The organism is Nostoc sp. (assembly GCF_036919495.1).
In the GTDB taxonomy this organism is placed as follows: Bacteria; Cyanobacteriota; Cyanobacteriia; order Cyanobacteriales; family Nostocaceae; genus Nostoc.
On the sequence record NZ_JBALBZ010000085.1, the window covers coordinates 57,672 to 103,778 of the forward strand.

The window sequence follows — 46,107 nt, forward strand, 5'->3', positions numbered from 1 at the left end:
TCCGTGGTGATGCGGTAATGGCTCTGAGTATAGATGACCCTTTACCTGAGGGCATTTTGGATGAGATTATAAAAGTCCCTGGTATTCGGGACGCGTATACAGTAACACTATGAGTGCTGAGTGAAAAAAGTTAGGAGTACAGACGCGATTAATCGCGTCTGTACAAGAGTTGGGAGTTAGAAGTTAAACAGGAGAACTCCTAACTCCAAACTCCTAGCTCATAACTCATAACTCTGTTAAACTCAGCACTCAAAAATGGCAAACACCTGGTGGGAACTACAGATTTTATGTGAGCCAGACCTAGAAGATTCGATCTTTTGGCGACTGGAAGATTTTGGCTGTCGGGGAACAGCTAGTGAAAACAAAGGAAATTCATCTTTAGTTAGGGCTTATTTATCGACTATTCAAACGCAGTTGCTAGATTTGGCAGCGCTATCGCTGTGGCTGCGTCAAGATGCTCTCTGTGTAGGTGTTTCATCTCCCTCACTGCAATGGCAGTTAATTGATGAGGAAGATTGGGCGACTAGCTGGAAACAATATTGGCATCCGCAGGAAATAGGCGATCGCTTTCTAATCAACCCCGCTTGGCTACCATTACCAGAAACAACGGAACGGGTAGTGATTCGTCTTGACCCTGGTGTAGCATTTGGTACGGGTAACCATGCCACGACTCAGCTATGTTTGGAATCCTTGGAAATGCGACTAAGTGGAGTTCCTCAATCGTTTGTGGGTGCTAGTGGCAAACATGAACATCTGGTAATTGCGGATATTGGCTGTGGTTCTGGTATCCTTTCCATTGGGGCGCTGCTACTGGGAGCAGAGAAAATCTATGCAGTAGATACTGACCCTTTAGCGGTGCAATCAACTATCAGTAATGGTGCGCTGAACGACATTAGTTCAGAACGTTTACTACCAGCTCTGGGAAGTGTAGACGTTTTGACAAAACTGCTTGAAAATCCAGTGGATGGTATTGTTTGTAATATTTTAGCTCATGTAATTATTGAATTAATTCCAGAAATGAGTGCGATCGCTAAACCTGAAACTTGGGCTATCTTCAGTGGTATTTTACTAGAACAATCTAAAGGTGTTGCTGATGCTTTAGAACAAAATGGTTGGGTGGTTGCTACCCTATGGAAACGAAAAGAATGGTGTTGCTTGAATGTACGGCGTTCTTAACTCAGTAGGTATGTAGTGTAGTGTGGTAAAAGTTTTTTGTCATTACCCGCATTTTTGTAATAGTCAAAGTATCGTGCTTACCGACATCCCGCCCTACACTGAAGTAAGTGTAAGGCTGATAGCCTAAGTCTACTAACCCTGCCGCAGGAAACTAACTAGGGGTGCGATACCTTCTCTACGAGACGCTACGCGTAGCTTGCTTCCCCGTAGGGGTACGGCGGGCGGTTACGCCATCGCAAAGCGAATTTGACTACAATCCTTAGAAAGAACTGCAAAAATCTAATGTCTAAAAAGCCCGATTCACAGTTACAAAATCTTTTTGCCGCCCATCACTCCAGCGACTGGCAAGAAAAATTAGTGCAAGTAGCCTATCGTTTTAATCGGGAGTATCAACGTGAAACCTTTGAACTCCCAGCAGAAGTACAGGCGATGCCGATATTCCGTGAGTGGATTGGAGGTAGTTTCTCAGGGAGAATTGCTTCCCCTTTCTGGGAAATTGCTGAACCTAAAAAGAACCAGCGCTGTTTAGATATAGGCTGTGGTATCAGCTTTTTAATCTATCCTTGGCGGGATTGGCAAGCATTTTTTCATGGGCAAGAAATCAGTAATGTGGCACGGGATACCCTTAATTCACGCGGGCCGCAGTTGAATTCTAAGCTATTTAAAGGTGTTGAGTTGGGAGCTGCTCATCAGTTAAACTATTCACCAGAGCAATTTGATCTTGCGATCGCCACAGGATTTAGCTGCTATTTTCCCCTCGAATACTGGAATGCTGTACTAGCAGAAGTTAAGCGCGTATTAAAACCAGGTGGACATTTTGTGTTTGACGTTCTCAATCCAGAACAGCCTTTAGCAGAAGATTGGGCAGTTTTGGAAACCTATTTGGGGGCTGAGGTGTTTTTAGAGCCTTTGGCTAAGTGGGAAAAAACCATTAAAGCAGCTGGTGCTAAAGTCGTAACGCACAAATCAGGGGAATTATTCGAGTTATACAAAGTGCGGTTTTAAAAATACTATTACTCAGGGATAAGTGGACTTGATGGATCTAAAGAAGTTGTAAAAACAAAATAGATTACTCCAGCACCGAGAATCATCACAGCGATACTGAACAGCAACACCCAACGATCTGTCGGTTCATAAGTATCTTCTTCGATATCACGGCGGACTGCGAAATAGTGTGCCGTTGATAGCCACACGGTAATCAAACCCACCAGCGAGAAGACTAAACCTAACTTCCAGCCGTTGCCAGGACGGGGTATTAAAGGTACTTGGAAAGCACGCAAACGCACGATGACGACACCAAAACCTAAAAGAGCGATCCCTGTCCGCATCCAAGCGAGGTAAGTACGCTCATTTGCCAAGTGATCTCGAATTCGGGACGGATTCAGTCTTCCTGGCTTTTTTTTATCCTTATCTTCTTCTGTAGGTTTCGATTTTAACTGCATCAATAACACCCTTATCCCCAAAGCGGCTCTTATCAAAAAAATGTAAAGGTAATAGTAAATCTCTTTCCAGATGACTTGCACCCAGCGCAGTATTTGCGCTAATGAAATATATCTGTTATGATTATTCATTTTTCTCAATTTATTTTAATGCAGATATCTAAATAAAACAAGCCTGAGCTAATAATTCGTAATTGATGGTACAGAGCAAGTGTAAGTAATAAGGTGTAATTAATAAAACAGCCAATATCAGAGAGGTTTTGCACTAGTGTTTGTCTTGCTTCTCCTCTGATATTGGCTGTTACCCTATTTAATGAACAATCATTCAAAAATAGATATATTATGCAGTTTTATTTCAAGACTGATTGCTAGGCGCATTCGGAACTCGTGTATTTATGATAGCCTGCGATATATCTGGGATAAACCAATTAGCCGTTTTGCTGTTAAGAACTTTCACAGTCGGAACATTTAAGTCAATCGCAGCAGTATCTGGATTTGTTTTAATCACCAACTGAGTTCCATCAAGTATTTTTAGAGCAGCTGGGCCTGCCAATTCTTGACCTTGCCCATTAGGACTAGAAGTGAAATTTGCTACCTTGACATCATTCGCTAGATAGATGCCATCACAATCCCAGTTGTTTTCAGTAGACTGACCATTAGTTAGAAAATACAGGTTATTGTCGTATACGGCATCTTCTTCGTCTTCATCATTTGGTCTTTTGCCATATACAGCTATGGTATTACCTGTTTGGTTTTCGCATTGACCCCAGTTGATTCCCGTCTCTAAAGCATATTTTTGCAGTGTTAATTCTTCGGTTCTCTTTTGAATTTCTTCTGGTGTAAGACCTTCAACTTGAGTTTGGGCATCTTTTGTCTGAGAGAGTTCTTTCAGAGCTTTAGTCACTTCGATATAGTCAGGGTTTTTGCTAAACTTTGGTCTATCAGCAAAAGAAGGTTGAGCAAAGGCGAAATTCACCAAAACCATCAAGACAATTAGCAGAGATTTCCAAATTTTCATGTTTTGACTCCTGTTGATAGGTAAGATATTTTGCAGTTTAGAATTCATTTTAGTGAGGAAATTCATGATGCACCTCTTCTTAGATACTGAGTTTTTCTTGTTCTTCACTCGAATGCTGAGTATTGAAACCTAAAATTAATGAAAATATATAACTAGAAACTACAGATAAAAGAGTCCAAGTAACATTCTCTGTAACAATAAATATACCGAGTCCAATCAATATACAAGGCACAAAAGTATTGCCATTCTCTGTTAAAAAGTTAGCGATCGCAGGCAAGTAGGTTAACTTATAAGCGGTATAACACCATACGCCCACCATGGTAAAAAATACACTTAGTATTACCAGCAGACTATCTAATTCTGAGTTGGCAAACAGAGGCACGTAGACGCTGATATTATCACTACCATTGGCAAAGGCGATCGCAGCTACATTACATGTTTGCGGAGAGATAAAACTAGCAAGTATAGAGGGACAAGACGGTTCGGTTTCTTCTTCAGATTCCTCTGGTGAATCCTCTTCGCGTTTTAGTAAACTACTCACACCAATGATTATTGGCATTAAACCAAGTAGTCTAATCCAGTCTTGCGGTATAATTAGTCCACCGAAGAAACCGGGAAGGCTAGCAACGATTAATGCAGCAAAACCGAGATACTGACCACCAAGGATGTGACGACTGCGGAATGTTTTATTTATTTGTGAAAAAAGCAACGTCAGAATGACAATATCATCGATGTTGGTGGCAGTGAATGCGGTAATCCCTGTGGTAATTGCAGTTACGAAATCGCTCATTTGTGGAAGTCCTTATTTTCATGCTTGGGAATTGGGCATTGGGAATTGGTTATTTTCCCCCTGCTTCCCCCCTCTACTTGGCCGTTTGAGTCCGTGCCGAAGCCTTGATTTATACTTTAGTCAAACTAACCGATAGAATCAAATGCTTTTGTTTGTCAGAATGATAAATGAAAGTGATTAAAAATTTTACACCAAGTTGTAGGGATACCATAAATGGCAGGAATGACGTTTGAGCAGTTAAAGATTTTTCTGGCTGTGGCGCAGCACTTACACTTTACTCGCGCAGCAGAGGAGCTTTACATTACACAACCGGCCGTCAGTGCAGCAATCCACAACTTAGAGCAAGAATACGGAGTAAAACTGTTCCATCGGATTGGTCGCCATATCGAGATTGCTGAGGCTGGTAAATTATTGCAAGTGGAAGCACAAAAAATTCTCGATCAAGTTTCCTTGACTGAAAGGGGATTGCGAGAATTGAACAATCTGCAACGGGGTGAGTTGAAATTAGGGTCAAGTCTGACAATTGGTAACTACTGGCTGCCAAGTAAGATTAGTGAGTTTAAAAGCCAGTATCCCGGTATCCAGATTAACTGTAGCCTTGCCAATACAGAAGAGATTTGTATGGGAACGGCGACAGGACAGTTTGATTTGGGTTTGGTAGAAGGAGATGTGAAGCCAGCGCTCCAGAGTACTCTAGAGTATGAAATAGTGGGAAGCGATCGCTTACAAATTGTAGTAGGTCAAAAACACCCTTGGTTTGAGTGGGGAGAAATTGACTTAAGCCAATTGACTCAAACCCTTTGGGTGATGCGAGAACCAGGTTCTGGAACCCAGCAAAGGTTTGAGGAAGCCTTACAAAATTGGGGAATCAATCTCAGTGAATTGGATGTAATTTTGGTATTTAATAGTGGAGAGATGACAAAAGCAGCGATCGAAGAAGGTGTCGGTGCAATTGGAATTTCTGAATTGATGGTAAAAAAAGAAATTCAGTTGGGGACTCTGCGGGCAATTCGAGTGATTGATAATAGAGAAGGTAAAGGTGCGATGCCTACGGCAGGCTATACTTACGCAGAAATAGTTCGACCTTTTTTCAAACTCAAACATCGTCAGCGTTTTCAAACTGCTCTTTCCAAAGTTTTTGAACAAATGCTGATATCATCTACGTTAGATGGCTCACATCAACATGTATCAAAATCAGTTATTTAAAAGGGGCTGGGGATTGGATGCCAAATTGAAAAATTATGGTGGTGGGTAAGAGCAACCACCAATTTTAAAAAACTTTTTCCCAGTCCCCAGTCCCCAGTCCCCTTCATACCTTTCGCATATTTTGACTGATGGGGTCAAAACCTCTAGAAAACCGCGTGCTGTCATCGTAGTAAGCACCAGTCAAATTCGCTCCATACAACTTAGCATAGTTGAGTTTTGCTCCCCGCAGATTTGCTTCATTGAGTTTGACACCGCTCAAATTAGCTCTGGTCAAGTTTGCTTTGGCTAAGTTAGCTCTACTCAAATCTGCTCCCCAGAGTTTAGCTTTAGCTAGGTTCGCTCCACTCAAGTCAGAACCCCATAAATTGATTCCAGGCAAATAGGCTCCAATCAGCTTGTCCCTACTCAAGTTGACGGCTGGAAAATATCTTTCTCCTGCGGCAAAACGCCGTTTTAATTCTTCAGCATTCATGCGTCGCGTTCACCTTCCTTAGCAATACAGAAGTTATTTGTTCCCATTCCTGGCTTAGTTCTCCTAAAAACTCTGGCTGACCACTGCGACGATACCAGTAACGGGCATTTTTCAAATCGCCTTCTTGGCGGTGCAGGTAAGCATGAACCCAGGCACTATCAGCATCGCTGGCATCTTGAACTATTTCATGAGCTTTGCTCCAATCACCTTTCTTCTCATACCACATTGCTTGCAGACCTTTTGGCAGTGTCTGAGGACATGAGTGCTGCTTTTCCATCAATTGCAGGAATTCCTCTATATTCACGATCGCCACCCGAAAAAAATCAAATTTCTATCCCTAAGATACTCTTCAGCTTAAGGTCTTTCTATTGTAACTGCCATAGTAATAAGTTGTTTATTTAATATGTGTAATCACTCCAAATTTACTCAGACGCACAGAGCTAATAGAGCAATTTCTTCCTTTTCATATTCGGAAATTGTCCACTTTTTTGTAGCAATTAGTGGATTTATCTTCAGCTAAAAAACATTTATTTTGCATAATCAAATTAAATATAATAATTGTGGGGTGGGCCGAAAAGCCCGCCCAAATAATGCAATTTAAATGTGGAACAGCTTATTAACTCTTACAGCTAATTGATTACGACGCAAGCGAGTAGTTAAGCTGCCTGTTCGCTAAAATTTATGAATAAGCCATTTTTAGCAGCTTTAATTGTAAGATAACCTCAACATGAGATTCTATTTAATTATTCTCTTACAGAAAGAGCTATGGCCTTTAAAACAGTAACCGAACAACTGATTGCCCTAAAAGGTGTCAGCAAATCTTATCAGCAGCCCAACGGCCAGCAGATTGTCATCTTAGAAAATATCAGTCTTGAGTTGCGACCGGGGGAGATAGTTGCATTGCTAGGCCCTTCAGGTTCAGGGAAATCTACTTTAATGCGGATAATTGCTGGGTTAATTCCCGCCAGTCAAGGTGAAGTTATATATCATAATCGTCCCTTAGTTGGTTTAAATCCTGGGGTAGCAATTGTTTTTCAAAGTTTTGCCCTTTATCCTTGGTTAACTGTACTAGAGAATGTGGAACTGGGTTTAAAAGCAAAAGGAGAAGCGCCAGATTCTCGACGGCAAAAGGCGCTGAAGATGATTGATATTATTGGTTTGGATGGGTTTGAAAATGCCTATCCCAAAGAGCTTTCTGGGGGAATGCGTCAGCGAGTTGGATTTGCTAGAGCTTTGGCTGTAGAACCAGAACTGTTATGTATGGATGAGCCGTTTTCGGCATTGGATGTGCTGACAGCAGAAAACTTGCGGTTTGAGTTATTAGATTTGTGGTTAGAACGTCGGATACCCACCCAAGCCATTCTCATTGTTACCCACGGGATTGAGGAAGCGGTAATTATGGCAGATCGGATTATTGTTCTAGGACGCAATCCGGGAAGAATTCGGGCTGACTTACCTGTGACTTTACCCCATTACCGCGATCGCAAACACCCAAATTTTCAAGCCCTGGTAGATCAGGTTTATACAATCATCACCAACCCCGAATTAGAAAAAATTCAGCCCCCAGCGACGACCTCTGTACCAGATGCAACACCACCAGCAAAATATCAGTCTTTGCCAGCCGTGCGAATTGGTTCTATTGCCGGTCTTTTGGAAATTTTAGAAGATCGTCAGGAAAAAGATTTATCTCGGCTTACCCAAGAATTACAACTAGAAGTAGATGATATTTTACCAATTGTCGAAGCTGCAAAATTAATGGATTTTGTAGAACTCGCAGAAGGAGATATTAGCCTGAAGCCAATCGGGCAAGAATTTATTAATGGTAGTATTGACGATCGCAAACAAATTGTGCGATCGCAACTCTTAACTCATATTCGTTTAGTACAGCAAATTTACCGTCTTCTAGAAGCGAAAAATAATCAACGTATTCCAGAAGAACTGATTTTAGATATTTTAGAAAGTCATTTTAGCCCAGAAGAAGCCGAGCGGCAATTAAAAAGCGCCGTTGATTGGGGTCGTTATGCCGAGATATACGGCTACGATGAGCCATCAGGACAAATCTTTTTAGAGCAAGCTGTTGTTAGTCATTAGTCATTTGTGATTTGTTATTCTCTTCTCATCTGCCTCTACTCCCTACTTAAGGGACTTCCAAAAATTAAATTACTCAATTCCTGTATCCAATCCGACTATCCAATTTCTTCTTCCCCTGCTTCCTCTGCTCCCCCTGCTCCCCCTGCTTCCTCTGCTCCCCCTGCTCCCCCTGCTTCCCAAAACGATTGATTATTTTATTTGGAAGTCCCTTATATGACTCGACCCCTCACTCCTGCTAATAAAACTCTGGGACGTAACAATTGGACTTGGCAAGATGGATTGCTGATTCTGGTGATTTTATCTTTTATTGTGGCAATTATTAGAACTGCTTCACAATTTAGCGGTACTTTTCAACCTGAACTGACAATTTCTACAAACATCAATGCTTTACCAGCATATACAGCCCAAAGCCTGATCCGTATGGGGCTTGCTTACTTTTTATCCCTAATTTTTACCCTATTGTATGCCTATACTGCTTATCGCTCCCGAATGGCAGAACGGATTTTAATTCCAATGTTGGATATTCTGCAATCGATTCCAGTATTGTCTTTTTTACCAGGTGTGGTGCTGGCTTTGATTTCCCTGTTTCCGGGTCAGAGAATTGGTGTAGAAATAGCAGCGATTTTGCTAATTTTTACTGGTATGACTTGGAATATGACTTTTAGTTTTTACCAATCTCTCCAAAGTATTCCGCAAGAATTACTAGAAGCAACGCGGGTTTATCGGCTTAATCCCTGGCAACGTTTTTGGACGTTAGAGTTACCATCTGGTGTAATTGGTTTGGTATGGAATAGTGTAATGTCGGTAGCTGGAGGTTGGTTTTTTTTAATTGCTATTGAGTCATTTACTTTGGGGAATAAAGATTTTCGTTTGCCTGGATTAGGCTCTTTTTTAGGCACAGCAGCTAATAATGGAGACTTTCAAGCTATATTCTGGGGCTTGGCACTGTTGATTGGGATTATTGTGGCGACTGATTTTTTTGTGTGGCGACCCCTGATTGCTTGGGCAGAAAGATTCAAGTTGGAGATGCTTGAAACTGAAAATGCACCCCAATCGTGGGTATTAGATACTGTCAGGCGATCGCCTACTTTACGCGCAATTAGCGCTCGCGTTTTTCAGCCATTACAAACAGTCTTAGACAACAGTTTAATTCGCTCGTTTCCGGTGCGTTCCGTACCTGTAAATGCCAAAGGAAACCTAAATTTGCCGAGTTTTTTAAATTGGGTATTTGTTAGCGGCTTCACGTTAATTGTGCTGTGGGGTACTTGGGAAGCCGTGCTACTATTACGGGCTTTAGGCTGGGATGATTGGCAACAAGTAATAAAGGGCGCTATGATAACAGCCTTGCGGGTAATAATTGCTTTGATATTATCCCTGTTGTGGACAGTACCAGTGGGAGTTGCAATTGGTCGCAATCGACAGTTAGCTCAAGTATTACAACCATTGGTACAAATCGCCGCTTCTGTGCCAGCAACAGCTTTATTTCCAGTGCTGCTGCTGGGTTTAACTCGTATCGCTGGTGGTTTGCAGATTGGTGCGATCGCTCTGATGATGTTAGGGACAATGTGGTATATCTTGTTTAATGTAATTGCTGGGGCACAGTCGATTCCCTCAGACCTGATCGAAGCAGCTTGGGTGTATAAACTCTCAACTTTGCAGCGTTGGCGAACCTTAATTTTACCTGCAATCTTTCCCTACCTAATTACAGGAATTATTACCGCCGTTGGCGGCGCTTGGAATGCCAGTATCGTTAGTGAGTACGTCGCATTTCAAGGGCGAATAATTAGTACTCCTGGATTAGGCGCAACAATTTCTCATGCCACAGCTACAGGCAATTTCTCTCTGTTGTTAGCTTCGACTGTAGTCATGTCTCTTTTGGTAGTGCTGACCAATCGTTTGATTTGGCGACCACTTTACAATCTAGCTCAAGAGAAATATCAATTATTGGTTTAACTCTTCTTTCTTCTCTCTGTGTTCTCTGCGCCTCTGCGGTTCTTTAAAAAAAGAGCCTTAACTCAACTGTATTACCTAACCCTCCTTAAAAAAGAGAGAATTAGAGCAATCCTCTTCTTTCTCTTTACTTGACTGGAATAATTTCAAACTCGAAGGTACTAATCAAACGATCGTCAATATAGACCTCTATTATATGCTTACCAAGCGGATCGCCAGGAGCGATCGTCCAAAAATTTTCAATCACACCGTCTGGAGCCGACTGTGTACGGCGTGTCACAGATGTAGTGCCATCTGCTGATATTGAGAAGTCTTCACCGTTATCTGTACCCCAAGTTTCTGGAGGTTTTGGTAAATGCAAAACTTCGCGCCATTTCACTTCACCTTTGTAGTCTTTGAGTTTAATCCGCCATCCGTAGGCGTTTCCTTCCTGAAGTGGCACTCTTGTTGTCCGTAAAATGGTAACATTCCCTTTAGAGTCAACTCTCTTCAGCCCGAACTCGGTGTTACTAACAGTAATCTGTTTTCTATTCGTTGGCGCAGGAGATGAGATAACATTTTCTACCAAAACAGAAGTAGCGTTGATTGGCTTAGAACCTATGACGCCAAATATTAGCCAAGAAGAAACTAGCACAGCAGTAGTAGCCCAAATTCTCATTAGTATGGTTTTCCTGTCAGACTTTTGGTACTTATTCAAGTAATTTGACATGTTTTCCGGGCAAAGGCTATCTATGGTTGGAGAAAACTTTTACTGAGGCTTGACCGTATAACTTGCGTTAATTTGAGGCATTAATACAAACTGATTTGGTGATTTCGTGTCTGCTCAAGCCTCAGACAGTGACTTTATTGCTTTTAATATATTGTCTCAAAATAAGTTCCAACTAGCGCGATCGCAAAGCATCATAACCCATCACTACTTATCCCAAAAATTCTCAAGTATCAGGTGAAAGAGTCAGATTTGGTGGGTGATAGAGAATGGTTTTTAGAGTTAACCCGTCAACTGCATAAAAGTAGAGCGATCGCTGTTGGGGGTATACTCAGACAGTATAGGCGCGAATTAGAGGAGAAAAACCAGACAAACAACTAGTGAATGACTGGGATATGCAAAGTAGCTTCACTCGAAATTAGTAAATAAATTCGAGGAGCAATTTATAAATTATTAAAATAAATTGGTTAAGGTATAAGACTGAGCGATTTAAACTGTCCTTAAAAAATCACCTCATACTGACTTCACTGTTACTGCTAGCTGTAATCCCAATGCATCCAGTAATTTCCTCAGACAATAAAATTCAATTTGTCGTTGCTCAGACAACATCAAGTCGAGTTGCCCATAGCATTGCTTAACTTGCGCTGAAAACTGATCAATTCCACCCTGTGCCTCAATTACATTCTTCAGTGCTTTTCCTAACATTTTATAATCGCCCTCTTCTAGAACTACTTCGATATAAGATGCTGCTTCTAATGGATCTTGGAGATGTTTAATTAGTCCTTCGTGATAGCTTGCACTTTTAGGCATTATCTCTATTCCTATAGTCTTTCCAATATTCCTGAGCTTTATCAACATCTTGTTTCTGAGTACTTTTATCTCCACCACATAAAAGAATAATAATTGTTATACCTTCTTGTCCAAAGTATATGCGTTAGCCTGGCCCATAGTCGATTCTCAATTCAGAAACACCTTCTCCAACTGACTTACAATCACCTAAATTACCATCTTCAACTCGGTCAAGTCTGGCTCTTATTTTAGCTTTTGCTCTTCTATCTCGCAGAGAATCAAGCCACTCATCAAAAATATTTTTTCCATCTACTGTCAGATAATTTCTAATTTCTCTTGGTTGCACTTCCATGATTCTTTGGACAAGTCTAGTTATAAATCATGAAATAATTCATAGTTTTCTCGCCGCCAATCTTTGACTCACCAACTCAGCCCCTAAATGTATCGCAGCTTTCATACTCGTAGCATCAGCAATTCCCTTACCTGCAATATCAAATGCTGTTCCATGATCTGGTGAAGTCCGAACGAAAGGAAGACCAATGGAAGTATTAACTGCCCGATCAAACGCCATCAGCTTCACAGGAATTAAGCCTTGGTCGTGGTAAAGTGCCAAGTAGCCATCAGCAGGGTTTTGTACTAAAGAATTTCCATACCAAGCTTGACCAGGTTTAACCCACATCGTATCTGGCGGTATCGGGCCATCTAGTTGCAATTGTGGTCTATTTTGCCGTTCTTGCTCCAACCAGGGAATTAACCAATCTTGTTCTTCATGTCCCAATTGCCCTTGTTCGCCACTGTGGGGATTCAAACCTGCGATCGCAATTCTCCCATTTTCTATCCCAAAATCTTTCTCCAAACACTCCACCAGCAAATCCAATTTCTGTGTCAGCAACTGCGGTGTCAATGTATCAGCTACTTGACGTAGGGGAATATGTGTGGTTACTAGTATTGTGCGGAGTGTCCAATTAGTATGGGGCGATCGCGCTACAAATAACATCCCAAAACGGTCAACACCTGATTTTTCTGCCAAAAGTTCCGTTTGCCCTGGATAATTATACCCGGCGGCTTTCCAAGCAGATTTAGCGATCGGCCCTGTAACAATAGCATCAAATTTACCAGCCAGTGTTTGAGCGATCGCACATTCCATATACGCAAAACTAGCCGCACCACTGGCCGCATTACCTATTCCTAAAATAATTTGACCTTTAATTTCTTCATCCAACTGCACATCAATAATTGACAACTCGTCTGGATTTGCCAAAGCTGCTAAATTATCGATTAAATTCAGTTTGTGATAAATCTGTACCAGCAAATCCCGGTTTCCCACCACTGTAACGTCATATTTTTTACTAATTTCCGGTTCCGCTAAAGCTTTCAAAATCACCTCCGGCCCAATTCCTGCCGGATCTCCCAACGTCAACGCCAAACGCGGGCGATTTTTTTTGGTAAAATTCACTAGATTATCTAAATTATTTTGATACATAAAATTTATTCATAATTATTATCATCAAACTTTTTCCCCATCCCCCTGTTCTCCGGCTCACAGTAGGGATTGCCCCCCAAACCAGTAGGGATTACTTGCTAAACTAGTTTAAGATTATTTACACAGGTCTAATTCTACAGCAACAATTCAAGAGCTTCTGATAGACCTAGTTTACACACACTAATTTGCATAAGGAGAATCACACCAATGGGCGGCGAACTTTTGAATGCAGCTATATTGTCCTTCGGTTTAATCTTCGTAGGCTGGGGCTTAGGCGCGTTGTTACTAAAAATTCAAGGCGGAGAAGAATAATCCCTACGGTAATTGGCTATTGAGAGGGAAGAGGTTATCCTCTGCCTTGAAAAGTTCTGTTCGCCCCAATCTGGCGTTCATACTTTTCGCTAACAGGGAAAAAGTCTGTCCGTTTACCGGACAGCAATTTTCCTATGAGTCTGTCCATAACAAACAATTTTCTTAGAAAAAATGTAAAGTTTTGTTTGCATAGGTTATTCTGATAACATTCTTTTCATAAAACAATAAAATTTATTACAACCCTCATGACATTATTAATCGTCGGTGCCACTGGCACCTTAGGAAGACAAGTGGCTCGTCGTGCAATCGATGAGGGATATAAAGTACGCTGTCTTGTCCGAAGCAGTAAAAAAGCAGCTTTTCTCAAAGAATGGGGTGCAGAACTCGTACCAGGAAATTTACGTTACCCCGATACTTTAGCCGAAGCTTTAGTTGGTGTAACCCAAGTTATAGATGCCTCAACATCTCGTCCTACAGATTCACTGAGTATCAAACAAGTAGACTGGGACGGCAAAGTAGCATTGATTCAAGCAGCAAAAGCAGCAGGTGTAGAGCGTTTTATTTTCTTTTCGATATTAGATGCTGATAAATACCCAGAAGTGCCCTTAATGGAAATTAAGCGCTGTACAGAACTCTTCCTGGCTGAGTCTGGCTTGAATTATACCATCTTGCGGCTAGCTGGGTTTATGCAAGGATTAATCGGTCAGTACGGGATTCCTATTTTGGAATCACAGCCAGTTTGGGTGACTGGTAATTCTTCTCCCATTGCTTATATGGATACTCAGGACATTGCTAAGTTCGCAATGCGTGCATTGAGTGTGCCAGAAACGCAAAACGAAACTTTTCCTGTAGTCGGTACTCGTGCGTGGAGTGCAGAAGAAATCATCAACCTGTGCGAACGTTTATCTGGAAAAGATGCCAGAGTAACACGGATGCCAATAACCTTGCTGCGTGCTGTGCGCGGCTTAATGCGCTTCTTTCAGTGGGGATGGAACGTAGCAGACAGGCTAGCATTTACAGAAGTATTGGCTAGTGGTAAAGAGTTAAATGCTTCAATGGATGAAGTATACAAAGTTTTTGGCTTAGATCCGCAACAAACCACAACCCTAGAAAGCTATCTACAAGAGTACTTCAGCCGAATAATGAAGAAGCTCAAAGAGTTAGACTACGAGAAAAATAAAAATAAAAAGCAGAAACCTAAAAAAACTCCTTTTAAACAGTCTTCAAAAGCCAATAGTCAATAATCATTACAAAACAGACATTAGTCATAAAAGTCTAGACTCTGGATATTTGACTCTAGATTAATGACTACATGACCAAAATGTGTAAGGATTACATAATACAGAGCATCGCCTAAAATTGGATATTTGAGTGTGCCGAAAGCAGGCATTATCTACAATGACGTTAAACCGATAGCTGGCCGTGTCGCTATCGAGTTGAAAGACAAGCTAACCGCAGCCGGTTGGGATGTGTGTGTCACATCGAGTATCGGTGGAATATTGGGCTACTCTAACCCGGAGAGTCCTGTATGCCACACCCCCATTGACGGTCTAACACCCCCTGGTTTTGACTCGGATATGGAGTTTGCAGTGGTGTTAGGGGGAGACGGCACTGTTTTAGCAGCGTCTCGTCAGGTTGCTCCCTGTGGTATTCCACTGCTAACAGTGAATACCGGCCACATGGGATTTTTGACAGAAACCTTCCTGAATCAATTGCCCCAAGCACTAGAACAGACAATGGCGGGTGAGTATGAAATTGAAGAACGAGCCATGCTCACCGTCAAAGTGTTTCGGGGAGATTCAGTGCTGTGGGAAGCCCTCTGCTTGAATGAAATGGTTCTGCACCGCGAACCTTTGACCTCTATGTGCCATTTTGAAATTGCCATAGGGCGTCATGCGCCAGTAGATATTGCAGCAGATGGTGTGATTGTTTCTACGCCTACTGGTTCTACAGCTTACTCATTGAGTGCTGGTGGCCCAGTTGTCACCCCTGGCGTACCTGCTTTACAGCTAGTACCCATTTGTCCCCATTCCCTAGCTTCTAGAGCATTAGTATTTCCAGACACTGAATCGGTCAACATTTACCCAGTCAACATTCCTCGGCTGGTAATGGTGGTGGATGGTAATGGTGGGTGCTATGTACTACCAGAAGATAGAGTATATATGGAGCGATCGCAATATAGTGTGCGATTTATTCGCCTGCAACCGCCTGAGTTTTTCCGAATTCTACGAGAAAAATTAGGTTGGGGTTTACCACATATTGCTAAACCAACTTCGGTAGAATTGCCGTAGTTAGGAGTACAGACGCCATTAATCGCGTCTGTACAAAAGTTAGGAGTTATTTCTCCCCTTTTATCCCATTTTCCTCCTCCCCACTACCCAGTTCGGTGATTTCCTTCCAGAATTCCTGGTGTCAAGATAGGATTTGGATTTAGTTATTAAGATTGCATCGGAGAATTCGATGGCTGACACCTGAACGTGCTAAAAGATCCTTAGCAGCGTGTCAAATCAGGATTTCTCGATCATTAAAAACTCGTAATTGCACTTCTACCTGATGTAAAGATTTTCTCTGGAATATCTTTACAATCCTAAATCCAATATCCCAAATTGTTATGACAGTTGCTCCAAGTCCCTGTGTTTTGGTGATTGAAACCGATGAGAGCCTAGCAAATCAGCTTTCTTGCGATTTGCAAGAGGCCGGCTATGAATCAATTTTGGCTCATAATGCAACCAGTGGTTTACAACACTGTCGCGATCGCCAGCCTGCTTTAATTGTTTTAGACCGGATGCTAGCAGGAGAATCAGGACTCTCATTGTGTAAAAATCTAAGAAGCACTGGTATGCGATCGCCTGTATTGATTTTAATGGCAAGGGATACAGTCGATGATCGTGTAGCTTGTCTAGAAGCAGGAGCGGATGATTATATCCTCAAACCTTATCGCTCAGAAGACTTTTTGAAGTTGATTCGGCTCTACTTAAAACCTGATGTGGATACCACGGAGCAGTTACGCTTTGGGGATCTAATTTTAGATATGGCAACTCGCCGTGCTATACATAGCGGGCGGGCAATTGACTTGACAATGAAAGAATTTGAGCTATTAAAATTCTTAATGGAACATCCGCGTGAAGTACTAACCCGCGAACAAATTTTAGAAAACGTTTGGGGTTACGACTTTCTGGGTGAGTCCAATGTAATTGAAGTGTACATCCGCTACTTGCGGTTAAAAATTGAAGATGAAGGACAAAAGCGCCTTATTCAAACGGTGCGAGGTGTAGGGTACGTTTTGAGAGAATCTTAGTCCACTCTCTACAAGACGATACGCGTAGCTTGCTTCGACCTAGGAGTACGCTTAGAGCGAGTCAGACGCTCCTACGTCGCTAAGGCAACGCTTACGAGCGTCGCGGAAACACAAAGTGTCCTTACTTCAATCCTACCTTGCATAAGGTGTGGGTTACTCCTGCCTCCTGAAAGGACGAATAAAAGCCGTGAGTTTTTTAGCTTAAATTCTGTAAAATTGAAATCTAAATTACAAAATCAAAAATAATTATGATTCATCGACTAAGTTTGCTCTCAATGTTGCTGAGTATTTTACTTATGGGCTGTTCTGTGCCAACAACAGCTAAATCTCCCAGCCCCACGTCTAATTCTCAAACTCCAGCACCAGAGAATTTAGGTCAAAAACTACCAATTTCTGCTAAAGCCATTGTTCCTAATGGCACAACGATTAATTTAGAAGTGGCACAGACACCACAACAGCAAGCAATGGGGTTGATGTATCGACCAGCTTTGCCAGATGATCGAGGGATGTTGTTTGGATTCCCTTCACCACAATCGGTTAGTTTCTGGATGAAGAATGTACCTGTGGCCTTGGATATGGTATTTTTACAAAACGGAGTCGTTAAATATATTCAGGCTGCTGCACCTCCTTGTGCTAGTGAGCCTTGTCCTACCTATGGCCCCAATACACCAATCAATCAGGTGATTGAACTTCGCTCTGGCAGAGCTGCCGAGTTGAAGTTGAAAGTGGGCGATATTGTCAAAATTAAGTCTTGAGACTTCGGTGCTTTGCGGAGATAAAGATTTGGATAGTTGCTCTGTTCAGAGTCTATACTATCGAAATCTATGTTTTTTTTGTAAAAAATGGCACGTCTTATGGAAAAAATTCATCTGTAACGCTACTATTTAAAAACTGTAGTAATAATGTAAAATTCTACTGTCTCCAACCTGAAATCGCAGTCTTAAGGTTTGGCAAAAATATTCCCTTGGGCGCAAGTGTAAATAGTCGCCAATAAGAGAGTATAGGCTATGGAATTTTTGTTACTCCATGTGTAATTAAATAACGCACAAAAGTAAACAAAATGGAGCCAATTTAACTGAGTAAAAATACTGCTTGACAATTGAGCAGATAATTTGTAAGAAAATTTTTATTTTTCAGAGTTTCTATGAGAAGCCTTTGTTAAAGGCAAATCACAAAAACTCTGCTGGGGTGTATAGCCGATAACGGCAAAGTGACAGATAAAATACTGGCAACTGGCTACCAAGCAATGGTGAACTGATATATGACAATACATTCTGCACAAGGAGGTGAGACACAAATGCCACAATCAAAATATTCTCGACTGATTAATTTTTTGCAAGAAGATTTGGCAATTTCCACAGCATCGCTGGCGGTGGCGCTTCGGCATCGGGAGCAAGACCCAGGCCCTTTGGCAATGATTCTTTGGCAGTATGGTTTGATTACTCTAGAGCAGTTAGACCAAATTTATGATTGGCTGGAAACGGCATAGTCATAATAATTTTGGATTTTGGATTTTAAATCAAAAATCTCTAATCAAAGGCTGTGATCAGAATCTGAAAGAATACTATTTATCACAATTCAGTATCATGCTAAGTTGCCAAAATTAGTCTTGTTTGGTGTCAAATAATTTATGCGGCTGTCTTCAGAGCAGATAATACTATTTAGAGCAACTTGGTATAATTTATGAGAATTGGGGCATGTCACATCCACTCTACCTTGTGCAAAGGTTGTATAGGTTTATTAACTTTGGCGGTTTCTATTCATTTATATACAAATTAAAAGAGCGAGTTGATGATTTAACTCGCTCTTTTGATTTAATGCTCAGTACTCAAGACTGACTAAATACTTTAACTGCTGCCGCGATACCAGATCCAGGGGTAAAGTCTTCGTATCCAAGTTCTCTTAGGGTAACTTCTAAGGATGCTATACAGCTAAGAATATCGCGATCGCTCACAAAACCCAAGTGACCAATGCGGAAAATCTTATTACTCAAATGGTCTTGACCACCTGCTAGGGCAATATCAAAGCGTTTCTTCATCACTGACCGAATCTTATCCGGTTCAATTCCTTGTGGTGCTACAGCCGTAATTGCCGGACTGGCGGAACTATCTGCTGCAAACAGGGGTAAATTTAACCCTTGAATGGCGGCGCGGGTAGCATTTTTCAGCCGTTCATGTCGAGCAAATATTGACTCCAAACCTTCCTCTTTCATGATTCGCAACGTAGTGTGCAGCGCTACGATCAAGTTTACAGGCGGAGTAAATGGAGTTGTATTTTTGGCTGTGGCTTTGCGATATTTGCCTAAATCCAAATAATATTTCGGTAACTTCGCAGTTTTGTAAGCTTCCCAAGCTTTGGGGCTAACAGAGACAAAACCCAATCCCGGTGGAATCATATAACCTTTTTGGGAACCGGAAGCGACTATATCCAAGCCCCAAGCATCCACAGGTAGATTGAACGCACCCAAGCTAGTGACGGCATCAACGATAATTAAAGCTTCACCGTGTTCTTTGACGTGGCGGTTGATGGTTTCTAAATCATTCAACACACCCGTTGAGGTTTCGCTGTGGGTGATGATTACGGCTTTAATTTGCTTTTGAGTATCTGCTTGGAGTTTTTCGGCGAATACTGCGGGGTCTAAGGGTTTTCCCCATTCCACCTTAACTTCTTCTACATTCAAACCGTAGGCTTGACCAACTTCTACCCAGCGTTCGCCAAATTTACCATTAGAACCAACTAAAATGCGATCGCCTGGAGAGAGAAAATTAATTATTGCAGCTTCTACAGCACCCGTACCACTGACATTTAGCGTTAGCACATCACTTTGAGTTTGGTGCAACCACTTGAGGTTTTCCGTTACCTCTGCCAATATGTTGCTAAATTCACTGGTGCGGTGTCCAATCGGATGCTTGGCTAATGCCAGTAAGGCAGCTTCTGGCACCGGGGTTGGGCCTGGAATCATTAGCATCAGCTTGTCGTTCATGTGTGTATCCTAAAAATCAAATAAAAGTCAAAATTGTGGGAGTTGGTTAAGTCTGATAGCAAATTCTAGATATTCATCTACATAATTCCACTCAGTTCGTCACCAGCCTTGTTGTATATTTTCCAAATCAATAGGAAAAGCATTGTGGGAGTTAATGATCGGTCAGCTTGACCTTTGCAATTTATACGAGACTCCAACTCAGATAAAACCTCTGTTCCAGGCAATCTTACCACACACCTAGACAACAGGTTAAGGCGTTTACTCGTAGGGGAGCGGCTATTTTAACCAAAGGTGAAACGTCTATCTAGATGAGGCATAAGTATAATAAATTCTTAAATATTACCCATAATCCGCCTCAGTTGTTTTTATATAACCACGCTAAATCGTTTTGAATATCGCGGGAAGTGTCGGTGAGAAAGCTGTGTTTTGCTTCAACCAAGGAAGTAACCGCCTACACTATGCGGAAGGGTTGGATGTCGCCGTTTGCTAAGAGATAGAAGATACCTAACCCAAACTTTTCAATCTGCTTGGGTCGAGCATTTGTTCTTCGGTTGCCATCCTCTAAAGAATACTTTTATCCATTGATGATCTGATAATTTATTTCCCTTCAAATCGCTTCGATGTCAATATTAAAAGCTTATCTGGCTTAATCAATGGCGATTTTTTACTGATGCTTTCCGGTTCGTTTGCAGCCATTTTTGATACAATTATGCTGCTACTTGCTGCACATTTTGAACCTGTACTCAGTGGTAAGCGATAGCTAATGAACTATAAGTTTTTATACTATACTTAGAAAATTGCTACAATCGTGCTTAGTCTTGTTAGTTACTATTCATGATGAGTCGTTTTTAACTAGTGTTCAGTTCATAAACTGTCACTCACCAGATCCCCGGTATTCTTGCAAAAGAGATATTCTTAGTTAGTGCAAGGAGTGATACCATTTCACCACATGTTTGTCACAAGTTATCCCCGCAATGCTCCCTAATAAGGGGGCGTTGCAGATTTCAAATGTTGCATCAAACAAGTGAGTTGGTATAAGCTTTTACGAGGAAACGCTTGAGTGAGCAAAACTCTCAAGCGTTTTTTCGTGTATAAATAAAACAGTTCAACTCTCTGGAAGATAATACAGATGTTTTTAAATACACATGTACCAGAGAAATAAACTACTGTTATAAAAATTGTTGCAACACATATTTAATGACTTTAGCATTTGTGCATTCCATCAAAACTTTTTAACCAATTCTGGGGGTTTAAATCCCCCGCTTCTAACAAGCCGCAAGTATGTTAGGCAGGATCTAAATCCCCGTTTCAAAACTTAATTACGTTAGCGCAGCGTTAGCGACGCAGGAGCGTCATTACAAATTATTTTAAGTAACTGGACGTACCACACGAATTAGTTTTCCTTGCAACGGTTCTTCTGCTGTCACAGTCTCATGTATCCGTGCTGCAAACTGTTCCCAATTACGATTGTTCGTGCAAACAATAATACCGAAGTGGTTAGAATTACAACGATGCAAACTGATAAAATCAACTCTGTTGATAGTTAATATTGAGCGTTCTTGACTTATGGCAAATGCTACTACTTCCTCATCAGGTATACCTTGGTCTGCATTTTCTGCTTCTTGAATGAACTGTCAAAACATCATGTCCCAAAGCGCGTAATAATTGCACAACTGAAAACGGAAACTGCTCATCTGCGTAAAACCGTACCATCAACTAGACAACCTCATTACGCTCAATTGCCAATTCGATTTCGTCGGGATGAGCTTCTGCATATACCCAAGCATTAGCTAAATCTGTAGCTGTAATGGTTGGATAGCTCGTCAAAAGGTCAGCATCACTATATCCAAGACGGCGAGCTTCCACAAGTACCCAAACGGGAATACGAGTTTTAGCAATGCAAGCCTCTCCACCACAGACTCTAGGAGTTTTTTCAATTCCTTGCCAATGGTTGCCAAGACTTTGAGCAAGTAAATGTATAGCTTGCAATTTTTCACGCTTGTCTGAGGGCAAGAAATTGTTGTTCTAACTCTTTGAGTGTCACGGATGTAAATCCTCTGATGTTATGTCAGGCTAAATTTACAATTTTATCGATTGCTAAGTACAACATTTCATTAAGAATTCGTAGCGAATTCTCTGCGTGCCTCTGCGCTTCCCTCTGCGCGACGGCAGTCGCTACAACGGGGAGCCACTGCGGTGGACGGGTTCCCCGGCATAAAGCAAGTGGCGTGGGAACCCCCGCAACGCGCTGCCTCCCCTTTGCGTTTAAATTTAAACCCTCAATTCGCCACGATTTAACCTAAAGCTGTACTTAGCTAACTACAAAATTCACCAACTTTCCAGGCACGACAATTACCTTTTTAATCTCCTTACCTTCGATGTAACGTTGGGCAATTTCTGATTCACGGGCATATTTCTCCAACGCTGCTTTATCTGCTTGTGCTGGTACTTGAATCGAGCCGCGAGTTTTGCCCATAATTTGAATCACTAAAGTGATTTCATCAGCTACCAAAGCAGCCGGGTCAAATGACGGCCAAGTTTGAGTGTGAACTGAATTACTTTCACCCAATAAATGCCACAATTCATCAGCAATATGTGGTGCAAATGGTGCGAGTAACATCACCAAAGTCCGAATACCTTCTGCGTAAATTGGTGAATTTTTCCCATCGGCATCAGTTAAAGCATTACTCAACTTCATCAATTCGGAAATAGCTGTGTTGAATTGATATTCGTCTTCCAAATCTTCCGTCACCGCTTGAATAGCTCTGTGAATCGCCCGTCGCAATTCTTTTTCTCCCTTAGTTAAATCAGCGAGTTGGGCTTGCTTACGGGATACCCCAGCCGCAACATAATCTGTCACCAAACGCCAAACCCGATTTAAAAAGCGGGATTGTCCTTCTACATCGGCTTCATCCCATTCCAGGTCTTTTTCTGGCGGCGCTTTGAATAAGATGAACATTCGCGCTGTATCTACACCATATTTAGCAATTACATCTTCTGGTGCTACACCGTTGCCTTTTGATTTAGACATGGTGGCATAAACGAGTTGCAGTGGTTCACCTGTCTTAGGATCTCGTGGTTCATCTGGGTCTACAAGATTAAAGGGAACCCACTTATCTTTACCACTATTATTAGGATTTGTGTAAGTTAAACCTTGTACCATACCTTGAGTTAACAGGCGTTGGAAGGGTTCATCAAAGTTTAACAAACCTCTGTCCCGTAGTACCTTAGTAAAGAAGCGCGAATACAACAAATGTAAAATCGCGTGTTCAATTCCACCAACGTACTGATCAACTGGCATCCAGCCATTGATTTTACTAGAATCGAAAACCTGTTGTTCATTCTTAGCATCAGGGAAGCGCAAGAAATACCACGAGGAATCAATAAAAGTATCCATCGTGTCAGTTTCCCGCTTCGCTGGAGTGCCGCAAGTTGGACAAGGCACATTTACCCAGCTTTCCAACTGAGTTAAAGGTGAACCGCCGCGTCCAGTAAATTCCACCTCTTCCGGCAACTGGACTGGTAAATCTTTGTCAGGCACAGGCACTATCCCACAGTTGGGACAGTGAATTACAGGTATGGGTGCGCCCCAGTAACGTTGCCGCGAAATTAACCAATCCCGCAAGCGATATTGCACCCGCACTTTCCCAAAACCTTGTTGTTCGGCGTATTCAATGATTGCTTGTTTAGCATCTGTGGAAGTCATACCAGTAAAAGCCCCAGAATTAATTAAAATTCCTGGTTCAGTGTATGCCTGGTTATATTCAATTTGGATGAGTTGTGTGACTTCATTAATCTCTGATGTTGGAGTTAAGTCAAAACCTGCAACATCATCTGGGGAAGCGATGACAAAATCAATTGGCAAATCGTAATTTTTAGCAAACTTAAAATCTCGGACATCGTGGGCTGGTACACCCATCACTGCCCCAGTACCATACTCATACAGTACATAGTCAGCAATCCAAATCGGCACTTCTTCCCCTGTAAATGGGTTAATTGCCACCCCTCCTGTGGAAATACCCCGCTTTGGTTTGTCTTCAGCAGTACGTTCCAACTCACTTTGATTGGAAACCTCTTTAATAAAGGCTTCTACCGCCGCTTGTTGTTCTTTTGTAGTGACACGCTTTGTTAAGGGATGTTCTGGTGCTAATACTAAGTAACTGACACCATAAACGGTATCTGGACGTGTGGTGTACACGGCGATTTTTTCATCTATCCCAATGATGGGAAATTCTAAGTAAGCGCCTGTAGATTTGCCAATCCAGTTTGCCTGCATCAATTTAACGCGTTCCGGCCAACCTGTTAACTTATCCAAGTCATTGAGTAATTCTTCGGCGTAATCGGTAATCTTGAAAAACCATTGTCGCAATAATTTGCGCTCAACTATTGCGCCACTGCGCCAAGAACGTCCTTCGTTATCGACTTGCTCATTTGCCAATACAGTTTGGTCAATAGGGTCCCAATTTACTGCTGCTTCTTTTTGGTAAGCTAACCCCGCTTGCAAAAACTGCAAGAAAATCCATTGTGTCCACTTGTAATAATCGGGTGAACAAGTAGCAAGTTCACATTCCCAGTCAATGGATAAACCAAGACGCTGCAATTGTTGCCGCATTTGGGCCATATTCTGATAAGTCCACTTTGCTGGCGGTACACCACGGTCAATGGCGGCATTTTCTGCTGGCAAGCCAAAGGCATCCCAACCCATTGGATGTATTACTCGATACCCTTGCATTCTTTTAAGGCGGGCAATCACATCGGTAATCGTATAATTACGGACGTGACCCATGTGTAGGCTGCCCGATGGATAAGGGAACATGGATAAAGCGTAGAATTTTGGCTTGTTGCTAGCTGTCGGTGTTTTATCTAAGCCAAGTTCTACCCATGTTTTTTGCCATTTTTCCTCAATCGCTGCTGGGTTATATCGAGAATCAACAGAATCACGTAATTCCAATGGTTTCATGCCTGTTACACTTTACTTCTACTAATTTTTTAGTATTTGACCCTTACTAGTACATTTGAGCCACTATTTTGAGGGAATTATCTGTATAGTAATTTTCTAATTTAATTTACAAAATCAATTTACTATTTTTTTCTACCCCCTATTCCTATCTATCTTATATCCGTGACTAAAGCTAATATAGGAATCGTATTTGATTTCTGAAATTATCTACGTGGGCAGGGAGTGGGGAGTGGGGAGTAGGGAGTAGGGAATTAGGCTTTTCGATCTATCTGTACTGAGCTTTTTCAGAAATCAAACATTATCCCTATAGTAATTTTATACTACAAAAGGGATACTTCAAAACTATTGTGATTTTGTGTCCCTATCTTTACGATTCCCAATGCAATACCTATACTTGCATGCCAATCGAGAAATTTTTGTAACCTAAATATCCCCCACAACTTTTACGAAGTGGGGGATCTTGTTTCTCAGCAATGACTCAGGATTCCTAGATTAGGCTAAATCAAAAAGTAAGATTTCGCCGCCGATGTTGGTGCTAATTTCTAGCTGTTCTTCGCCGTTGATTTGCACTCCATCGCCTGCTCTGAGTTCTTCACCATTTAAGTTAACTATACCTTGGGCTATTTGTAACCAGGCATAGCGATCGCGTTTAACTTGATAATTAACAGCATCACCTGACTCTAAAACAGATGTGTATAAATCAACATCTTGGTGAATTGTCACAGCACCATCGCGCCCATCTTTAGCAGCAATTAAGCGGAGTTTGCCGCGCTTTTCTTCCAGAGGAAAAGCTTTTTGTTCATATCTTGGTGTCAACCCTTCTTCATCGGGAAGAATCCAGATTTGTAACAAGTGTAGTGGTTCATCTGGTGAAGGATTAAATTCACTGTGGCTGATTCCAGTTCCAGCGCTCATAATCTGTGCATCACCAGGACGAATTACTGACCCAGTACCCAAGCTGTCTTTATGCTCTACAGCACCTTCTAGGACATAAGTGAGGATTTCCATGTCACGATGGCTGTGAGTAGGGAATCCAGCACCAGGGGCGATGCGATCGTCGTTAATTACTCGCAGAGAACGAAATCCCATGCGGTTGGGATCGTAAAAACTACCGAAGGAAAATGTGTGATAACTATCGAGCCAGCCCATTTTAGCGTGACCGCGGGCGTTTCTATCATGAATTAGATGGCTAATTGTATTTTGAGACATATATTTACCTTGTTGTTAATCAGTATTTAGAGACGCGATGAATTGTACAAGAGACGCGATGAATAGCGTCTGTACAATAGTTAGGAATCAGAATGGAATTAGCATAATTTTTCACAAAGCAACTAGCTTATTGAAGTTGAAGTATTAATCTTGAGATATCGCTTGTCGAAAATATTCTGAAATTTTTTGACCTAGTTTTGAGCTATTTCAATAATAAAGTATATACATATAAAATGAAAAGTACGCACTTAAAAGTGACGTACTTACTAAAAAGATACTACTAGATTTAAGAAAGACTACTTTTCTCAAAAGTGCTTATTTTACAGAAACAGGTATCTTTTGAGTTGTAGTAGCACTTGCTTTGCCATTCTCTGCCTTAATTTCTGCTACTTGCAGATGAGCTTCTAAGAACCAGAGGCGTTTGTCAATGGTACGGGAAATTTCGGTGTAAAGGTCGGCAGTGTCGAGATCGCCTAAGTCATCTGTTTTATCGATCGCTTCACGGAGATGTTTAGCATAGAGTGCATAACGATCTGACAAAGCTGTTACGTGATCTTTACCATCCAAAATATCTAAGGGATATTCTGGCAAAATTGAATTCCTAGCTGCGGCGCGGGCTGTTCCAAAAGCGTATCCGCCTAAAGCTGTAACGCGTTCAGCGACCATATCAATGTATCCTTCTAATTCCCCAGCAAGCTCATCAAATAATAGGTGTAACTGGTAAAAGTCAGTACCTTTAACATTCCAGTGCGCTTGCTTTGCTTGAGTTTTTAAATCAGAAGTAGCTGCTAAAGTTTGGTTGAGAAGTACCACGATTTGCACTCGCGCTTCGGCGGGAATATCAATGCGGGTAGGGTACAAACGTGATGCAATACTGTTGTCGCTCATGATTCTACGTTGTTAATGCCTTTTATATCTAACTCTACAGAATTGTTTGATTGTGCGAAACTCTCTGACGATGGATTGAATTAACGCCTGATTATGTTAAAGTTTATTACTATTAGTTAATGCGATGGTTTTCTATGGTATTAAATGTACCACCGAAAAGGCGTAGGCGCAGCCCACCGCAGGCATCGCGAATAACATCATTGTGCAAAAAGTCATGGGGAAAACCTAGTTCAATTTGACTCACTTCATTTAAACGTTGCAAATGTTCTGGCAAGATGGTGATATTTAAAGAAGCTAAATTATCTTGAAACTGCGTTAATTTACGTGCCCCAATTATCGGAATAATCACACCACTTTGAGCGTGTAACCAAGCTAATGCTATTTGTGAAGGTGTGTGTCCAATTTCGGTTGCAACTTCACTGACAACTTGAGCGATCGCTAAATTCCGTTCTGAAATAGTTCCAAACGCTGGATTTACTAATCTTCCTTGTTCGCTAGCTAGTCTCTTGAGGAGGCTGATTATACTTACCTGTAAGCACACCACCACCCAAAGGCGACCACGGTGTTACTGCTAAATCCAAGGCTTTAGCCATCGGTAGCAAGTCACGTTCTGGTGTTCGTTGAATTAAACTATACTCAATTTGCAGGGCGACAAACTGCGTCCATCCTTGGTATTGAGCGATAGTATTTGCTTGGGAAACGATCCAAGCGGGTGTGTCAGAAATACGATGTAAGGGACTTCCAAGAAATAAATTATTCCAAGAAACGAACCACAGAGACAAGGCAGCGCGGTCTTGGGGGTTTCCCCCATGAGCGACTGCCGCGCAGAGAACGCACAGAGAAGAAATAGAGAGAGTTTTTGCCTCAGTTTTGGAACATTTTTTTATTTGGAAGTCCCTTAAGTACTTTTCCTTGACGGACTACATCATCAAGCGATCGCAATACTTCTTCAATAGGTGTTGTGAAATCCCAAGCGTGTAACCAGAATAAATCAATATAATCAGTATTCAGTCGTTTCAGGCTACCTTCTAAAGACTGGATTAAGTTCTTGCGATGGTTTCCACTGGCGTTAGGGTCGAGACGACATTATGCGTATTTAACAAATGAAATTTTATTTTGGCTGAGGTGAATCGGATTATTTAGCACTGCATTACTGAAGCAAGAGCGATCGCTACGGTTTTCTAAGCTAAAATACCAAAGTTGTATTTATACACATCTGACAAGTCAATTATTTTTATGAATTACTACGTAATCTACGATGGGAATTGTAATCTCTGCGTTACTCTAGTGCAATTGCTAGAAACCTTAGACCAAGGAAAGCTGTTTCGCTACAGTCCTATGCAAGATGATCAGACACTTTTACGGTGGGGAATTACAGCCCAAGACTGTGAACAGGGGGTGATTTTAATTGATGGTAATGAACCTCAGAGACGTTGGCAAGGTAGTAATGCAGCTGAAGAAATTGGGCGATTATTGCCAGCAGGAAGTATATTTGTAGACGCTTATCGAGCATTACCGGGGATGAAATGGGCAGGCGATCGCTTTTACGAACAAATCCGCGATAATCGCTACACCATATTTGGTAAGCGTTCTAATACATATCAATCGGCATACTGTGTGGATGGTAGCTGCAAGCCGTAGGTAGTAAAGGTGAGGGTATTCGTCTGAGGCAGGGGAATGAGGGGAAACCCTATAAATAAATGTATTGGCTCGAAGACAAGTACGCATTATTTATCGTCGCACTTTCCGCTCAAAATAAATATTTTTTCCTTAAGCATAAATACATTTATTAGCTCGTAACCCTAGACTGCTGGGGAATTCCAGCATCTTTCTCCCCCTGCCCCCTGCCCCCTGCTCCCCTGCTTCTTTGGTCATTGGAGAGAATTTATTTTGGTCAAAAATCCGCCTACAGATGCTAGCTAAAAGCCCGGTAGACCAACCATTATGCTATCTGGCGTGTTTGTAAATATTGTGCAATCAATGACATTTGCGATCGCCTATGGCGGGCGGGTACGCCATCGCGCCACAATTCGGCACAACAAACTGGAACTGATGGGAGGATACTGCGTGAGAATAGGTGCTAACTACTTGGGTGACGGAGAGTGTGAATTTACAGTTTGGTCTCCGCTATTAGATGGTGTCACGGTACAAATTTTGACGCCAGAACAGCAGTTAATTCCGCTCAAGCCTCAGTCTGAGGGATACTGGCAAACGAAAGTCAACGATGTATATCCAGGTACGCTTTATCGGTATGTCTTAAATGGGCAAGATGCTTTTGCCGATCCTGCGTCGCAGTATCAACCGGAAGGGGTGCATGGGCCGTCGCAAATTGTCGATCAACACTTTGATTGGACTGATGAAGGATGGACTGGGATTCCTGTAGAGTCGATGATTTTCTATGAAGTTCACGTTGGGACTTTCACGCTTGAAGGAACTTTCACCGCCATTATTCCCCGCTTACCGGATTTAAAAGAACTGGGAATAAACGCCATTGAAATCATGCCGATCTCCCAGTTTCCGGGAGATACCCATATTGAAGCAACTCTTGCATACCGCAACTGGGGTTATGACGGCGTTTACCCTTATGCTGTACAAAATTCTTACGGTAGCCCAGCCGAACTGAAGCAACTAGTAAATGCTTGTCATCAACACGGAATTGCCGTAGTGCTGGATGTGGTGTATAACCACTTTGGGCCAGAAGGCAATTATATGAGTCAGTTCGCGCCCTACTTTACTAAAACCTATAAAACGCCGTGGGGCGAAGCGCTGAATTTCGACGATGCCCATAGTCAGGGTGTGCGAAATTATTTTATCGAAAATGCGCTTTACTGGTTGCGCGACTTCCACATAGATGCATTGCGGCTGGATGCCATTCAAGCAATTTACGACTTGGGGGCGAAGCATTTTCTGTGGGAACTAGCGGAAGCAGTTCATCATTTTTCACAACAAGGGCAAAAATGGAAACGCCATTTAATTGCCGAAAGTGACCTGAATAATCCACAAATAATTCGTCCAGTAGAATTGGGTGGATATGGTCTTGATGCCCAGTGGAGTGATGATTTTCACCATTCATTGCACGCACTGTTGACAGGCGATCGCCAAGGATATTATCAAGATTTTGGGCAAACTGCTCAGTTGGCAAAAGCTTATGAAGATACTTTTGTCTACGATTGGAAGTACGCACCACACCGCAAACGATTTCATGGCGTATCTTGCAGCGATCGCCCCCTATCACAATTTACAATCTGTATTCAGAATCACGATCAAATCGGCAATCAAATGAAAGGAGAACGCCTCAGCCAGCGAATCTCTTTTGAGGGATTAAAGTTAGCTGCTGGGGCTGTGCTACTGTCGCCCAACTTACCCCTGTTGTTCATGGGAGAAGAATATGGCGAAACAGCACCTTTCATTTACTTTGTTAGTCACTCCGATCCAGATTTAATTCAAGCAGTTCGAGCCGGACGCAGAGAAGAATTTGAAGCATTTCACTTCGCAGATGATCCCCCAGATCCCGAATCGTCAGAAACTTTCCTAAAGTCTAAACTCAATTGGGAATTACGCAATGACGGTAAGCACAAAGTTCTGTGGGATTGGTATCGCCAGTTAATTAATTTACGCAAGACGCATCCAGCACTTTTGAATCAAGACCGCAACTCCATCAAAGCGACTAACGATGAAGAAAAGGAGTTGGTAATTGTGCGTCGTTGGTGCGAATCAAGTGAACTAATTTTTGTGATGAATTTCAATTCGTCTCCAGTGACAGTGACTCTGCCGTTTGAGCAAAATGCTAATAAATTGTTAGACTCTGCTGATACCTCATGGTCTGGGCATGGTTCTGAAGCTCCTGAACATCTGTCTGTGGGTCAAGAAGTAAAATTACAATCTACTAGTTTAGTACTCTATGAAAAAGGATGAGGGGGAGAGTTAGAACTTAAAGTTTCAAGCAAAAAGGCTTAACGTTCGAGTAAAAAGGCTTAACTTCGAGCAAAAAGGCTTAACGTTCGAGCAAAAAGGCTCAACCTTCGAGCAAAAAGGCTTAACGTTCGAGTAAAAAGGCTCAACCTTCGAGCAAAAAGGCTTAACGTTCGAGTAAAAAGGCTCAACCTTCGAGTAAAAAGGCTCAACCTTCGAGCAAAAAGGCTCAACCTTCGAGTAAAAAGGCTCAACCTTCGAGCAAAAAGGCTTAACGTTCAAGCAAAAAGGCTCAACGTTCAAGCAAAAAGGCTCAACCTTCGAGCTAAGAGGTTGTTTGAAAAATGGTTGACTGTGATGTTAGGCACTTATTGATCTCCCCTAACCCCCCTTAAAATTTACCCCACCCTAACCCTCCCCTTTACAAGGTGAGGGAACTAGATTTCCTGTTTCCCCCCTTGATAAGGGGGGATTAAGGGGGGTAATAACCCAAGTTGCTACCGAGAGAGTACTTTTCAAATATTCTCTAAAAGGTTCAGCGTTTACCCTCAAAACCTCATCCCCCTTACTCCCCACTTTGTACAGACGCGATGAATCGCGTCTCTTCCATTCCCCACTTAAAAAAAATATGCGAATTCCTACCGCCACTTATCGAATTCAGTTTACACCTCAGTTTGGCTTTGACAACGCCAAAGCGATCGCAGCTTATCTAGCAGATTTAGGTATTTCCGATTTGTATGCTTCCCCCATTTTCAAAGCACGATCTGGGAGTACACACGGCTACGATATAGTAGATGCCACTCAACTTAACCCAGAACTCGGAACTAATGAATCCTTTGATGCATTAGTTAGTGAAATTCAATCCCTTGGTATGGGCTGGTTACAAGATATTGTGCCAAACCACATGGCCTATAGCAGCGAAAACGATTACTTGATGGACGTATTGGAACACGGCCCAGATTCCAGTTATACCGACTACTTCGATCTTTCTTGGAATGCTCCCTTTGGCGATCGCCAACAACGAATTCTCGCTCCTCTACTGGGAGATTTCTATGGTGCATCTCTGGAAAACGGACACATTCAACTGCAATACGAACAAAACGGTTTAACTGTCAACTATTACAGCTTAAAACTGCCACTCCGGTTAGAATCTTACACAAAATTTATCACTCATAATCTGGGTAAACTCACCCGTACACTGGGACGCAATCATCCCGATTTTATTAAGCTATTGGGGATTCTCTACATTCTCAAAAATGTGCCCTCAGAAGTTGCAGGAAAACAGCGACAAGACCAAATCGCATTTATTAAAGGATTGGTTTGGGAACTCTATAATTCAAACGATGCCATCCGCGAGTTCATTGATGAAAATCTCCAAACATTCAACGGCGAAGCCGGTAATTCAGAAAGCTTTAACCTCCTAGATGAATTACTGAACGATCAGTTTTACCGTCTCGCCTTCTGGAAAGTTGGCGCGGAAGAAATGAACTACCGCCGTTTCTTTACTGTCAATGAATTGATTTCCGTTAAAGTTGAAGAAGTACGGGTTTTTAATAATACCCACAGCTTAATTCAAAAGCTGGTTGAAGAAGGCAAATTTACTGGTTTACGGATTGACCATATTGATGGACTTTATAACCCAATCCAGTATCTCGAAAGGCTGCGAGAAAAGGCGGGAGATGTTTATATCACCGTCGAGAAGATTTTAGAACTCACCGAAGAATTGCCGGAAAACTGGGCAATTGAAGGAACGTCTGGATATGACTTTCTCAACTATGTAAATGGCGTATTTTGTCAAACAGAAAATGAATCATCCTTCGATAAAATTTACCAGAACTTTATTAGCTCAAGAGTAGATTATGCCTCAGTAGTGAAGGATAAAAAACACTTGATTTTAGAAAAGAATTTAGCAGGTGATATTGACAATCTGGCACTTCTATTAAAGAATGTTTCCAGCAAATATCGTTATGGCAATGACTTTACACTGAATGGATTAAAAAGAGCGATCGCCGAAGTTTTGACACTGTTCCCAATTTACCGTACCTACATTACACCCGATGGAATTGGAGAAAGCGATCGCGCTACCATTCAGAAAGTAATCGATCAAGCCAAAGAACAAACGCCTCTGTTGCAGAACGAACTGACCTTTATTGAAAAGTTAATGCTGTTAGAGTTTGATAATTCTCTAACTCAAACAGAACGCGAACAGTGGATATATTTTGTCTTACGGATGCAGCAATACAGTGGGCCGTTAATGGCAAAAGGCGTAGAAGACACCACATTATATGTTTACAATCGTTTGCTATCGCTGAATGAAGTCGGGGGAAATCCTGGTCATTTTGGCATCGACTTAGCCAAATTTCATGCCTTTAACAAACAGCATCAAGAAACCTGGCCTCACACAATGAACACCACAGCCACCCACGATACCAAACGCGGCGAAGATGTGCGGGCCAGATTGAACGTCCTCTCAGAAATCCCCGATGAATGGGATCAGCAGGTAAATACCTGGAGTGCCATAAATCGAGGACATCGTAGCCATCGCCACGGGTTCGCTATGCCCGATCGCAACGACGAGTATTTTCTCTATCAAACCCTGGTAGGGGCGTTTCCTTTTGCAGAACACGAACATGCATCCTTCGTGGAACGGGTGAAAGACTATATAATTAAGGCAATTAGAGAAGCGAAAGTGCATACAGCATGGTTGCGACCTGATAGTGAGTATGAAGAAGCTTGTACCTCTTTCATTGAGAAAGTACTCGATCCTTCTCTCTCCGGGGAATTTCTAGAAGCCTTTCGTCCCTTTCAAGCGCGAATTGCAGAGTATGGTATCTTCAATTCCCTTTCCCAAACTCTACTGAAGATTAGCGCTCCCGGCGTACCCGATTTATACCAAGGAACAGAACTTTGGGAACTAAGCCTAGTCGATCCAGATAACCGCCGCCCCGTGGATTTTGAACAGCGACGCACCTACTTAAGCGCCATCCGCGAACAAGTGAAAACCGACATTCTGGCTTTAATTCAAAAGTTGCTGAGTGATAAAACCGACGGCAGAATCAAACTGTTTTTAACGGCTCAATTACTCCAAGCCAGAACAAACTATGTCTTATTATTCCAGGACGGCGACTATCTGCCCTTAGAAGTTCAGGGAACCTACGCCAATCACATAATCGCCTTTGCGCGACGGGAAGGGAATCAAACAGCGATCGCGATCGCGCCTCGCTTTTTAACAAACCTCATCCAGCCAGAAGAAAACCCCTTAGGCGAGTCAGTATGGCAAGATACGCACCTGCTATTACCCCCTGGAACTCCCTCCACCTGGAAAAACGTCATCACTCAACAACCCTTACAAGCCACACAAACCCTATCTATCGGATCTGCCCTCGCCCATTTCCCAGTCGCCCTATTAGTTAGTAGTGCCGAGTAAAGAGATAAATCCGTCTTACGCTCGACAATTCAAATCATGTGTAAAAACCCATGAAAACCTAACCCCCTAACCCCCTTCCCGACACGGGAAGGGGGAAAATTCAAATGTCTCTCTTTTTTTAGGCTACGGTGTACACACAAGTCGAATTACCCCCCTTAATCCCCCCGATATATTGGAGGGAAACCGGAAATCTAGTTCAATCCCCCCTTATAAAGGGGGGAAACCGGAAATCTAGTTCAATCCCCTTATAAAGGAGGGGAACCGGAAATCTAGTTCAATCCCCTTATAAAGGGGGGAAACCGGAAATCTAGTTCAATCCCCTTATAAAGGGGGGAAACCGGAAATCTAGTTCAATCCCCTTATAAAGGGGGGAAACCGGAAATCTAGTTCAATCCCCCCGATATATTGGAGGGAAACCGAAAATCTAGTTCCCTCCCCTTTATAAGGGGAGGGTTAGGGTGGGGTAAAACCTTGGGTTAATCAGCTATTTCAGACTTGTGTGTACACCGTAGCCTTTTAGGAAAGAGATTTGAAAAATCCGTCTTACACAGATAAAGCTCCTAAAACCTCTGCGTTAAAAAATTCTTCCAAACTCCTCACACCCCGTCAAATTAAATTATGATCGCCTCACCAGCACTTACCACCACGCAGATTGACACCGTGCGGGCCCATATCAAAAAAACCTGGAAAACCTTAACCCGATCGCACGAACACTTATTACAATCTGCCAAAGATACCAAACTAGACCACAAACCAGGTACTCCCTGGCTCGTCTACATTTCCCCTTTAGAAGATTGTCCCAACATTCAGACTGTCTTAGAGCGATCGCTATCTTCCAAAGATATGCAAGAAATTGAAATTCGCACTTTGCCCTCAGAAGTCGAAGCGATTAAAGAGCATGGGTTACTATACCTACCAGGTCCTTATGTCGTCCCAGGTGGCCGCTTTAACGAAATGTATGGCTGGGACAGCTACTTTATATTACTAGGACTTTTGCACGATGGAGAATTGGAGCTAGCGCAAAGCCAGGTAGACCAATTATTGTACCAGGTAGAGAATTACGGCACTATCCTCAATGCCAACCGGACTTATATGCTGTCGCGATCGCAGCCCCCTGTCCTCAGCATGATGGTTTTGGCATTATTCCAGCACACCCAGGATGAAGAGTGGTTGAGGTCAACCGTTCCACTTTTAGAACAATTTTACTATTACTGGGTAGTACCGCCCCATTTGAATCCCGGAACCGGCTTATCCAGATTTTATGCCTTTGGGGAAGGCCCCGCGCCAGAAGTTGTGTTCTCCGAGCGCGATGACGAGGGAAAAAGCCACTACGATCGCGTCAAGGAATATTACCAAAGCTTTGAGATTGAAGATTACGACGTTAATCTTTACTACGATCGGGAAAATGACAAACTGACCCACCTATTTTATAAGGCCGATCGCACCATGCGCGAGTCCGGTTTTGATATCACCAACCGATTTGGCCCCTTCAGTGCTGATATCCTCCACTACGCTCCTGTATGCCTTAACACTTTGCTGTATCAGGTAGAACAAGATATGGCGAACATTAATAATATTTTTGGGAACGAACAACTGGAACAACAATGGCGCGATCGTGCAGATATCCGCCGCGATCGGATCGATCAATTTCTCTGGAATAAAGAACGAGGACTCTATTTCGACTATCACTTCCAGAGTGGAAAACGCCGTTGCTACGAATTTGCTACCACATTTTATCCCTTATGGCTAGGAATTTCTTCTCCAGCCCAAGCCCAGCGCGTCGTGGAAAATCTCTCTTTGTTTGAAGCCCCAGGCGGAATTCTTACCAGTACTCATATCACCGGGAACCAGTGGGATGCTCCCTTTGGTTGGGCACCATTGACGTATATTGCTGTCCAGGGACTTCACCGTTATGGGTTTCATACAGAAGGCGATCGCACATTGCCAACAAATTCCTGACTATGGTAATTAAAGAATTCGAGCGTCACAACACCCTAGTTGAGAAATATGATGTTGAACGCTGTTCTGCCAACGTTTCTGACGAAATCTCTTTTGGATATAGTTCTAACGAAGTTGGCTTTGGCTGGACAAATGGAGTTGTTCTGGAACTTTTAGCAGGCGGTGGGAAAAAAGTTTAAATAAAAAAGCGTGAGGTTTTTCCTCACGCCTTTATTTTATTTATTACACTTGACTCTATGAGCATCTCGCCCAATCGACTTAAAGAACTCCAAAATATCCCTGATAGAGCAATTGATATTTCAGATATTCCTGAATTAGATCGGCAATTCTGGGAAACGGCCAAGAAGCCACATTAATTCAACTAGAACGAGATATTCTTAGGGACTTCCAAATAAAAAATACTCAACTACTTTTTGTGGGGTGGGCATCTTGCCCGCCCATATACAAAGGCGGGCAAGATGCCCACCCCACAAGATCGGGTAATTTATTTGTTGGAAGTCCCTTAATTGGTTTAAAAGCAAAGGTGGCATATTGTAATACGCCACTACTTTTGAATAAAAGGGTTTAAGTACAGAACTAAATCTACAATTCTCGGAGTTTTCTATTATATGGTTTGCCTGAAGTCTCCAGTAATTGCCCCCGCCTGAATTCTGAATTTTAACTCCTGTATTATTTATCAATGCTATATCAGCATCTACCAATTATCATCTTTACGCTTATCGTAAGGTTCACCTGTAAAAGGTTGTACGCCTGTAGCAGGATAAGCGTCATCATTAGGCCCAAAAATCCGCATTGCAGCTTCAGAAATATACTGGGTTATGTTGGCAATGATTTGGGAAATAGCCATAATATTGGACTCCTTATTTTTGAGCCGCTTTAATTGTCCTACCTATACTCTAATACTGATATTCAAAGCTCGCTCATATTCTCAATATATTGAGAATATATGCAATGTTTATTCAGATAACTTCGCAATACTTTAGCTTGTCAGAAAAACAAACTTTTCCCTTTGATTCTAATTCTAACATAGTTGTTTCTCCAACCCCAGTTGAGAAAAGAGCGAAGCAAAACAAAGAATATTGTTTCTTTTCATTAACCGCCTTATTTGATTAACATTATTGCTAGCTATTACTATTAAAAAATATTAAGTATTTTATGAAGTTAGTATTAATTTACCTATTAATCTACTGTTATACGGCAATCTCAGAAAATATACTTGTCGGGAGTTGACATTATTTATGGTAAATATTACCATAAATAGCAGAAGCATCTTGTAAGGAAGCTCTTGCATGACAACTTTGCCAGATTTGGACTATGTATATAAACAGCAAAGCCAGCAGAACCAGGAACTAAACCTGTCTGCGGATGATTACAGCTTACTGACCGACCTTTACCAGTTAACAATGGCAGCTTGTTACACAGGCGAAGGTATAGAACAACGACGGGCAAGCTTTGAGTTGACTGTCAGGCGATTGCCAGAGGGTTTTGGTTATTTAATTGCAATGGGGCTGACGCAGGCATTGGAATATTTAGCCAAAATCCGCTTTAGTTCCGCGCAAATTGCGGCATTACAAGCAACGGGAATTTTTGCTCAAGCAAGCGATCGCTTTTGGTCACTTTTAGCTGAGGGAAAGTTTACAGGTGATGTTTGGGCAGTACCAGAAGGGACGGCTGTGTTTGCCAATCAACCACTGTTGCGGGTGGAAGCACCACTTTGGCAAGCGCAACTAGTGGAAACTTACCTGCTGAATACGATTAATTACCAGACTTTGATTGCCACAAAAGCAGCAAGGTTACGGGATGTAGCGGGGGAAAAAGCAACACTTTTAGAATTTGGGACAAGACGAGCATTTAGTCCCCAAGGGTCTTTATGGGCGGCGCGGGCGGCGTTGGCAGGTGGTTTAGATTCCACCTCAAATGTGTTAGCAGCGCTACAACTGGGACAACAGCCAAGTGGTACGATGGCGCACGCCCTGGTGATGGCGTTGTCAGCAATAGAAGGCACTGAAGAACAAGCTTTTAGTGCATTTCATCGATATTTTCCGGGTGCGCCATTGCTGATTGATACTTACGATACCATTGCTGCTGCCAGGCGCTTGGCCGAAAAAGTAAATTCTGGGGAAATGCAATTAACAGGGGTGAGATTGGACTCAGGAGATTTAGTTACCTTATCAAAACAAGTGCGATCGCTCCTCCCCGGTGTGCCAATTTTTGTCAGTGGCGACTTGGACGAGTGGGAAATTGCCAGATTAAAAGCAGCTGGGGCCGAGATTGATGGTTACGGACTGGGAACGCGACTAGTTACAGGTTCACCTGTAAATGGAGTTTATAAACTTGTAGACATTGATGGTATCCCAGTGATGAAGCAGTCTAGTGGTAAAGTTACTTATCCAGGACGCAAGCAGATTTTTCGCTCGTATACGGGAGGTAAGGTAAAAGCAGACAGGTTAGGACTTTTAGGTGAAATTGCTTTGGAAGAAGAATCTTTGTTGCAGTTGGTAGTGCAAGAAGGTGAACGGATACAGCCGTTAGAATTGTTGGCAACAATTCGTCAGCGTACCGCCGCATCAGTTGCTAGTTTGCCACAGGAGACAAGACGTTTGGATAATCCTGTCTCGGCGCAGGTGAAAATTTCTGCCGCGCTGCAAGAGTTGACTGAAGAAACTAAGAAACGAACCGCAGAGGCACAGAGAACACAGAGGTAAGAAGTACTCTTTCAGTCTGTCTTAATTACGAACTACGAATTACGAATTACGTTAGCGCAGCGTTAGCGAGTCCTCGAGCGTCATTACGAATTACTATGAGAGTTGCTTTGTTTGGAACTAGTGCCGATCCACCAACTGCTGGACATCAAGAAATTCTGAGTTGGTTGTCTGAGCGTTATGATTGGGTAGCAGTTTGGGCAGCAGATAATCCATTTAAGTCTCATCAAACACCCTTAGAACATCGGGCGGCAATGCTGCAATTGTTGATCGCGAATATAGACGCGCCACGGCACAATATTGCTTTGGAACAAAAATTGAGTAGCTTCAGAACACTGGAAACAGTGGAAAAAGCCAAGCTTACTTGGGGTGAAGACGCCCAATTGACGTTGATTATTGGTTCAGATTTACTGAGTCAGCTACCACGTTGGTATCGCATTGAAGATTTGTTACAGCAAGTGCAACTACTGATCGTACCGCGACCGGGATATGCAATAGATGAATCTAGTTCAGAGGTAGTGCAAAAGCTGGGAGGGAAGATTGCGATCGCTAGTCTAACCGGTCTAGATGTTTCCTCAACAGCGTACCGCGAACATGGAGATTCTCAAGCCCTCACAGCCCCTGTAGTTGCCTATATTAATCGAGAGCATTTGTACGAATGCCAGGACGTTCACAAAAAAAGATACCAACTCCGTTAAACCAACAACCTTTGGCCGATTTCAAGGTTGGTGTTGATAATGTAATTTTTTCTGTAGATACTATACAAAATCGGCTGTTAGTTCTACTAGTAATGCGACAGCAAGAACCATTTCTAAATCATTGGAGTCTTCCCGGTACTTTGGTACGTCCAGGAGAGTCTTTAGAAGATGCTGCCTATCGCATTATGGCAGAGAAAATTAAGGTCAACAATCTCTATTTAGAACAACTCTATACATTTGGCGGGCCAAATCGCGATCCACGGGAAGCAACTGATAGTTATGGTGTGCGTTATCTATCAGTTAGTTACTTTGCCCTAGTGCGATTTGAAGAAGCCGAATTAATTGCCGATCGCATGACTGGTATAGCTTGGTATCCGGTAAAACAAGTGCCGCAATTAGCTTTTGACCATAATGAAATTTTGGCCTATGGACATAGGCGGTTGCGAAATAAATTAGAGTATAGTCCGGTGGCTTTTGAAGTCTTGCCAGAAATGTTCACCTTGAATGATTTATATCAGTTATACGCCACAGTTTTAGGTGACAATTTTTCCGATTATTCTAATTTTCGAGCGCGTCTACTCAAGTTAGGTTTTTTATGCGATACCGGAATTAAGGTATCACGAGGTGCTGGTCGTCCAGCTAGTTTGTATAAGTTTGACGCTGAAGCTTTTGCTCCCTTAAAAGATAAGCCTTTGGTATTTATTTAATCAATCTCTACCCAAAGTCTAGAGTAACTTATGACTCTTAACAAATGACAAATAATATGAAAATTGCGATCGCTCAAATTAATCCAACAATTGGTGATTTGCTTATAAATGCCCAAAAAATCCTAGAGGCGGCACAACTAGCAGCATCTAGCGATGCGCGTTTGTTGCTGACACCAGAACTTTCTTTGTGTGGCTATCCACCAAGAGATTTATTACTAAATCCTAGTTTTGTGGAAGCGATGGGCATCACTTTACAAAACTTGGCGCAGGATTTACCACAAAATCTAGCTGTATTAGTAGGAACTGTTGAACAGAACCTCCAAGCACATATTAGTGGTGGTAAAACTTTATTTAACAGCATGGCTTTGTTAGAAAATGGTCAGGTCAAGCAAGTTTTTCACAAACGGCTTTTGCCTACTTACGATGTATTTGACGAACGGCGCTATTTTGAACCAGGCTTACAAGCTAATTATTTCACTCTAGATAATATCCATATTGGCGTAACTATTTGCGAAGATTTATGGAACGATGAGGAATTCTGGGGCAAACGTAGTTATGCAGTAAATCCGATTGCTGACTTAGCAATTTTGGGTGTAGATTTAATTGTAAATTTGTCTGCTTCCCCCTACACTGCCGGTAAGGAGCAGTTTCGGGAAACAATGCTTAAGCATAGTGCAATACGTTTTCAACAACCAATGATTTATGCTAATCAGGTTGGCGGAAATGATGACCTAATTTTTGACGGGCGGAGTTTTGCCTTGAATCGTCAAGGTGAAGTTATGTGTCGTGCCCGTGGTTTTGATACCGATTTAGTAGTAGTTGAATTTGATGAAGCGCAACGGGATTTTCAATTAGGTTCTATAGCACCTGTCTATAAATCGGAAGATCAAGAAATTTGGCAAGCGTTAGTTTTGGGAGTGCGAGATTATGCTCGTAAGTGTCGCTTTTCTAAAGTAGTATTGGGTTTAAGTGGCGGGATTGACTCTGCAATAGTAGCTGCGATCGCAACTGCTGCACTTGGTAAAGAAAATGTCCTCGGTGTTCTCATGCCTTCCCCTTACAGTTCCGAGCATTCCATTAGTGATGCTGTGGCATTAGCCGAAAATTTGGGGATTAAGACTCATCTTTTACCAATTGGCGAGTTAATGCAAGGATTTGATCAAACTTTGGATAATTTGTTTGCAGGTACTGAGTTTGGACTGGCAGAAGAGAATATCCAATCTCGGATTCGCGGTAATTTATTAATGGCGATCGCTAATAAATTTGGCTATCTGCTTTTATCTACCGGTAACAAATCAGAAATGGCAGTTGGTTACTGTACACTCTATGGCGATATGAATGGCGGGTTAGCGGTGATTGCAGATGTTCCTAAAACCCGTGTATATTCACTTTGTCAATGGTTAAATCGCAATAATGAAATCATCCCGCAAAACGTCTTGACTAAACCACCCAGCGCCGAACTCAAACCAGGCCAAGTCGATCAAGACTCTCTACCGCCCTACGAAATTTTGGACGATATTTTGCAACGCCTGATTCATAATCACCAATCAGCAGCACAAATAGTTGCAGCCGGTCACGATCCGGTAATTGTAGACAGAGTAATCCAAATGGTAGCGCGGGCTGAATTTAAACGGCGACAAGCACCCCCCGGTTTAAAAATCACCGATCGCGCCTTTGGAACTGGTTGGCGAATGCCAATTGCTAGTAACTGGGTTGGTGTCAAAAACGCCTACCAGACTAAAACTGTACCTACAGCTACTACTAGTCTATTGCATTAATTTTGCGAGGTAAATACGTTTGTAGTGAGGACTTTAGTCCTCAAATATTCAAGCACGCTTTGTCCTTACTACAAACCTATCAAAACCTTGGCGATGTTTAAGACATGGAGAAGTTTATCTAACTTTGTTCTTGTGGTTGTCCTATTTGTGCCGCCAACTTCTCTTTATCTTGCCTGCGTTTTTTGGCGTAAAGTTGAATAGTGACTGCCATCAAAATAATCATGCCGAAAATAGCCCAAGCAGCGATATCTGTAGGTAGATTATTCTTAAACACAGCCAGCAACACGATCGCTACTAACATAACGGTGGGTGCTTCATTTAAAGCACGTAATTGCTGACCACTCCAGCCACATTCATCTACTGCTAATTTCTTCATCAGTCGAGCGCAGTAATGATGATAGCCAATTAAAATGGCAACAAACAGGAGTTTTATATGCAACCAACCCTCTTTTAAAACGTCCGGTTCAGTGGTTAATAAACCGATAGCCATTGCGATCGTCACAAACATTCCTGGGTTAGTAATGATATAGTAGAGACGCTTTTCCATAATTTGATACTGATTTTTCAGTATCGTTCGCGCTGGTTCAGGTTCAAGGTTCGCTTCAACGTGATAGATAAAAAGACGAACTAAGTAGAACAAACCAGCGAACCAAACTACAAATCCGACAATATGAAAGGCTTTAAACCATGAATAAGCCATGAATACTAATCTCCTTTACTTGTGGTTGTGAGGAATTTTTAATGGTAATAAAAAGATCACAAATGCAGGCTGGAATAACATTATAAGTCTGGCAAAAATCCAGAATTAATTTCTTTGCCACAGATAAATCATCGGTGTTTATCTATGGTTTCATTTTTATAATATCGATTTTTGCCAAAAGTATATTGTCAATGAGCATCTTTACGACGCACAAAGGGTAAAAGGTCTTCTAAAATCGCTTCTGCGTAGTGTTCTTGAGGATAATGTCCGACGTTATTAAGTTTTATTAATTCGTTATTTGGTACGGATTTGGCAAAATTTTCAGCAATATCTACGGGTAACCAAGGGTCAATCATACCCCATTGAATTAAAATTGGCTGTTGCCATTCTTTAAAGCCAGATTCGATTTCTTTCATTGCTGAATCTAGCTGTAAATTGCGAATACTTGATAAGAGACTCCGCCCAGATGAAGAACTTTTTAAAAATGGTTTTCGATAAACATCTAATTCTTTATCTCCTATGCGATAACGGCTTCCACCTTCTAGCGTTCGGTCAACCAAAAGCGGGTCTTGGGTCATGACTTCACCTGCCAAAGGCAAACCCATTTGTTTAATTTTCCAGGGTAATTTGGCAGCAGTTGAAATGGGTGTATTTAAAATAGCTATATTGGCAATTTGTTCTGGATGACGTAAGGCATATTGTAGTCCTACAGAACCTAAAAATCCTTGCACAACTAAAGAAAAATGTTCAAGTTCTAGCGCTTTAACAAATCCTTCTAAAGCTGTGATAAAAGCATCGGGAGTGTAAGCAAAATCTCGTTTTTCTGGTTTTAAAGAATTGCCATAACCAATCCAATCTGGTGCGATCGCTCTTGTACCCTGATTCGCCAAACCAGGTATAATATTACGCCAACTATAACTTTGTGAGACTAAGCCGTGTAGCAACAACACAGGCGCTAAGTCAGTTCTACCGATTGGTAAAGATTCCCGATAAAACCATTCCAGTGAATCTACATTGATTTTATGTTCTGTAATTGACACGCTATTTTCCTATATTGGATATTGGGCATGGGGCATTAGAAACAGGCAGAGGGGCAGGGAGCAGGGAGCAGAGGGGAAAGTAGGTAATTTTTTATTCTCCCCCTTGCCCCCAGCTCCCTGCCCCCTGCTTCTTCATCTCCCCCACTCCCTACTCCCCATTCCCTATTCCCTGATGAATAATCATCTCACGAATCGCATAAGCTGTAGCGGGTGCTAGTAAAACGCCATTGCGATAGTATCCAGTAGCTAGGAGGACGTTACTAAACCCTGGCAACTTACCAATAACTGGGGCTGGGCGACCTTCAGGGCGGGGACGTAAACCTGACCAGGTGCGGCGAATAGTTGCTGTGGCTAATTCTGGACAAAATGCGATCGCTTGTTCTCTAACAGATTCCAGCAGTTCTTGATTTGGCGGTATCTCATCGCCATTGTTGGAAAATTCTAATGTTGCACCCACCCAATAATCTCCACCACCCACAGGAACAATATGCACATCGTTACGCGTTATCGCTGGCTGGAAGTCGGGATTTCCTAATGGATGCCCCACACGCATTTGCAACGCTTGTCCAAGTACGGGGCGGATATCAATTATTTGATTTAATTTTGCTGTCAGTGGTGTCGAACCTAGCCCTGCTGCGACTACAAACCAATCTGCGGCTATTTTTCCTTCTGTAGTCTCAAGTTGAACGCAAAATTGGGGAGAAGATTCAGGTGGTGAGGTTTGGGCATCTAAAACAGCCACACCAAATTTGAAAGTTACACCATTTTGCTGGGCAGCCTCAACTAAAGCTAATGTGAGAGCAGTTGGATCGAGTTGACGGTCTTGAGGAGAATAGACAGCGCCAGTAATTTTTTCCCGATCAACTTGAGGACAGATATTTTTAAGTTTAGCCGTATCCCATATTTCTAAATGCCAGCCTTGAGAGTGGCGAACTTCTACAAGTTTTTCCCATGCTGCTAAATTTTCCTCTTCCAAACCAAGACTGAGAATTCCCTGGCGATTAAAAGGAATTTTACGACCTGTTACAGCTTCTAGTTCAGGAATCAAAGTTTCATAGCGTTGGATGCTAGTTTGTCGCATCTGCCAAGCTTTGCCCTTTATTTTTTGGCTGATTACGCCCATTAAAACGCCAAGTGCAGCGCCCGTGGAAGCTTGTGCTGGTGCTTGCCGATCGCAAACTGTAATTTTCAGCCCTTTTACTAGACTCAGTTCGTAAGCGATCGCAGCCCCGACTACACCACAACCGATAATAACTACATGACTCATTGCTGTTTTGAGACGAAGATCGAAAGATGTGGGAGATGAGGAAACAGGGAGAGTAAAAATTGCTCCCCCTGTTCCCTCATCCCCTTTGCTCATCTTACCTTGCGCTTAACTTGCCTCTGCTTCACTGCTGGTTTTAGGAAGCAGATCGAGGAATTTGTCAATATCTGCAAAAGCAGCTTGGGATTGATTCAAGGCAACTAGAGGATTGCTAGCACTAGTAGCTTTATCAAGTTTAACCAGGTCTTTAAAAAAATCTCGCGTTATTTGACGTGCTGTGGGTTGGTCTTTGGGTAGAAGGTTGGGAGTGACATAAGTCAGATTCAGCTTTGCTTCTGTTATCGGGCCATGTATAAAGTTACGCACATTGATCCAATCACCTTTTTTAATCAGAGTTGTCAATTCTTGTGAGCGATCGCGCACAGCCTGAATTTCAGGAACATAAGCCTGAATTTTTTCAAGTTGTATTGCTGTGTAAGTCGGAGGTGCCACCGCAACACCAGGGCTACCACAACTAATCAGGAATGTGGCCAATAGTACTAGGAAAAATGAAAAAATCGAGCGTTGACGCACCATATATTGAACTTAATTGCTTTTGGTTTACCGATTCACAGTGTCATTTTAGATCGCTAGCGCAGTCAATCGTTCTTGTCAGCCAAGGATTTTGCAGAAAATCTCGATATTTTTTCCAAACGGCAGAGTTTCATCGGCTTTTTAAGTATAATTACTTAAAAGGTGTTAGCCAGTCTCAACAAGAAGCGATTTTTGGTAACTGTCTAGTAACCAGGATTGTTAGGGAAATATGATTTAGAGTTGCTAAATCTCAAAGGTGTTGATAAGCTGAAACACCAATACTATAAGCCTTCTGGCGGTTTTTCTGTCTTCACATCCCGGAAGATGCCGACGCAATATAGGAGTATTTTTTAGTGAACGCAGCTGAACAGGCAACGAACCTTGAACTCGCCAGCAACATAGCTACAGTGGTTAATTTGTTCAAATTCGAGTTTCCTGATGCCAAATCTGATCTTAAACCCTGGAAAAATGACCCGGAAACTAGGGAGTTAGTCGATCCAGATTCTATAGATATTGGCTTTCACTTTCCTGGTATCAGCAAATCTTGGCGAAGTCGCAGTATTTTAATTCAAATCCG

At 42.2% G+C, this 46,107-nt stretch carries 42 protein-coding genes and 4 pseudogenes (1 of these 46 cut by a window edge); 23 read left to right on the plus strand and 23 right to left on the minus strand.

Annotation, left to right across the window (positions count from 1 at the left end):
• From serA to V7K25_RS12395, 3 genes are all read left to right on the plus strand, one after another.
• Window positions 1-113: the final stretch of a phosphoglycerate dehydrogenase gene (serA, locus tag V7K25_RS12385; RefSeq protein ID WP_335158283.1), read on the plus strand. 1,468 nt of this gene lie to the left of the window's left edge; only the last 113 of its 1,581 coding nucleotides appear in the window; the start codon falls outside the window, past its left edge; its stop codon occupies window positions 111-113.
• Between the two features lie 142 nt (window positions 114-255).
• Complete coding sequence (prmA, locus tag V7K25_RS12390) at window positions 256-1,176, plus strand: 50S ribosomal protein L11 methyltransferase (protein WP_335158285.1); 921 nt, start codon at window positions 256-258, stop codon at window positions 1,174-1,176.
• Window positions 1,177-1,458: 282 nt separating this feature from the next.
• Entirely contained in the window at window positions 1,459-2,181 is a 723-nt protein-coding gene (locus V7K25_RS12395; RefSeq protein ID WP_335158287.1) for a class I SAM-dependent methyltransferase, read from the plus strand.
• An 8-nt stretch (window positions 2,182-2,189) separates the two neighbouring features.
• Here the strand turns inward: V7K25_RS12395 and V7K25_RS12400 are convergent, their stop codons facing one another.
• The 3 genes from V7K25_RS12400 to V7K25_RS12410 all read right to left on the minus strand — a co-directional run bounded on the left by V7K25_RS12400 (window position 2,190) and on the right by V7K25_RS12410 (window position 4,423).
• Window positions 2,190-2,747 carry a YidH family protein gene (locus V7K25_RS12400; protein ID WP_335158289.1) on the minus strand — a complete coding sequence of 186 codons (558 nt, stop codon included), beginning with the start codon at window positions 2,745-2,747 and terminating at the stop codon, window positions 2,190-2,192.
• A 223-nt stretch (window positions 2,748-2,970) separates the two neighbouring features.
• Window positions 2,971-3,633, minus strand: coding sequence for a hypothetical protein (locus tag V7K25_RS12405; protein WP_335158291.1), 663 nt, complete (start codon window positions 3,631-3,633; stop codon window positions 2,971-2,973).
• A gap of 79 nt (window positions 3,634-3,712) precedes the next feature.
• Complete coding sequence (locus V7K25_RS12410) at window positions 3,713-4,423, minus strand: cadmium resistance transporter (protein ID WP_335158292.1); 711 nt, start codon at window positions 4,421-4,423, stop codon at window positions 3,713-3,715.
• Between the two features lie 213 nt (window positions 4,424-4,636).
• Between V7K25_RS12410 and V7K25_RS12415 the strand changes: the two genes are divergently transcribed.
• Window positions 4,637-5,629, plus strand: coding sequence for a LysR substrate-binding domain-containing protein (locus tag V7K25_RS12415; protein ID WP_335158294.1), 993 nt, complete (start codon window positions 4,637-4,639; stop codon window positions 5,627-5,629).
• Between the two features lie 103 nt (window positions 5,630-5,732).
• Here V7K25_RS12415 and V7K25_RS12420 read toward each other — a convergent pair whose 3' ends face one another.
• Together V7K25_RS12420 and V7K25_RS12425 are read right to left on the minus strand one after the other, a co-directional pair.
• Window positions 5,733-6,101, minus strand: a complete 369-nt coding sequence (locus V7K25_RS12420) for a pentapeptide repeat-containing protein (RefSeq protein ID WP_335158296.1) — start codon at window positions 6,099-6,101, stop codon at window positions 5,733-5,735.
• Window positions 6,091-6,405, minus strand: coding sequence for a hypothetical protein (locus tag V7K25_RS12425; protein ID WP_335158298.1), 315 nt, complete (start codon window positions 6,403-6,405; stop codon window positions 6,091-6,093). The genes V7K25_RS12420 and V7K25_RS12425 overlap by 11 nt, the downstream gene beginning before the upstream one ends.
• Before the next feature lie 461 nt (window positions 6,406-6,866).
• Here V7K25_RS12425 and V7K25_RS12430 point away from each other — a divergent pair, with 461 nt between their 5' ends.
• Together V7K25_RS12430 and V7K25_RS12435 are read left to right on the plus strand one after the other, a co-directional pair.
• A complete protein-coding gene (locus V7K25_RS12430; RefSeq protein ID WP_335158300.1) occupies window positions 6,867-8,192 on the plus strand; it encodes an ABC transporter ATP-binding protein in 1,326 nt (441 codons plus the stop codon).
• Window positions 8,193-8,405: 213 nt separating this feature from the next.
• A complete protein-coding gene (locus tag V7K25_RS12435) occupies window positions 8,406-10,145 on the plus strand; it encodes an ABC transporter permease (RefSeq protein WP_335158303.1) in 1,740 nt (579 codons plus the stop codon).
• Between the two features lie 124 nt (window positions 10,146-10,269).
• Here V7K25_RS12435 and V7K25_RS12440 read toward each other — a convergent pair whose 3' ends face one another.
• A complete protein-coding gene (locus V7K25_RS12440) occupies window positions 10,270-10,800 on the minus strand; it encodes a hypothetical protein (protein WP_335158305.1) in 531 nt (176 codons plus the stop codon).
• A 261-nt stretch (window positions 10,801-11,061) separates the two neighbouring features.
• Here V7K25_RS12440 and V7K25_RS12445 point away from each other — a divergent pair, with 261 nt between their 5' ends.
• On the plus strand, window positions 11,062-11,229 hold the full coding sequence (locus tag V7K25_RS12445; protein ID WP_335158352.1) for a protein rep: 168 nt from the start codon (window positions 11,062-11,064) through the stop codon (window positions 11,227-11,229).
• Window positions 11,230-11,361: 132 nt separating this feature from the next.
• Here V7K25_RS12445 and V7K25_RS12450 read toward each other — a convergent pair whose 3' ends face one another.
• From V7K25_RS12450 to pdxA, 3 genes and pseudogenes are all read right to left on the minus strand, one after another.
• Window positions 11,362-11,658 (minus strand): helix-turn-helix domain-containing transcriptional regulator, encoded by a 297-nt coding sequence (locus tag V7K25_RS12450; RefSeq protein WP_335158307.1) that lies wholly within the window; start codon window positions 11,656-11,658, stop codon window positions 11,362-11,364.
• Window positions 11,651-11,989, minus strand: a pseudogene (locus V7K25_RS12455) (type II toxin-antitoxin system RelE/ParE family toxin). Before V7K25_RS12455 ends, V7K25_RS12450 begins: the two are co-directional and overlap by 8 nt.
• Before the next feature lie 39 nt (window positions 11,990-12,028).
• Window positions 12,029-13,120, minus strand: a complete 1,092-nt coding sequence (gene pdxA, locus V7K25_RS12460; protein WP_335158308.1) for a 4-hydroxythreonine-4-phosphate dehydrogenase PdxA — start codon at window positions 13,118-13,120, stop codon at window positions 12,029-12,031.
• Between the two features lie 207 nt (window positions 13,121-13,327).
• Between pdxA and petM the strand changes: the two genes are divergently transcribed.
• The 6 genes from petM to V7K25_RS12490 all read left to right on the plus strand — a co-directional run bounded on the left by petM (window position 13,328) and on the right by V7K25_RS12490 (window position 18,219).
• Complete coding sequence (gene petM / locus V7K25_RS12465; RefSeq protein ID WP_335158310.1) at window positions 13,328-13,432, plus strand: cytochrome b6-f complex subunit PetM; 105 nt, start codon at window positions 13,328-13,330, stop codon at window positions 13,430-13,432.
• 245 nt (window positions 13,433-13,677) lie between these two features.
• Entirely contained in the window at window positions 13,678-14,676 is a 999-nt protein-coding gene (locus V7K25_RS12470; protein WP_335158312.1) for an SDR family oxidoreductase, read from the plus strand.
• A gap of 129 nt (window positions 14,677-14,805) precedes the next feature.
• A complete protein-coding gene (locus V7K25_RS12475) occupies window positions 14,806-15,723 on the plus strand; it encodes an NAD(+) kinase (RefSeq protein ID WP_100900722.1) in 918 nt (305 codons plus the stop codon).
• A 320-nt stretch (window positions 15,724-16,043) separates the two neighbouring features.
• Window positions 16,044-16,730, plus strand: a complete 687-nt coding sequence (gene nblR / locus V7K25_RS12480) for a response regulator transcription factor NblR (RefSeq protein ID WP_335158315.1) — start codon at window positions 16,044-16,046, stop codon at window positions 16,728-16,730.
• 248 nt (window positions 16,731-16,978) lie between these two features.
• On the plus strand, window positions 16,979-17,485 hold the full coding sequence (locus tag V7K25_RS12485; protein ID WP_335158317.1) for a DUF192 domain-containing protein: 507 nt from the start codon (window positions 16,979-16,981) through the stop codon (window positions 17,483-17,485).
• A 506-nt stretch (window positions 17,486-17,991) separates the two neighbouring features.
• Entirely contained in the window at window positions 17,992-18,219 is a 228-nt protein-coding gene (locus V7K25_RS12490; RefSeq protein WP_335158319.1) for a DUF2949 domain-containing protein, read from the plus strand.
• Window positions 18,220-18,558: 339 nt separating this feature from the next.
• Here the strand turns inward: V7K25_RS12490 and V7K25_RS12495 are convergent, their stop codons facing one another.
• The 9 genes and pseudogenes from V7K25_RS12495 to V7K25_RS12530 all read right to left on the minus strand — a co-directional run.
• Window positions 18,559-19,713: a pyridoxal-phosphate-dependent aminotransferase family protein gene (locus tag V7K25_RS12495; protein WP_335158321.1), complete on the minus strand. Its 1,155-nt coding sequence runs from the start codon at window positions 19,711-19,713 to the stop codon at window positions 18,559-18,561.
• A gap of 1,367 nt (window positions 19,714-21,080) precedes the next feature.
• Complete coding sequence (locus V7K25_RS12500; RefSeq protein ID WP_335158354.1) at window positions 21,081-21,341, minus strand: DUF5615 family PIN-like protein; 261 nt, start codon at window positions 21,339-21,341, stop codon at window positions 21,081-21,083.
• On the minus strand, window positions 21,304-21,426 hold the full coding sequence (locus tag V7K25_RS31605; RefSeq protein ID WP_442948083.1) for a DUF5615 family PIN-like protein: 123 nt from the start codon (window positions 21,424-21,426) through the stop codon (window positions 21,304-21,306). The genes V7K25_RS12500 and V7K25_RS31605 overlap by 38 nt, the downstream gene beginning before the upstream one ends.
• A gap of 3 nt (window positions 21,427-21,429) precedes the next feature.
• Window positions 21,430-21,726 (minus strand): DUF433 domain-containing protein, encoded by a 297-nt coding sequence (locus V7K25_RS12505; protein ID WP_442948084.1) that lies wholly within the window; start codon window positions 21,724-21,726, stop codon window positions 21,430-21,432.
• Between the two features lie 298 nt (window positions 21,727-22,024).
• A complete protein-coding gene (gene leuS, locus V7K25_RS12510) occupies window positions 22,025-24,673 on the minus strand; it encodes a leucine--tRNA ligase (protein WP_335158323.1) in 2,649 nt (882 codons plus the stop codon).
• 492 nt (window positions 24,674-25,165) lie between these two features.
• The gene (locus V7K25_RS12515; RefSeq protein WP_335158325.1) at window positions 25,166-25,882 is read right to left on the minus strand and encodes a pirin family protein; all 717 of its coding nucleotides are present in this window, start codon (window positions 25,880-25,882) and stop codon (window positions 25,166-25,168) included.
• Between the two features lie 315 nt (window positions 25,883-26,197).
• Complete coding sequence (gene dps / locus V7K25_RS12520) at window positions 26,198-26,770, minus strand: DNA starvation/stationary phase protection protein Dps (protein ID WP_335158327.1); 573 nt, start codon at window positions 26,768-26,770, stop codon at window positions 26,198-26,200.
• A 112-nt stretch (window positions 26,771-26,882) separates the two neighbouring features.
• A pseudogene (locus V7K25_RS12525) lies at window positions 26,883-27,495 on the minus strand (aldo/keto reductase); the annotation flags it as partial.
• Between the two features lie 178 nt (window positions 27,496-27,673).
• Window positions 27,674-27,847, minus strand: a pseudogene (locus V7K25_RS12530) (aldo/keto reductase); the annotation flags it as partial.
• 159 nt (window positions 27,848-28,006) lie between these two features.
• On the opposite strand from V7K25_RS12530, the gene V7K25_RS12535 reads away from it, so the two are divergent.
• The 5 genes from V7K25_RS12535 to V7K25_RS12555 all read left to right on the plus strand — a co-directional run bounded on the left by V7K25_RS12535 (window position 28,007) and on the right by V7K25_RS12555 (window position 36,247).
• The gene (locus tag V7K25_RS12535; RefSeq protein ID WP_335158329.1) at window positions 28,007-28,411 is read left to right on the plus strand and encodes a thiol-disulfide oxidoreductase DCC family protein; all 405 of its coding nucleotides are present in this window, start codon (window positions 28,007-28,009) and stop codon (window positions 28,409-28,411) included.
• Window positions 28,412-28,837: 426 nt separating this feature from the next.
• Window positions 28,838-30,685, plus strand: coding sequence for a malto-oligosyltrehalose trehalohydrolase (gene treZ, locus V7K25_RS12540; RefSeq protein WP_335158356.1), 1,848 nt, complete (start codon window positions 28,838-28,840; stop codon window positions 30,683-30,685).
• A 625-nt stretch (window positions 30,686-31,310) separates the two neighbouring features.
• Window positions 31,311-34,109 carry a malto-oligosyltrehalose synthase gene (gene treY / locus V7K25_RS12545; protein WP_335158331.1) on the plus strand — a complete coding sequence of 933 codons (2,799 nt, stop codon included), beginning with the start codon at window positions 31,311-31,313 and terminating at the stop codon, window positions 34,107-34,109.
• 618 nt (window positions 34,110-34,727) lie between these two features.
• Window positions 34,728-36,068 carry a trehalase family glycosidase gene (locus V7K25_RS12550; RefSeq protein ID WP_335158333.1) on the plus strand — a complete coding sequence of 447 codons (1,341 nt, stop codon included), beginning with the start codon at window positions 34,728-34,730 and terminating at the stop codon, window positions 36,066-36,068.
• A gap of 2 nt (window positions 36,069-36,070) precedes the next feature.
• Window positions 36,071-36,247 carry a trehalase family glycosidase gene (locus V7K25_RS12555; RefSeq protein ID WP_335158334.1) on the plus strand — a complete coding sequence of 59 codons (177 nt, stop codon included), beginning with the start codon at window positions 36,071-36,073 and terminating at the stop codon, window positions 36,245-36,247.
• Between the two features lie 515 nt (window positions 36,248-36,762).
• Here V7K25_RS12555 and V7K25_RS12560 read toward each other — a convergent pair.
• Complete coding sequence (locus tag V7K25_RS12560; protein ID WP_335158336.1) at window positions 36,763-36,915, minus strand: hypothetical protein; 153 nt, start codon at window positions 36,913-36,915, stop codon at window positions 36,763-36,765.
• A 442-nt stretch (window positions 36,916-37,357) separates the two neighbouring features.
• On the opposite strand from V7K25_RS12560, the gene V7K25_RS12565 reads away from it, so the two are divergent.
• The 4 genes from V7K25_RS12565 (at window position 37,358) to V7K25_RS12580 (ending at window position 41,953) form a co-directional block, all read left to right on the plus strand.
• Window positions 37,358-38,773, plus strand: a complete 1,416-nt coding sequence (locus tag V7K25_RS12565) for a nicotinate phosphoribosyltransferase (protein ID WP_335158338.1) — start codon at window positions 37,358-37,360, stop codon at window positions 38,771-38,773.
• A gap of 95 nt (window positions 38,774-38,868) precedes the next feature.
• The gene (locus V7K25_RS12570) at window positions 38,869-39,468 is read left to right on the plus strand and encodes a nicotinate-nucleotide adenylyltransferase (RefSeq protein WP_322648461.1); all 600 of its coding nucleotides are present in this window, start codon (window positions 38,869-38,871) and stop codon (window positions 39,466-39,468) included.
• A complete protein-coding gene (locus tag V7K25_RS12575) occupies window positions 39,429-40,175 on the plus strand; it encodes an NUDIX hydrolase (RefSeq protein WP_335158340.1) in 747 nt (248 codons plus the stop codon). The genes V7K25_RS12570 and V7K25_RS12575 overlap by 40 nt, the downstream gene beginning before the upstream one ends.
• 56 nt (window positions 40,176-40,231) lie before the next feature.
• Window positions 40,232-41,953: an NAD+ synthase gene (locus V7K25_RS12580; protein ID WP_335158358.1), complete on the plus strand. Its 1,722-nt coding sequence runs from the start codon at window positions 40,232-40,234 to the stop codon at window positions 41,951-41,953.
• 118 nt (window positions 41,954-42,071) lie between these two features.
• On the opposite strand, the gene hemJ is transcribed toward V7K25_RS12580, so the two are convergent.
• From hemJ to psbQ, 4 genes are all read right to left on the minus strand, one after another.
• Window positions 42,072-42,653 (minus strand): protoporphyrinogen oxidase HemJ, encoded by a 582-nt coding sequence (gene hemJ / locus V7K25_RS12585; RefSeq protein ID WP_335158342.1) that lies wholly within the window; start codon window positions 42,651-42,653, stop codon window positions 42,072-42,074.
• Between the two features lie 188 nt (window positions 42,654-42,841).
• Window positions 42,842-43,693: an alpha/beta fold hydrolase gene (locus V7K25_RS12590; protein WP_335158344.1), complete on the minus strand. Its 852-nt coding sequence runs from the start codon at window positions 43,691-43,693 to the stop codon at window positions 42,842-42,844.
• Between the two features lie 148 nt (window positions 43,694-43,841).
• Window positions 43,842-44,960, minus strand: coding sequence for an NAD(P)/FAD-dependent oxidoreductase (locus tag V7K25_RS12595; RefSeq protein ID WP_335158360.1), 1,119 nt, complete (start codon window positions 44,958-44,960; stop codon window positions 43,842-43,844).
• A gap of 105 nt (window positions 44,961-45,065) precedes the next feature.
• Window positions 45,066-45,533, minus strand: coding sequence for a photosystem II protein PsbQ (psbQ, locus tag V7K25_RS12600; protein ID WP_335158346.1), 468 nt, complete (start codon window positions 45,531-45,533; stop codon window positions 45,066-45,068).
• A 350-nt stretch (window positions 45,534-45,883) separates the two neighbouring features.
• On the opposite strand from psbQ, the pseudogene V7K25_RS12605 reads away from it, so the two are divergent.
• Window positions 45,884-46,107 (plus strand): annotated as a pseudogene (locus V7K25_RS12605) (hypothetical protein); the annotation flags it as partial.

Bases quoted from the DNA above. Each gene is read 5' to 3' on its own strand.
- V7K25_RS12470 (WP_335158312.1), top strand. From the start codon at position 13,678: ATGACATTATTAATCGTCGGTGCCACTGGCACCTTAGGAAGACAAGTG.
- V7K25_RS12580 (WP_335158358.1), top strand. From the start codon at position 40,232: ATGAAAATTGCGATCGCTCAAATTAATCCAACAATTGGTGATTTGCTT.
- prmA (WP_335158285.1), top strand. From the start codon at position 256: ATGGCAAACACCTGGTGGGAACTACAGATTTTATGTGAGCCAGACCTA.
- V7K25_RS12495 (WP_335158321.1), bottom strand. From the start codon at position 19,713: ATGAACGACAAGCTGATGCTAATGATTCCAGGCCCAACCCCGGTGCCA.
- treY (WP_335158331.1), top strand. From the start codon at position 31,311: ATGCGAATTCCTACCGCCACTTATCGAATTCAGTTTACACCTCAGTTT.
- dps (WP_335158327.1), bottom strand. From the start codon at position 26,770: ATGAGCGACAACAGTATTGCATCACGTTTGTACCCTACCCGCATTGAT.
- V7K25_RS12435 (WP_335158303.1), top strand. From the start codon at position 8,406: ATGACTCGACCCCTCACTCCTGCTAATAAAACTCTGGGACGTAACAAT.
- V7K25_RS12515 (WP_335158325.1), bottom strand. From the start codon at position 25,882: ATGTCTCAAAATACAATTAGCCATCTAATTCATGATAGAAACGCCCGC.
- petM (WP_335158310.1), top strand. From the start codon at position 13,328: ATGGGCGGCGAACTTTTGAATGCAGCTATATTGTCCTTCGGTTTAATC.
- V7K25_RS12560 (WP_335158336.1), bottom strand. From the start codon at position 36,915: ATGGCTATTTCCCAAATCATTGCCAACATAACCCAGTATATTTCTGAA.
- hemJ (WP_335158342.1), bottom strand. From the start codon at position 42,653: ATGGCTTATTCATGGTTTAAAGCCTTTCATATTGTCGGATTTGTAGTT.
- V7K25_RS31605 (WP_442948083.1), bottom strand. From the start codon at position 21,426: ATGGTACGGTTTTACGCAGATGAGCAGTTTCCGTTTTCAGTTGTGCAA.
- V7K25_RS12395 (WP_335158287.1), top strand. From the start codon at position 1,459: ATGTCTAAAAAGCCCGATTCACAGTTACAAAATCTTTTTGCCGCCCAT.
- leuS (WP_335158323.1), bottom strand. From the start codon at position 24,673: ATGAAACCATTGGAATTACGTGATTCTGTTGATTCTCGATATAACCCA.
- V7K25_RS12410 (WP_335158292.1), bottom strand. From the start codon at position 4,423: ATGAGCGATTTCGTAACTGCAATTACCACAGGGATTACCGCATTCACT.
- V7K25_RS12595 (WP_335158360.1), bottom strand. From the start codon at position 44,960: ATGAGTCATGTAGTTATTATCGGTTGTGGTGTAGTCGGGGCTGCGATC.
- V7K25_RS12415 (WP_335158294.1), top strand. From the start codon at position 4,637: ATGGCAGGAATGACGTTTGAGCAGTTAAAGATTTTTCTGGCTGTGGCG.
- V7K25_RS12440 (WP_335158305.1), bottom strand. From the start codon at position 10,800: ATGAGAATTTGGGCTACTACTGCTGTGCTAGTTTCTTCTTGGCTAATA.
- V7K25_RS12420 (WP_335158296.1), bottom strand. From the start codon at position 6,101: ATGAATGCTGAAGAATTAAAACGGCGTTTTGCCGCAGGAGAAAGATAT.
- V7K25_RS12485 (WP_335158317.1), top strand. From the start codon at position 16,979: ATGATTCATCGACTAAGTTTGCTCTCAATGTTGCTGAGTATTTTACTT.
- V7K25_RS12490 (WP_335158319.1), top strand. From the start codon at position 17,992: ATGACAATACATTCTGCACAAGGAGGTGAGACACAAATGCCACAATCA.
- nblR (WP_335158315.1), top strand. From the start codon at position 16,044: ATGACAGTTGCTCCAAGTCCCTGTGTTTTGGTGATTGAAACCGATGAG.
- V7K25_RS12450 (WP_335158307.1), bottom strand. From the start codon at position 11,658: ATGCCTAAAAGTGCAAGCTATCACGAAGGACTAATTAAACATCTCCAA.
- V7K25_RS12400 (WP_335158289.1), bottom strand. From the start codon at position 2,747: ATGAATAATCATAACAGATATATTTCATTAGCGCAAATACTGCGCTGG.
- V7K25_RS12575 (WP_335158340.1), top strand. From the start codon at position 39,429: ATGCCAGGACGTTCACAAAAAAAGATACCAACTCCGTTAAACCAACAA.
- V7K25_RS12555 (WP_335158334.1), top strand. From the start codon at position 36,071: ATGGTAATTAAAGAATTCGAGCGTCACAACACCCTAGTTGAGAAATAT.
- V7K25_RS12550 (WP_335158333.1), top strand. From the start codon at position 34,728: ATGATCGCCTCACCAGCACTTACCACCACGCAGATTGACACCGTGCGG.
- V7K25_RS12570 (WP_322648461.1), top strand. From the start codon at position 38,869: ATGAGAGTTGCTTTGTTTGGAACTAGTGCCGATCCACCAACTGCTGGA.
- V7K25_RS12430 (WP_335158300.1), top strand. From the start codon at position 6,867: ATGGCCTTTAAAACAGTAACCGAACAACTGATTGCCCTAAAAGGTGTC.
- V7K25_RS12565 (WP_335158338.1), top strand. From the start codon at position 37,358: ATGACAACTTTGCCAGATTTGGACTATGTATATAAACAGCAAAGCCAG.
- psbQ (WP_335158346.1), bottom strand. From the start codon at position 45,533: ATGGTGCGTCAACGCTCGATTTTTTCATTTTTCCTAGTACTATTGGCC.
- V7K25_RS12405 (WP_335158291.1), bottom strand. From the start codon at position 3,633: ATGAAAATTTGGAAATCTCTGCTAATTGTCTTGATGGTTTTGGTGAAT.
- pdxA (WP_335158308.1), bottom strand. From the start codon at position 13,120: ATGTATCAAAATAATTTAGATAATCTAGTGAATTTTACCAAAAAAAAT.
- V7K25_RS12535 (WP_335158329.1), top strand. From the start codon at position 28,007: ATGAATTACTACGTAATCTACGATGGGAATTGTAATCTCTGCGTTACT.